Source organism: Micromonospora sp. LOL_015 (assembly GCF_048060275.1).
Classification (GTDB): domain Bacteria; phylum Actinomycetota; class Actinomycetes; order Mycobacteriales; family Micromonosporaceae; genus Micromonospora_E.
This window is the reverse complement of sequence record NZ_JBHMIO010000003.1, coordinates 55,975-111,297: the sequence shown is the minus strand read 5'-3', so window position 1 is coordinate 111,297 and position 55,323 is coordinate 55,975. Positions and strand designations below refer to the sequence as shown.

Sequence of the window (55,323 nt, the reverse complement as noted above, 5' to 3'; positions counted from 1 at the left end):
GCCGACGCGGAACTACGAGCCCGATCGCTGCGCTACGTCGCGGCGACCCGGGCACGTGACGAGCTGATGGTGGTCCGACGACCGGGGTCAGGTCAGTAGCGGTGCGTGCGGGGGCGGCACGACGGCGTCAATGCGCTGTTCGAGCTTGTGGGGGTTGGCGAAGAACTCGACGTCGCTGACGGACCTCAGCTCGCGGATGATGGCAGGCGACCAGTCGTCCTGTCTCCCGTCGAGGGCTGCGATGCGCTGCTGTCTGGGCACCTCGGACAGGCTGAAGATGTGGTAGCAGTGCTCGGCGGCCTGCTCCTGGTCGCGCCCACTGACCGCCTGCACGTACGCGGCTTTGTTGGCGGACGACACCTGCACGGTGACGGGCCGCTGCCGACCTGAGGTCAGTCGTACCGGTGCCTCGCGCCGCACCTGTCGACCATCGTTGGTAGCCCACGCCTTGATTCGGGTGACGACTCTGTCCGGGAAGCGCACCGGCGGCTGCTTCACCGCCAGCCATCGCAGCTGGTCCACCCGCATCGACGCCTGCGCCACGGCGAGCACCAGCTCGCCCAACGACTCCTTGGCTCCGTAGGTGGCCAACTCGCCGGGCACGGCGTCGAAGCCGTTCAGCCCGGACAGGCGTGCTGCTTCGGCGATCGCTTCCGCCGGGCGACCGTGGTCGAAGTTGACGCCAGCCATCGACAGCAGGGTGGTCGCCGTGGCCCGGTCGGAGACGCGGTAGCCGTCACCGATCGGCTCGACGAGCAGACGCACCGAGTCGCCGTCGCCGTAGGTGAGCGGCAGATCGATGAGCAGGCCATCGCCGTACGCCTGGGTGACGCTCTGGTCGTTGACCGCCCGCAAGATCGCGCCTATGACGGTTTCGCTGTTCATCGCCACCCCCATCACGGCTCTACCCAGGTGAAGTCGGTACCCAGTTCAACGAAGCACTCTGCCGCGAACGCTTCAAATATCGCACGGTGGACGCCTGGAGCGACCCGGGGCGCCAACGGCACCTCGGGGATGTCCGTGGGCTTGTAGGCGACTTCGTCGCCTATCGCCGGCTCCGTCCGATGCTTGTGGGTGCCCTCGATGGGCCGGTGCGTGTGGTTGACGCACAGCCGCCGGGCCGAGAAGCCGTCACGACCAGCGCCGACGAGGTACTGAAGGAAGGGCTCGCTCGGTCGTAGCGGATGGACCGTCATCCGCAGAACGCACGGCGCAAGATGCTTGATGGCGATCCGGACCTGGACCAGGCCCTCCTTGTCCAGGCCGGGCTTCTGCCTCCAGGAGATGCCCCCGACGGTCGTTGCGGAGGCGGCGGGTGACAGGAGGCTGCCCAGGTTCGCGTGCGTGGCCAGCGGGGAGGCTTGCCTGCTCAACGATGCTCACCGGTCCAGGGGAGTGGCGGGGAGGGGAGGCGACCTTGGCGGACCAGGCGATCGCCAGTGTCGATCTGGCTCAGGTTACTGCACAACTACTCCCTGCGATGCCCCGTTTCGTGTCGTCTGTGGACGTGGCCCGATGAATGCGCGGGCTCGGGGCAGGTGATGTGGTTGACTGGGTCGCACGTACTCGGAGCGACCCGGAGGAGGTGGCGGGGCGGTGGTGCAGTTGCCGGCGGTGCTTGGTGAGCCGATCCGGTTCGTGCTGAACTGGGGTCGCCGCTACTCGCTGTGGGTGTTCAACTTCGGCCTGGCCTGCTGCGCGATCGAGTTCATCGCCACCAGCATGGGCCGGCACGACTTCATCCGGCTCGGCGTCATCCCGTTCGCCCACGGGCCGCGCCAGGCGGACCTGATGGTCGTCTCCGGCACCGTCACCGACAAGATGGCGCCGGCGATCAAGCGGCTCTACGACCAGATGCCCGAGCCCAAGTACGTCATCTCGTTCGGTGCCTGCTCCAACTGCGGCGGCCCGTACTGGGACTCGTACTCGGTGACCAAGGGCGTCGACCAGCTGATCCCCGTCGACGTGTACGTGCCCGGCTGCCCGCCCCGGCCCGAAGCCCTGCTGCACGGCATCCTACGCCTGCAGGACAAGATCGCCGCCGAGCGCTCCGGCATCGGCGGCGTGCACCGGCCCGACCCGCTCGCCTCCCCGGCCGACGTCTCCGCCGACCGGGCCAGCGATCCGACCGACCCGAGGCCCGGCCCGGCACTCGGCTCGCAGCCCGCGCGCGGCGTTGACGCGCTCACCGCACCGGTCGTCAAGCCGCCGAGCTGAGCGGTCTCGCCTCGGGTGGCTCGGCGGGATCCGATCGGATCCCGCGCCGGTCGGTCTTGTCCGCTGACTCTGGCAGCTTGCGGCATGCCGCGACAGCATTTCAATCACCTGCCGGGGAGAAGGTCCAGCCGGCTCCAATCGTGATGTTGGCCCCGCCTTCGTCCGGCAGCACCAACGGCGACTCATTACGCCCTCCCTCAATTAATGGCGAGATCGCGATGATGCGTACCTCGCCAGTCGCACCATTTCTCGGGAGTAGAGCCCTTCCGGCGGCGTCCGACCTTCCAGTCGCCAGGACCTGACCTTCCAAGTTCACCAACGACACATCCGCTTCCGGGACTCCGAGTGCGAAACAACCACCGTCGCTGTCCGCACAAACATTCACCCGCAGCTGCACCTCGACGCTGGCGGCCTCCTCGCCCCCACTACAACCGGCTGCGCCCGTCACCACGAGCATGACCCCGACGAGGGCACTGAGCCTTGCGCGCGATCTTCCCACCAAAGCCTCCGTTGTAGAGGTTGACCGAACTCGCCGGAATCCTACCGGCACGACCCTCTTTCCGTATTCTCTGAATCTGACAGATGTCAATCAGGAGGTCTTGATGGCGGATGGTGTGAACTGCGTGAGCGCGCGACCCGGCTGGTGGTCGAAGCCCACCGGGAACCCGGCCGATGCGGTCGGTGCGATCCGGCTGCTCGCCGACCAGGACGGGGGTCCATCCCGAGGCGTCGCGGGTCTGGATGTAGCAGGCCGAGACCGAGGCCGGACAGCGGCCGATGACCGTGCCCGACCCGCTGAACGGGCCGAGCTGACTCGGCGTACCGCCGGGATCTGACCCGGCGCTCAGCGGCGCGGTTGCTGAAACGCGGTAGCCTGCGCGAACGTGACTGATTCTCAGCGCGCGACGCAGATCGTCGACATCCTGACCGCCGAGTTCGGCGAGCTGATGGCGGTGGACCCGGCCGCCTTCCGCCGCAAGTTCCGCAAGATGGCCGCCAGCCCGTTCGCGTTCTACCGGGGCACCGCCTGCCTGTTCTACGCCGACCAGACCGAGCCCGACGGGCCGTTCAACGACGACAGCTTCTGCGACAAGCAGACCAGCCGGGTCTGGATCCACGGCGACCTGCACGCCGAGAACTTCGGCACCTACATGAACGGCTCCGGCGAGCTGGTCTTCAACGTCAACGACTTCGACGAGGCGTACGTCGGCCCGTTCATCTGGGACCTGCGCCGCTTCGCCGCCAGCCTCGCCCTGATCGGCTACGCCAAGGCGCTCTCCGACGACATCATCGGCACCCTGGTACGCGAGTTCGCCACCGCCTACCTGGCCGAGCTGCGGGCCATCGTCGCCGGCGGCGAGGAGGCCATCGGCTCGATCACCCTGGCCAACGCCACCGGCGTGCTGCGCCACGTGCTGCAGGAGGCCCGGCTCAACACCCGCGTCGGCCTGCTGGAGAACCTCACCACCATCAACGACTACGAGCGGCGGTTCATCATCCGCGACGGGGTGTACGAGGTCGACGACGACACCCGGGCCGCGGTGACCGCCGCGTTCGGCGAATACCTGGCCACGCTGCCGCATCGGGCCGGCGGCCGTCGCGCCGTCGCCGCCCAGATCAAGGACATCGTGCTGCGCAAGGGCGTCGGCATCGGCTCGGCCGGGCTGCCGTCGTACAGCATCCTGCTCGAAGGCCACACCCAGGCGTTGGAGAACGACGTCGTCGTCTACATGAAGCAGGCCCAGGTGCCGGCCGTCGCCCGGCACGTCCACGACGAAGGTGTCCGGTCGTACTTCCGGCACCAGGGCCACCGGACCGCCGAGTCGCAGCGGGCGTTGCAGGCCCACGCCGACCCGTGGCTCGGCTACACCGAGCTGGCCGGCGTCGGCCAGCTCGTCGCCGAAGTCTCGCCGTACGCCGCCGACCTGGACTGGTCCGACGTCAACGAGCAGGCCGAGCTGACCGGCATCGTCACCGACCTGGCCCACTCGGTGGCCCGGATGCACTCGGTCGCCGACGACGAGTCCAGCCACGACCTGGTCGACTACTCCACCGAGGAGGCGATCGTCGCGGCGATCGACGCCGACGAGGCCGGCTTCGTCGCGGGCCTGGTCGACTTCGCCCACCGGTACGGTGCCCGCGCCCGCACCGACCACCGGATCTTCGTCGACCTGTTCCGCAACGGCCAGCTGCCCTGGGTCTGACCGGCCGGCCCGGTCGCCGTCAGTCCGGTTGCCGGCTCACCGCGTCCCGCAGGGCCTGGACAAGGACGGTCGTTCGAGGGTCCGGTCCCATCGTGACGCGGAGTCCGTTCGTCACGTACCCGAAGGCGATGCCGCTGGCCGGATCGGCGTAGCCGAGCGAGCCGCCGTGGCCTGGGAAGCCGAAGGCGGTGGGCGACCACCATGGCTGCTCCGGCAGCGGCAGGCCGAAGCCGAGCGCAGGTCGGGTCGGGACCATGAGCACCTGGTCGATTCCGTTGGCCTGTTCGCGGGTGGCGGCGGCGAGGGTGGTCGCGTAAAGAATCCGGATGCCGTCGACTTCGCCGATCAGCCCGGCGTAGAAGCGGGCCAGTGACGAGGCAGTGCAGATGCCGTTGACCGCTGGGATCTCCGCTGCCCACGTGCGCGGATCGGTGAGGTCGATCGGCGGGTCGGTCACCGTCATCGACCGGACCACCAGAGATGTCGGATCGGTGTACGCGGCGAGCACCTGTCGCAACTGTTCTGGCACCGCCTCGGACACGGGTGGGGTCGCCGGCTGCTCCACGGTCCGCGCGACCCGGTGTGCCTCGGTGTCGGGCAGGCCGATCCAGAAGTCCAGGCCGAGTGGTTTGGCGATCTTGTCGGCGAAGTATGTGCCGAGGCTTCGGCCGCTCACGCGCCGTACTACTTCACCGACCAGCCATCCGTAGGTCAGGCCGTGATAGCCGTGCGCCGTGCCCGGCCGCCAGGCGGGTGCCTGGGCCGCCAGCGCGGCGACGACCGGCCCCCAGGCCAACGCCTGCTCCAGCGGGACCGGCCGGTCGAGTACCGGCAGCCCGGCCTGGTGGGACAGTAGCCAGCGGACCGGGATGTTGCTCTTGCCGGCTGCCGCGAACTCCGGCCAGTACCCGGCGACCGGTGCGTCCAGGTCAAGCTGCCCACGCTGCGCCAGCAGGTGCGCGCAGGTGACCGCCGCGCTCTTGGTGGCCGAGTAGACCACCTGGAGGGTGTCCCTTCGCCACGCGTTGCCGGTGGTGGGATCGGCGACCCCGCCCCACAGGCAGACCACCTCCTGTCCGTGACGGTAGACGCTGACGGCCGCCCCGACCTCGGACCGGGTTTCGAAGTTTGCCAGGAATGCCTCCTGGACCGGCTCGTATCCCGGCGCGACAGTGCCATTGACCACCGGCATGGGCTCTCCTTCAAGCTGTCGGGCCCGAACGGCGATCCATTCGAGCCACAGTCTGTGTCAGGCTATCCTGACATACCGCGTCAGTAAATCCTGACGGCCTATGCTGATGGTGTGGCGGAGGAAATGGTTCCCGGGCACGCGGACATCATCGGGTTCCGGCAACCGGACGGGACGCTGAGCGCCGACGCCGAAGCGCCGGCCGGCACAGTCGGCTACCGGGCCCGGTGCAGTTGCGGCTGGCTCGGCACCAGCGACTACCCGGCTGCCGAAGAGGGCCGCTGGATGGCCACCTCCGAATGGGCCGGACATATCAGGCCGATCCTGGCCGCCGCGCCCCCTGGTTGGCTGCTGAGCCGTTCCGACACCCTCCGCGACAACGTCGCCGAACTGGCCACCATGTGGCCGTTGCAGGCACTCGGCGTCCTCGCCGACGTGGAACGCTGGCAGCGGCAGTTGACCGAACGCGCCGTGGTGGCCGCCCGGGACGCCGGGCTCTCCTGGGCCGAGATCGGCAACGCCCTCGGCATCAGCCGACAGTCGGCACACGAACGGTTCCGCGGCGTCGCTCCACGCAAACAAGTCGGGTGACGGACACCGGCTGCCGGCCCAGGTGCCGGCCGTCGCCCGGCACGTCCACGACGAAGGTGTCCGGGCGTACTTCCGGCACCAGGGCCACCGGACCGCCGGGTCGCAGCGGGCGTTGCAGGCGCACGCCAACCCGTGGCTCTGCTTCACCGAGCTGGCCGGCGTCGACACCGACCTGGCCCACTCGGTGGCCGGATGCACTTGGTCGCCGACAACGGGTCCAGCCACGACTTGGTCGACCTCGCCCATGCGTACGGTGCCCGCGCCCGCACTGACCACCGGATCTTCGTTGACCTGTTCCGCAACGGCCAGCTGCCCTGGGTCTGACCGGGAAGACTCCTCGGCCGCCCCGGGGGTGCACGCTAGCCCAGTGATCGAACATGTGTTCTAATGAGTGCCAAGTATGCTGCGTCGGGCGAGGGTGGGGTAGCGTTGCGAGAGATGGTAGAGTCCCCGCCCCCGCTGTCCGCGTCGCGACGAACGGTCGCGGCGTACGTGGCGGTGCTGAAGTTGGCTCGCGAGCGTGGGTACGTGGTCACCCGGCTGAAGATGGCGAAGTTCCTCTACCTGACCGACCTCGCGGCAGTGCGCGAAAGCGAGGATCCGGTCTCCGGAGTCGAGTGGCGGTGGCTGCACCATGGCCCGTTCAACAACTCCCTGCAGTTCCTGGAGAACGAGCTCGTCGAGCGCCGTGTGGTGCAACGCGACCCCTACTACCAGGGATTCCAGATCCGGCTCGTTGGTGAACTCCCGGGTTACGACATGCCTACGGAGGACATGGCGATTCTGGAGAAGACCCTCACCGAGCTGGGCGGGCTAGCGGCTGCGACTCTCAAGGACCTGAGTTACCAGACCCCGCCGATGGAGGACGCGCTACAACGCGAGCGGGGCGTGGTGCTCGACCTGTCGCTGGCGCGCCCGCGCCCCAAGCTTGCGAAGCTCGCGCGAAGGATGTCGGCTGTGCTCAGGCAGCTCCCGGAGCAGGAGAACGACCCGGGTATCGGCCAGGAGCTTGAGCGGGAGATGGCTGAGTTGGCCGAAGGGCGCCGACGAGCAAACGGGATGCTACTTGACGATGATCAGTAAGTCCGTCATCAACGGCGGGGTCTACTACGTCAAAGATCTAGCCATCTCGCTGCCGCCCAACGACGGTCGTAACTATCACGACGAGCGTAGGCCGGTCGTCGTGCTCAGTGGTCCCAACACGAACAGCGTCGCAGGCTGGCCCACCGTCCTGGTCGCTCCGATCTCCACATCGACCACCCTCAAGACGGAGTACTGTGTCAAGCTCAGGGCCAGCGAGGGTGGTCTGCCCAAGAAGTGCTGGGTACGGGTGGTCGCGGTGCAACCGCTCCTCAAGTCAGATCTCCAGGACCATCTCGGGGTTCTGACGGCCGAGCGCCTCGAAGAGATCCAGGCCCGACTCTTCCAGTACATGGGCCTGAACATCGACGAACCGGACGATGGCGAGCTGTCCTAGCTCAGTACGGAGCGGATCAGGGTGGCGACGCCGGCCCGGATTCGCTCCGGCGGCTCGTCGCGCAGCTGGTGCAGCAGGTCGCTGCGGACGGCGGCGAGCAGGGCGTGCGCCAGGAAATCGGCGTGCTCCGGGCCGCGTACGCCGGTGATCATGCCGGTCAGGTGGCGGTGCAGGTCGCCGTACGCCGGGTTGAGGTACGGGCTGCCCCGGCCGGCGCTCTCCAACGCCAGCGCCAGTGCCCGGTTGGCGTGCTTGTAGTCGAGGATCGCGTCGAAGATCGCGATGATCCCGGCCACCGGATCCCGGCCGGCTCCCTGCCGAGAGTCTTGCAGGGTGGCCTGCAGGGCGGTGCCGCGCTGGGCGGCGAGGGCCTGCAGCAGGCCGGTGCGGTCGCCGAAGCCGCGGAACAGGGTGCCCTTGCCGACGCCGGCCGCCTGGGCGATGGCGTCCATGGTGACCTCGTCCGGGTCGGCGGCGGCGTCGAGCAGCCGGCCGGCGGCGGCCAGCACGGTTTCCCGGTTGCGGGCGGCGTCGACCCGTTCCTTACGTGCTGCTGCCGGCACGGTTGACCGTCCTCTCGCCCCCGCCTCGGATATCCGGACCGTCGGTCCGTATAGTTGATCCGGACCGCTGGTCCGAATCCTAGAGGAGGCACCGTGACCGAAGCGCCCAGCCCCACCGGCAGCCCCGCCGCCCAACTGCTGCACCGCTGCGTCGACCACCTGCTCGCCAAGGACATGCCCGGCTTCCTCGCGCACTGGCACGACGACGCGGTCGCCGAGTTCCCGTTCGCCCCACCCGGCTACCCGCGCCGCCTCGACGGCATCGCCGCCGTCACCGGCTACCTGATCGACTACCCGAAGCTGATCGACATCGCCGAGTTCCCCGACGTGACCGTGCACCAGAGCGTCGACCCCGACGTGGTGATCGCCGAACTCACCGCCACCGGCACCGTCGTACCGACCGGGCAGCCGTACCGGATGTCGTACGTCGTCGTGGTGACCGTGCGGGACGGCCGGATCGCCCACTACCGCGACTACTGGAACCCGCTGGCCGCTCCCGACCTGACCGGCGCCGCTGTGATCCCGGTGGGCACCGATGTCTGACCAGCGGACCGTCCTGGTCACCGGGGCGACCGGCAACGTCGGCCGGCACATCGTCGCCACCCTCGCCGCAGCCGGCCACCCGGTGCGGGCCGCCAGCCGGCACCGCCCCATCGACCCGGCCGCCGCCACCAGCCACGTCCCCTTCGACTGGCACGACCCGGCCACCCACCAGCCTGCCGTCGACGGCGTCCACGCCGTCTACCTGATGCCGCCGCCGGCCAGTGCCGACCCGGTCGGCCAGGTCGGCGCCTTCCTCGACCTGGCTCAGGATGCCGGCGTACGCCGGATCGTGCTGCTCAGCTCATCGGCGATCCGCACCGGCGACCCCGGCCCCGGCCAACTGCACGCCAAAATCGTCGACCGGTTCCCGGAGTGGACGGTGCTGCGCCCGTCCTGGTTCATGCAGAACTTTGGAGGAGGCGGCTGCCGTGTTCTGGTCGGGGTCTTGACGGGCGGTGTGAGACGGCGGAGTTCCTTTAGCACTCGGGCTCGGATGGCGTGGCAGTCCGGGCAGGCACGTCCCGTCGGTACCCGCCGCTGATAGACCGGAGCCATGCGGGGCAGGGGCAGCTCGCACATGACCTGCGGCAGGTGCGGCCGGCTCGCGGCGGTCCCGGCGAGGCTTCCCGGAGCCCGTACCAGCTTTCGCCCGACATCGGTCGCAATGCGCCCAATCGCACGGCAGTTCTTCGTGGATCGGCACGCCGCCGGGCAGCTTCAACCCGCACAGGACGCGGTCGGGAATGTACGGGTCAGGCCGGTGGAGTACCTGCCGTGCAGGTCTAGGCAGCTTCACCCAGCCGAGCCGATTGCCTTCCACTACTCGCTGCCACGCCTGACGTCCAGGGCTACCGTCGGCCCCGGCAGATCGTGGAATCGGGTACTCGGCACCCGCGTCACGGCAGGCCACGCAAATGGAGAACATGCGGCGCGGGCTCTGCAGTACCAACACGTCTGCTGCCAAGTCGCGACCGCACAAAGTGCGCCCTACATCGGCCCGATCCGCGCCGTGCATCCGCGTACCCTCACCGGGCAGAAACACCCAGCCTGCCACGCGGCCGTCCATCTCCATTAGAGTACGCGGCGCGGCCCTGCCTGTCCGACCCGAAACCGAGTGCCTCGTGCCAACTGCCACCGATCCGACAGGTCAGAACTCGATGACCGTCTTGATGCCTTCCTCCTCGGCGTACGCCCGCTCGTAGTCGTCCAGGCCGTACCGGTGGGTGATCAGGCCCATCAGCCAGTCGTGGTCGGCGCGGGCCAGCGCGTCGGCGGCCTGCCGCCAGTGCCGCCGGTTGGCGTTGACCGTGCCGAACAGGACGTTGTTCTTCAACACCAGGCAGCGGTTCAGCTCGTTGAGGTCCAGCTCGATGTGGTGGGCCTTGGCGTTGATCCCGGTCAGGCAGCCGATGCCGTTCGGTGCCAGTTTGCTGAACACCTCACGTACCACCGGCGGCGCGCCGGTGCATTCGATGATGATGTCCGGGTCGAAGTCCAGCTCCTCCACCGGCACCGCGTGGTACGTCGCACCCAGCCGGCGGGCCAGCTCCGGCTTCGGCCCCGACGTGCCCCGGGCCAGCACATGCGTCTCCAGACCGCGCTGCACACTCAGCAGCGCCGCCAGCAGCCCGATCGGTCCGGCCCCGGTGACCAGCACCCGCTGCGGCGCCCAGAAGCCACGGGCGCCGATCCGGTCGACGTGGTCCCAGGCCTTCGCGACCACACTGGTCGGCTCCAGCAGCACCCCGGCCAGCCCCAGCTCCGGCCGCAGCGGTACGGCGTACTCGGCCGGCACCCGCCACCGCTGCCGGGCGAACCCGTCGATCCCCTTGATCCCGCACTCGGTGTACCGCCCGTTGGTGCACATGTCCCACTCGCCGGCCGCGCAGTACCGGCACGGCACCGGATCCCGGTGCCGGACGATCCCGGCGACCAAATCACCCGGCCGGGTCGTGCCACTCGGATCCTCGAGCACCCGGCCCAGCGACTCGTGGCCGAGGACCAGCGTGTCCCGGCCCGGCGGCGGTTCGCCGTAGTCACCGCCGAGGATCTCCCCGTCGGTGCCGCAGATGCCGACCGCGACCGCCTCGACCAGCACCTCACCCTCGTCGGGTGACGGCTCCGGCGCGTCGTCGACGAGCCGCAACGAGTCGGCCTTGCCCGGGGTGACAGTCAGCGCACGCATGCCAGGGATGTTTCCCCGCAGGTCCGGACCTACACGGGAAATGTCGGACCCGCTCGCGCCCCACCCGCGCCCTTAGGATCAGACCCATGACCCCCGAGGAGATCGGCGCGCACCTGGCCAGCCTGCTCGACCGACCGGCGGCTGCGTCGGCGGCTGAGGCGGAGGCAGCGCAGGTCACCGCCACGGTCTCCGGCGGCGGCGACCGGTACGCCCGGGCCACCGTCGACGTACCCGCCGACAGTTGGCCGGCCGCGCTCGCCACCGCCCGCGACGACGCCGCCCTGGCCTGCGACTTCTTCGACTGGCTCTCCGCCGTCGACGAGCTCGACGACGGCTTCGCGGTCGTCGCCCACCTGTGGTCCACCCGGCACCGGCACGGCCTGCTGCTGCGCACCCGGGTGCCGCGCGAACGCCCCGAACTGCTGTCCGTGGTCGACGTGTTCCCCGGCGCCGACTGGCACGAGCGGGAAACCCACGAGATGTTCGGCGTCCACTTCGTCGGCCACCCCGCCCTCACCCCGCTGCTGCTGCCCCCCGAGTTCGAAGGCCACCCGCTGCGTAAGGAGTTCGTCCTCGCCGCCCGGGTCGCCAAACCGTGGCCGGGCGCAAAGGAGCCCGGCGAACCGGCCGGCGGCGGCGGGGGAGCCCGGCGGGCCCCGATGCGGCCACCGGGCGTACCGCTGCCGACCGAATGGGGTCCGCAGGCCGCCAGGTCCGCGCCCGACGCCGACCCCGACGGCGGTACGCGGTCCGCGCGCGACGCCGGCCCCGACGGCGGCCGACCCGACGGGGGTACGCCCTGATGCCGCTCTGGCTGGAGTTGACGATCCGGGTCGGTGCCGTCGTCGTCGCGTTCCTCACCCTGCCGCTGCTCGTCGGGCAGCTGGAACACAAGGCGATGGCGCACATGCAGGGCCGGCTCGGCCCGATGTACGCCGGTGGCTTCCACGGCTGGGCGCAACTCATCGCCGACGGCGTCAAGTTCGTGCAGAAGGAGGACATCACCCCGCGCGCCGCCGACCGGCCGGTGTTCCGGCTCGCCCCGGCGATCGCCCTGGTGCCGTACCTGCTGGTCCTGCTCGTCATCCCGCTCGGGCCGGGCGACCTCGTCGGCCAACCGCTCGACGTCGGCCTGTTCTTCGTCCTGGCCGTGATGGGCGTCGGCGTCGTCGCCGTGCTGATGGCCGCCTGGGCGTCGGCCAACAAGTACAGCCTGCTCGGCGGGCTGCGCGGCGCCGCCCAGCTGCTCGCCTACGAGTTGCCGCTGGTGCTCGCCGCCGCCAGCGTCGCGATGGCTGCCGGCACCCTGTCGCTGTCCGGCATCGTCGAAGCGTGGCGGCCCTGGTGGCTGCTCTGGCAGGCACCCGCCCTGATCGTGTTCTTCCTCGCCGGCATGGCCGAGATCCGCCGCCCACCGTTCGACATGCCGATCGCCGACTCCGAGCTGGTCTTCGGCTACCTGACCGAGTACACCGGGCTGCGGTTCGCGTTCTTCCTGCTCGCCGAGTACGCCGGCATCGTCGTCATCGCCGCGCTGACCACCGTGCTGTTCCTCGGCGGCTGGCAGGGGCCGTTCGGCGTCGAACAGCTCGGCTGGCTGTGGACGCTGCTGAAGGTCTTCGCCGTCGCGTTCGTGATCATCTGGCTGCGGGTGTCGTTCCCCCGGCTGCGCGAGGACCAGCTGCAACGGTTGTGCTGGCTGGTGCTGGTGCCGCTTGCCCTGGCCCAGCTGGTGCTCACCGCAGGGGTGAAGGTGACCATCGGATGACCGGCGTCACGTCCACCCAGGAGCGTGTGGACGGTCGGGTCGACCAGCCCGACGGATCGCCGTCGGCCAGCACCGGGCGGACGCCCCGGCACCGGCTGCGCCAGCTGGCTCGGCACCGGCTGCGTTGGCCGGCCCGGGTCGCCCTCGCCGTGACCCTGGCCGCCGGCGCCGCCGGGCAGATCATGGTCTGGGCCGCCGGCAACTGGCTGTGGAACGACGAGACCGCCATCGCCATCAACCTGCGCCGCACCTTCCTCGAACTGACCCGGGGGATGGAGTTCCAGCAGGTCGCCCCGGTCGGCTGGCTCTGGCTGGAAAAGACCCTGTGGTGGGCGTTCGGCGACGGCGAACGGGTGCTGCGGCTGCCGTCGCTGGCCGGCATGCTGGCCGTCCTGGCGCTGACCGCGATCATCACCCGCCGGGTGGCCGGGTGGTGGGCGGCGGTCGCCGCGACCGCGCTGGTCGCCGCCGCGCCGATGATCCTGACCTACGTCGGCGAGCTCAAGCAGTACGCCGTCGAGTCGGCGGTCGCCCTGGCGGTGCTGCTGCTCGGCGACCGGTACCTGGCCTCGGTCGGGCACCGCCGAGGCCGGTGCCGCTGGCTGCTCCCGGTCGGCTGGGCGGCGGCCACCTTGGTCGCCGTCTTCATCAGCCTGACCGCGGTGCTGGTGCTCGCCGGTGCCGTCGCCGGGATGACCCTGCTGCTCGCCCTGCGCCGCCGCTGGACCGACGCGGTGGTCCTGCTCGCCGGCTCCGCGCCGGCGGTCGCCTTCGCCGGCTATCTGATCCACCGCCGCCGCCGGTTCCCGTTCATGCCCGGCCAGTCCGACTACTTCGCCGACGGCACCCCACCGGCCGGCTCCGGGCCGGTGGAGATCCTCGCCTGGCTGCCCCGGATGTGGTCCAGCTTCGTCACGGTGACCCTGGACTGGCGGCAACCGCTGCTGGTCCTGCTGTTCGCCGTGGCCGGCGTCGCCGTGCTGATCTGGCGGCGCCGGCCGCTGTGGGCGGCGATGCTCGGCGGGACCCTGCTGGTGGCGGTGGCCGCCGCGGCGGCCCGTGGTCTGCCGCTCGCCGACCGGGTGGCGACCTGGCTGATCGCCCCGACGGTGATCCTGGTCGTCGCCGGCCTGGACGGCGGCGTCCGGCTGGCCCTGCGCGCCAGCGCCGGGCTGACTTCGCCCGTTGGCACCGGGGTGCGGCGGGTCGGCCGGGTGGCGGTGGCGTCCCTGGCACTGCTGGTGGCCGCCGCCGTGCTGCCGGTGATCGCCCACCCGGCGGCCGTCGCGGCGTACCGGCAGGCGATCGACCCACGGATGAAGGACGCCGGACCCGCCGCGCTCACCGACGTGGCCGACCGGGCCCGGCCCGGCGACGTCGTGCTGTTCTACTGGTTCAGCTACCGGATGGTGGTCTGGTACGGGCCGCAGCACGACCTGGCGCCGCGTACCGTGCGGCTGTACCCGTCCGGTCACGACAAATGCGACCCGCAGGCGTTCGGTGAGTGGCTCGGGGACGCCGACCGGGTCTGGTACGTGCACGGCCGCAACCTGAGCAGCGCGCCGGACGACTACGTGACCCGGGTCGCCGCCGAGTTCGCCGAGTACGGCACCATCGTGGAGATCCGCGACTTCCCCGCCGACCGCTGGTCGACGTCCACGGCGGCCTGGGTGCTGGTCGATCTGACCGCCGGCCCGGACCCGCAGCCGCCGGTCGTCGCACCGGATCCGGAACACGCCTGCCTCGGCCGCTGGTGACAGCGTGGCAATCGGCGACGGAGACCGGAAACAGCGGAGATCGAAGGCAACGGAGATCAGGTGCTCGCGTGCCCGGCACGGATTCGGCAGGATGAGGCGCATGGACCGACGCGGCGGACGACCGGCATGAGCGGCGAGGAGCACGACACCGGACACGGCGCGACCGGACACGGCGCGACCGGACACAGCGGCGGCCACGGCGAAGGGCTGCTGAAAGGTCTGGCGACGACCTTCAAGACGATGGTCTCCCCGGCCCACACCCAGCAGTACCCGGACGTCGCCCCCGACCTGCCGCCCCGCTCCCGTGGGGTCATCGCGCTGCTGGCCGAGAACTGCACGGTCTGCATGCTCTGCGCCCGCGAATGCCCCGACTGGTGCATCTACATCGACTCACACAAGGAGGAGGTGCAGGTGCCGGGGGCGGCCCGGGCCCGGCAGCGCAACGTCCTCGACCGGTTCGACATCGACTTCTCGCTCTGCATGTACTGCGGCATCTGCGTCGAGGTCTGCCCGTTCGACGCGCTCTACTGGTCGCCCGAGTTCGAGTACGCCGAGTACGACATCCGGAACCTGCTGCACGACAAGGAACACCTCGGCGAGTGGATGGCGAGCGTACCGCCGCCACCGGCGCACGACCCGAACGGCGAACCAGCCAAGGAGGAGACCGCCGCCGCCCGCAAGGCCGCCGCACCCGGCCGACCCGCACCCGGCCGACCCGCACCCGGTCGGCCTGCCCGTGGGGCGACCACGTGACCGGTACGGACGTGCTGCTGCTCGCCCTCGGCGCGGTCGCCGTCGGTGCCGCCGCCCTGGTGGTGACCACCCGGCACATCGTCCGCGCCGGCCTCTACCTGGTCGGCTGCCTCGGTGCCGTCGCCGGCCTGTACCTGGTGCTGACCGCCGAACTGGTCGCCTGGGTGCAGGTGCTGATCTACGTCGGCGCGGTCGTGGTGCTGCTGCTGTTCGCGGTGATGCTCACCCGCGCACCGATCGGTGCCGCCACCGACCTGGACCGGCCCGGCTGGCCGGCCGCGCTGATCGGCGGCGGGGCCGGGCTGGGGCTGGCCGCGCTGTTCGTCGACGCGTACCGCTGGTCGCGCGTCGACCTGCCCGACGCCGGCACCGCCGACCGGCTCGGTGAAGCCGTCTTCGGTAGCTGGGTGCTGCCGTTCGAGGTGCTGTCGGTGCTGCTGCTGTCCGCGCTGATCGGCGCGATCGTGCTGTCCCGCCCCGACGTCGGCGCGGCGCCGAGCCCCGACGTCGGCGCACAGCCCGAGCAGGCCGGGCAGGCTGAACGGCCCGAGCCGGGCGGGCGCGGCTGATGCGCCCGGTCATCCCGTACCTCGTCGCCGCCGCGCTGTTCGGGCTCGGCCTGTACGGCGTGCTGCGCCGCCGCAACGCCGTCCTGCTGCTGATGTCGGTCGAGCTGATGCTCAACGCCGTCAACCTGGTCCTGGTCACCGCCGACACCACGGTGCGCGCCGCACTGCCGTACACCGGGCAGACGTTCGCCCTGTTCATCATCGTGATCGCCGCCGCCGAGGTGGGTGTCGGGCTGGCCATCGTGCTGCACCTGTACCGGCTGCGGGCCAGCGTGGTCGTCGACGACGTGCCGCTCGCCGGTGACGCAGCCGGGCCGCTCGACGCAGACCAACAAACCGGCAGCGTCGCCGAGCGGCAGGAGGTGACCGGGTGACCGGGTCGACCCTGGGCCACCTGCTGCCCGCCGTACCGTTCGTGGCCGCCCTGGTCGGCCTGCTGGTCAGCCTGCGACCCGACCCGCTGCCCGCCACCCGACGGCGGGTCGCCGCCGGGCTCGGCGTCGGCGGTGCCGCCGCCGCGCTGGCCGTCGCCGTCGCGCTGCTGGCCAGCGGGGCACCGACCGTCGAGCAGTCCCGGTCGTGGGTCGACGTCGGCGGGCTGGCGGTCACCTTCGGCGTACGGCTGGACGGCCCCGCCGCCCTGGTCGCCGTCGCGGTCGGCGCGGTCGCGCTCGCCGTACAGCTGTACTCCGTCGCCTACCTGGCCGGCGACGACCGCTACCCGGCGTACGCCGCCCAGGTCAGCCTGTTCACCGCCGCGATGCTGCTGGTCGTCGTCGCCGGTGACCTGATCATGCTGCTGGTCGGCTGGGAGGTGATGGGCGCCTGCTCGTACCTGCTGATCGCGCACGACCGGCGGCTGCCCGAGGCACCGGCGGCGGCCATGAAGGCGTTCCTGGTGACCCGGGTCGGTGACGTCGGATTCCTGCTCGGCATCGCGGTGCTCGGCATCGGTGCCGGCAGCTTCCAAATCGCCGAGGTGCTCGCCCACGACTACCCGCCGGCCACGGTCACCACGGCGGCGCTGCTGCTGCTCGCCGGGGTGGCCGGCAAGAGCGCCCAGTTCCCGCTGCACACCTGGCTACCGGACGCGATGGCCGGCCCGACGCCGATCTCCGCGCTGATCCACGCCGCCACCATGGTCGCCGCCGGGGTCTACGTGGTGACCCGGCTCTACCCGGTCTTCGTCGCCGCCCCGGCCGCGCTGATACTGCTCGGCGTGCTCGGCGTCGTCACCCTGCTGCTCGGCGCGTTCGCGGCCACCGCCGCCGACGACATCAAACGGGTACTGGCCTGGTCGACCGTCTCCCAGCTGGGCTACATGACCGGCGCGTTGGCCGTCGGCTCCCCACCGGCCGCCCTGTTCCACCTGCTCACCCACGCCGCGTTCAAGGCGCTGCTGTTCCTCGCCGCCGGCTGCGTGATCCACGCCGTCGGCAGCAACCTGATGTCGGCGATGGGCGGGCTGCGCCGGCCGATGCCGGTCACCTTCGCCGCCACCGCCGTCGGGCTCGGCGCGCTCGCCGGGCTGCCGCCGCTGGCCGGCTTCTGGAGCAAGGAGAGCGTGCTGTACGCGGCCGCCGAAGCCGCCCGCCACCCCGGCGACGGGCCGGTGCCGGCGTGGCTGGGCTGGCTGGTCTGGACCGCCGGGCTCGTCGGGGTGGCGGTCACCGCCGGGTACGCCACCCGGCTGCTGCTGCGTACCTTCCTCGGGCCGTCCCGGGTGCCCGCCGGCGTGCACCCGCACGACCCGCCGGCGTTGATGCGCTGGCCGGTGCTGGCCCTGGCCGTGCCGGCCGGGCTGCTCGGCCTGGCCGCGTTCAGCCCCACCTTCACCGGCTGGCTCGGTGCCCCGCCGGACGAGCTGGTCCACTTCGGTCCCGATCTGGTGCTGCCGGTGCTGCTGCTGGCCGTCGGCGTCGGCGCGGCGGTGTGGCTGCACCGACGTGACCCGGCCGCCGACCCGGCGCGGGTGCTCGGCCCGCTGCGGCCGGCGTTCGCGGCGGCGTTCTGGCTCGACGCGGTGCAGCGGGCCGTGGTGGTCCGCCCGGTGACGGCGCTCGCCGCCGCGGCCCGGGTCGGCGACGAGTCCGGCGTCGACGGCGCGGTCACCGGCACCGGCCGGGCGGTGACCGGGCTGGGCGACTGGCTGCGCCGCCGGCACACCGCCCCGCTGCCCCGGGCGGTCACCATGGTCCTCGCCGGCGTACTGCTGATCGGGTTGGCGACCGCCGCCGTCGCCCTGGGGAGCGCGGGATGAGCGGGGGCCGCCGATGATGACGTACGCCGACGACGGGTGGACCGTCGGGCAGTTCGCCCTGCTGGCCGTGCTGGTCGTGCCGGCTCTCGGCGCGCTGCTGCTCGCCCTGCCGGTCGGCGGCGACCGGGCCGGCCGGATCACCGGCACTGTCTTCGCGGCGGTGACGTTCCTGGTCAGCCTGCCGTTGCTGGGGGATCCGACCGGGGTCGGCTGGTTCGCGTACGGTCCACCGCTGGACGGCCCGCCCGGGGTGCTGCCCTGGCATCAGCTCGACCTGCCCTGGGTGCCGGCCCTGGACCTGCGGTTCCACCTCGGCGTCGACGGGATCTCGTACCCGCTGGTGCTGCTCACCACCGGGCTGACCCTGCTCTGCTGCGCGTACACCGTCTGGCGCGCCCCGCAGGGTCGCAACGGGCGGGCGTTGGTCGCGTTGCTGCTGGTCGTCGAGGTCGGCATCGTCGGCACCTTCCTCGCCCTCGACCTGGTGCTGTTCTTCGTCTTCTTCGAGGTCGTGCTGCTGCCGATGTACGCGATCATCGCCGGCTGGGGCGGCGGCGGCCGTACCGCCGATGGCGGCGACCGGGCCGACGGCGCGCACCGGCGGGCGGCGACCAAGTTCGCCGTCTACACCCTGGCCGGGTCGGTGCTGCTGCTGGTCGGCGTGGTGACCGTGACGACCGCCGCCGGCACCGCCGACCTGACCGTGCTCACCGGCGGCGACGGACTCGGCCGGGGCACCCAGCTTTTCGCGTTCACGCTGCTGGCGCTGGCCTTCGCGGTCAAGGCACCGCTGTGGCCGCTGCACAGTTGGCTGCCCGACGCGCACAGCCAGGCACCCACCGTCGGCAGCGTGATCCTCGCCGGGGTGCTGCTCAAAATGGGCACGTACGGGCTGATCCGGGTCGCCGTCGGCGTCGCCCCCGAAGGAGCCCGCTGGGCCGCCCCGGTGCTCGGTGCCCTCGCCGTCGCCGCGATCATCGTCGGCTCCCTGGTGTGCCTGGCGCAGACCGAGCTGAAACGGCTGATCGCCTACTCCAGCGTCGGACACATGGGGTTCGTGCTGCTCGGCATCGCCACGCTGAGCGCCACCGGCATCCAGGCCGCGCTGATCGGCAACATCGCCCACGGCGTCATCACCGGCCTGCTGTTCTTCCTCGCCGGGGCGGTCAAGGACCGCTACCACACCGGCGAGCTGGCGGATCTCGGCGGACTGCGGGAACGCTCCCCGGCGCTGTCCGGGCTGCTCGGCTACGCGGCGATCGCCTCCCTCGGCCTGCCCGGCCTGGCCGGCTTCTGGGGTGAGGCGTTCGCGGTCGTCGCCGCCTGGCAGCGCGGTGGGGCACTGTGGACGACGCTGGCCGTGGTGGCGGCGGTCGGCGCGGCGCTGACCGCCGCGTACCTGCTGCGGATGCTGCGCCGGGTCACCCACGGCCCGGCCGGCCCGGCGGTCCGGGCCGTGACGCCCGCCCCGGCGATCAGCCGGCCCGAGGCGCTGGCCTGGGCACCGCTGGTGCTGCTGGCGCTGGCCATCGGGCTGGTACCGGCGCTGGTGCTCGGCGTCGCCGAGTCGCCGGTCACGATCCTGCTGGAGGTGATCCGGTGACCGACGGGACTGCCGCACAGACGATCGACCACCTGGCGCTGCTGCCGGCGTACCTGGCGGCGGCGACGGCGGTCGCGGTGCTGCTGGCCGACCTGTTCGTCGGCCGGCGGGCGGTCACCGGGGCGACCGCTGTCGCCGGTGCCGCCGGGGTCGGCCTCGCCGCGCTGGTGGCGCTGGCGCATCCGGCGCGGGCCACGTTCTGCGGTACGCCGTCCGGCGTACCTGCCGAGGGCGGACTGCCCGGCGGCGGGCTCGTTGACGGTGGGTTCGCCTGCTCGTACGTCGCCGACAGCCGGGCCGCCCTGGTCGCGCTGCTGTTCGCCGCACTTACCGCCGGCGTGCTCGCGCTGTCCGCGCCGCTGCTGAACTCCGGTGCGGTGCCGGCCGGCGAGTACTGCTTCCTGCTGGTCTGCTCGATGACCGGCGGGGTGGTGCTCGGCGCCGCCGGAGACCTGATCACCCTGGTCGTGGCGGTGGAGACGCTCACCCTGCCGCTGTACATCCTGGTCGGGCTGCGCCGGCAGCGGGCCGCCTCGGCCGAGTCGGCGGTGAGCTTCTTCGTGGTCAGCGTGGTGTCCACGGCGGTGGCGCTGCTCGGCGTCGCGTTGCTGTACGCCGCGTACGGCGCGGTGCACCTCGACCTGCTCGCCGGCGCCAGCGGCCTGGCCGAGCCGGCCGGTACGGTCCTCGGCGGCTCGGCCGACGGGCAGGCCCGGCTGGCCCGGGTCGGTGTGGTGCTGCTGCTGACCGGCCTGGCGTTCAAGGTGGCGGCGGTGCCGCTGCACGCCTGGGCACCGAAGACCTACGACGGTGCGCCGCTGCCGGTCGCCGCGTACCTGTCGACCGCGTCGAAGCTCGGCGGCGTGGTGGCGATCGTCGCGGTGGTGACCGAAGGGCTCACCCCGCAGCTGGCCGCGTCCGGGCCGGTGCTGGCGGTGCTGGCGGTGGCGACCATGACGGTCGGCAACCTGGTCGCGTTGCGGCAGCGTCGGATGGTGCGGCTGCTGGCCTGGTCGTCGATCGCGCAGGCCGGCTACATCCTGGCGCCGCTGGCGGCGGCCGCCGGGGTGGCCGGCCGGGGCGTCGAGGAGCAGGCGGTGGCCGTCGCGGCGGTCTTCGCGTACACCGTCTTCTTCGTGTTGTTGGAGCTGGCCGCCTTCGCTGCGGTGGTGGCGTTGCGGCCGGCGGCCGGCGACGGCGGTCCGATCGCCGCGTATGCGGGCGCGGCCCGCCGTCGGCCGTGGGTCGGTGCGGCGCTGACGCTGGCGTTGATCGGGCTGGCTGGTCTGCCGCCGGGCCTGGCCGGGTTGTTCGCCAAGGTGGCGGTGGTCCGGTCGCTGCTGGTCGGCGGGGCCGGCTGGCTGGCGTTGGTGGTCGCGGCGAATGCGGTCCTCGGCCTGGTCTACTACCTGCGGGTCAGCGCCACGCTGTACGCCCGGGAGCCGGCGCCGAAGTCGACACCGCCACCGGCACCTGGTGGCGCGGTGGCGTGGCCGGTGGTGGCGACGCTCGCCGTCGCGACCGTTCTGGCTGTTCTGCTCGGATTCGCACCACAGGTGGTCTTTGGCGTCGTCGCGGGCTGAGTGAGAGTTTCTGAATGAGTGAAACATGCCCGCCAGGTCTTGATTGACAGCTAATTCTCAGCTATTGCGGGATGCGCTGTGGGTACGTGAGCGTTGCACCTGCCGTGGGGTCCTCCAGACGACCCGGTGGAGAGGGAGTGAACGTGCACAGCCACCACAACGGTCTCAAGACGGCAGCCCTGCTCGGCCTGCTCACCGCCATGATCCTCGGCGTTGGCTACTGGTTCGGCGGCAGCGGCGGCTTGATGATCGCCGTCGGAGTCTCGCTGGCGATGAACGCCGGCACCTACTTCTGGTCCGACAAGATCGCGCTGCGCTCGATGCGGGCCCAGCCGGTCAGCGAAGCGCAGTTTCCGGCGCTGCACCAGATGGTCCGGGAGTTGGCCGCCGAGGCCGGGCAGCCGATGCCCCGGCTCTACGTCAGCCCGACCATGCAGCCCAACGCGTTCGCGACCGGGCGTAACCCGGCCAACGCGGCGGTCTGCGTCACCCAGGGGATCGTGCAGATCCTCGACTACCGCGAGCTGCGCGGGGTGATCGGGCACGAACTGTCCCACGTCTACAACCGGGACATCCTGATCTCCAGCGTCGCGGCGTCGCTCGCCAGCATCGTCACCATGCTGGCCCACCTTGCCTGGTTCCTGCCGCTCGGCGGCGGGGACGACGACGAGGGCGCGAACCCGGCGGCGCTGCTCGCCATGCTGATCCTCGGCCCGCTGGCCGCGTCGATCATCCAGCTGGCGATCAGCCGCAACCGCGAGTACCAGGCGGACGCTTCCGGCGCCGCACTGACCCGCGACCCGCTCGCGCTGGCCAGCGCGCTACGCAAGATCCACATGGGTACGCAGCGCATGCCGCTGCCGGCCGAGGGCCAGCTGGCCAGCTCGGCCCACCTGATGATCGACAATCCGCTGCGCAAGGGCGGGTTCGCCGCGCTGTTCTCCACCCACCCGCCGATGGAGCAGCGGGTGGCCCGGCTGGAGCAGCTGGCGTACGCCGGTGCCGGCGGCCCAGTGCAACGCCGGTTGTGAACTCGCCTATGTGAGCGGCCTCGCACCCCGTACCGGACATAATGCGGTGGGGTGCGGGGCCGTCAGCGGGTCAGGGTGAAGGGAACGGAACAGTGTCCGGATTGCGGAAGTACGTTGCCGTCTGGCGCATCCCCGGCGGACCCACCCTGCTGATTCCAGGCGTCATCGGCCGGCTCAGCATCGGCATGACCCCGCTCGCCCTGCTGCTGGTGATCAGCGACTCCACCGGCCGGTACTCACTCGCCGCGATCGCCGGCGGCGTCTACGCCCTCGCCGGTGCGGCCCTCAGCCCGGTCGCCGGGCGGATCGCCGACCGGCTCGGCCCGAGCCCGGTGCTGCTGGCCACCGGGATCGCCCACCCGGTCGCCCTGATCGCCCTGCTGTTCGCCACCCGCAGCGGCGGCTCGATCCTGGCCGTGTTCCTGGTGTCCGGCCTCGCCGGTGCCAGCTATCCGCCGCTCAGCGCCGCGATCCGGGGCGCCTGGAACAACCTGACCAGCCCGGCCAGCGGCCGGTACCCGCTGCGCAACACCGCGCTCGCCGCCGAGACCACCATCTTCGAGGTGGTGTTCGTAATCGGCCCGCTGCTCGTCGCCGGGCTCGTCGTGATCGCCGACGCCGCGGCCGCACTGGTCGCCGCGGCCGTACTCACCCTGGCCGGCACCACCGTGGTTGCCCTCGGTAGGGCGATGCGCGGCTGGCGACCCCACCTGCGGGAAGGTCACGCCCGGGGTCTCGGCCCGCTGCGGGTGCCCGGCTTCCCGGCGTTGCTCGCCTGCGTCGGCGGGCTGGGCATCGGCTTCGGTACGGCCGGCGTGGCGGTGCCCGCGTACGCCTCCAACTACCTGGGCGCCAACGACGACGGCGGCAGCCTCGCCGGCGTACTGCTGGCGGTCTGGGCCGTCGGTAGCGCCACCGGCGGGATCTACTTCGGTATCCGCCGACCGGCGGTCGACGCCTCCCGGCAGTTCGCCTGGCTGCTCGCCGGGGTCGCCGCCAGCTTCGTCGTGTACGCGGTGATGCCGCACCCGCTGGCCCTGGGCGTGGCACTGACGCTCGGCGGCGCCGTGATCGCCCCGGCGCTGACCGTCGAGAACACCATGGTCGGCCGGATCGCCCCGGTCAGCATGCTGAACGAGGCGTACACCTGGGTGACCACCATGGCGGTCGGTGCCAGCGCGGCCGGCGGCGCGGTCGCCGGGGTGCTCGTGGACCGCGTTGGTGGCCCGGCGGCGGCGTTCCTGTTCGCCGCCGCCGCGCTCGCCCTGGCTGCGCTGCTGGCCGGCTGGCCGGCCGGTCCGATCAGCCGGGCCGAGGCCCGTGCGTCGGTCGACCTGGACCGAGCCCTGCTCGGCGATCCGGCCTGAGCCGGGTCAGCGGTAGTTGGTGAACTGCAGGGCGATGCCGAAGTCCTCCTGCTTGAGCAGGGCGATGACCGCCTGCAGGTCGTCCTTCTTCTTGGCGGTGACCCGGAGCTGGTCGCCCTGGATCTGTGCCTGGACACCCTTGGGCCCGTCGTCGCGAATCTTCTTGCTGATCGCCTTGGCCTTGTCCGACTCGATGCCCTGGATGACCTTGCAGTCGATCTTGTAGGTCTTGCCCGACGAGCGTGGGTCACCGGCGTCCAGCGACTTGAGCGAGATGTTCCGCTTGACCAGCTTCTCCTTGAACACGTCCAGGCTGGCCTTGACCCGCTCCTCGGTCTCCGCCTGCAACGTCACGGCCTCCTCGCCGGACCAGGTGATCTCAGCGCCAGTGCCACGGAAGTCGAAGCGGGTGGACAGCTCCTTCTCGGTCTGCCGGAGGGCGTTGTCGATCTCCTGCCGGTCGACCTTGCTCACGATGTCGAACGACGGGTTGGCTGCCATGGTCTGCTCCCTGCCAGTGCGGGTCTCGGACGGTGCGCGGGTCTCGGACGGTGTATCGGTCGTTGCCGGACAGTTGACTCCCGCTGACGGTACCCGGTTGCGGGAGAGCCCCGGCATGCCGCTATCCTTTCCTGCGTCGCCCCGCGTGACGAGGCGGCACGCCCTGGCGGGTTGCCCGAGCGGCCAATGGGAGCGGACTGTAAATCCGTCGCGAAAGCTACAGAGGTTCGAATCCTCTACCCGCCACCAGGCGCACCAACAGCCCTTGACCTGCACCAACAGGTCAAGGGCTGTTGTCGTACGGGCGGCGAGTCGTCCCGCCCGGTCCGGCCAGATCCAGCCGTCCCTGGCTCCCAGGACCAAGGCTCCGGACCCCAAGGTGCGGCGGATGTTGGGAACCAACGACAGGCCCGGGTGCTCCCAGTCGGCAGGAGAGAGGTGCATCAACTGGTCGCGCCCGCCGGCGCTGTCGATCCGACTGGTGGTGTTCTTGGCCGCAGTACACCGTTTGGGCTGCGATTACCGAACTGGTGAGTAGCCACCGACACCGAGCCGTGACCGAAAAGGGCGCCATCGAGTGGCCGGCAGGGCTTAGCGTCGAGACCCTGCGATGGTCTGTTGTCGGCTGGCTGATGACTCGGCCAGTTGATCATCTATCCCGAATTTTAGTTGCATAAAAGAGCAACAAATCACTTCCCTCGTTGATTCGTAATAAATCCGGCATGTCGGTCATGATATTCACCCAGTCGCGTCGCTCAGTGCGGGGTTTGCCTAGTGTTCGTGCCCGCCAATCCTCTTCGCGGCGCCACCGGCTGTCGTCGAGCCGGATCACCCGGCTGGAGCAGCAGCGGGACGAAAGCCGCAGGGCAAAGCTGCCGCTAAGGTTCTCCTCGTCCGATTGGCTAGGATGGGCGGTGCTGAAGGTGCAGGCCGGCCGCGTCAACCTACCGTTGGTGCGGTCCGGTGTGGCACCATCGGGACTCTGCCCCTCATTCGCGTAACTCATTCGCCTCCTTGGACGGGAGTCTGTAACATGCGTGGACACACGATGGGCCGCCGGCTCGGCAGGGTCGTCGCGGTCGCCGCACTCGGGATTGCTGTCTCGTTCACCGCTGGGACCGCCGCCCAGGCTGCCCAAGCCTGGGTTACGGTCGGTGACGAAGTGCCTGTGGTTTCCCCGGTGGACAAGTACGGCTTCGACGCCATGGTGGATTCGCGGCTCTCGCTCTACGACTTCAGCTGGACCTGATCGCCGCATCCGACACCAAGGGGATCGAGTGCCAAGGCCACAGGCGATCTCACGGCATTCTTCCAGGCGGGCCTGGTTCGTAACCGGGCCACTCGCTCTGATAGCCGTACTCATCTCTGTGGCCTTGGCCATCAACCACCCCAATCCGACCGGAGATTGGCCGCTGGGCCTGCTGTTCTTCGGGCTGTTCCTCGCCGCGCACGCGGCAATCCTGCTGTTCGAGGTACGCCGGCAGTCGTTCACCCTGAACATCGGTGAGATCCCGTTCTTGCTGGGTCTGTTCTTCCTGCCGCCACTCACTCTGATCATCGGTCGGGTGCTGGCCGCCGTGGTCGGTCATCTGAGCCGGCGGCAGCCGCCCGTCAAGTTGTGGTTCAACGTGGCGAACGTGGCCGCCAGCACGTCCATCGCCACCGCGATCGTCGTCAACGCCGACGTGCTCGACGCCGCCGAGCCGCGTACCTGGTTGACGCTGGTCGGGGCGATGATCGCCTGCCAGATCATCACCCTGGTCGCCGTGCTCGTGGTGATCACCCTGGCCCAGGGCCGGCTGTCCACCAAGGAACTCACCACCACGACGGTCCCCGCCCTGGTCGTCGCATCCATCAACATCACTTTTGGTCTGGTGGTGCTGATCCTGCTGGCGCAGAGCGACTGGGCGCTGATCCTGCTGGTCGCGCTGATCACCTTCTTCGTGCTGGCCTACCGGTCGTACGCGAAGTCACTGCGGCAGAACCGCACCCTCTCCGAGATCTACGCGTTGACCCGGGCGATCGCCGACACGCCGCACGACGGGACGATCGTCGACGTACTGCTCAAGCGGGTCCGCGAGGTGCTGCAGTCCGAGTACGCGACACTCTGGCTGCCGAAACAGGGGCGTTATCCCGAGGTGCTGCTGTCCGCGACCGCCGACGGACAGGGGCTGGTTGACACGGTCGGTGCCCCGGAATCGATCCGCGAACACGTCTTCGAGACCGGGAGTTCGCTGGCCGTCGGGGCGAAGTTCGGCGACAGCCCGTTCGATAAGGCACTTCGTCAATGGGGCACGAAGGACGCCGTCGTGGTGCCGCTACGAGCCGGCTCCCTGGTGATCGGCTGCCTGGAGGTATCCGGCCGGCTCGGGGACATCTCCCACTTCGTGCCCGGTGACCTGCGGCTACTCGAAGCGATCGCCGTGCACGCCGCGGTCGCCGTGGAGAATTCGCGCCTGGTCGACCGGCTGCGCTACGACGCGGCCCACGACGGGTTGACCCGGCTGGCCAACCGCCGCCGGCTGACCGCCGCGCTTGACGAGTCGGTGGCCATCCGGACCCCGGGTGAAGTGGTTGCCGTCCTGCTCTTCGACGTCGCCGGGCTGCGGCAGGTCAACGAGTCGCTCGGCCACGCGGCCGGCGACAAGGTCCTGGCCGAGGTCGCCCGGCGGCTGCGGGCCAGCGCCCCGTCGGCGGCGCTGGTCGGTCGCAGCGGCGGGGACGAGTTCGTGGTCACCTTGCGGATGGAGGCTGCGGAGTACGCCGTACAGCTCGCGGTCGAGCTCCGCGACCAGATCCGCGACCAGATGGTCTTCGGTGCGTTGACCCTGGACGTCGACACCGTGGCCGGTGTCGCGGTGCACCCCGATCACGGCAGCGACGCCGCGACGTTGCTGCAGCGGGCGGACCTGGCCGCAACGGCGGCGAAGTCGGTGCCCGGCGGCGTCCAGCTGTTCAACCCGGCGTTGGAGTCCCGTTCGGTACGCCGGCTCGGCCTCGCCGGTGACCTGCGGGTCGCGCTCGATGAGACGCAGCTGGAGGTCTACTACCAGCCGAAGGTGACGCTGCACGGCCGCCGGCTGGTCGGGGTCGAGTGTCTGACCCGGTGGGAGCATCCGACCCACGGTTCGGTCTCGCCGGAGGACTTCGTCGCGGTCGCCGAACACACCGGTCAGGTCGGTCGGCTGACCGAGTTCGTGCTGCGCGAAGGGCTGCGCCGCAGCCGGGAGTGGAATGTCGGTCAACAGCCGTTGCCGGTGGCCGTCAACCTGTCCGCACGTACCCTGACCGATCCGGAGTTTCCCGAGCTGGTCCGGACCCTGCTGGACGAGGCGCAGGTCGCTCCGGAGCTGCTCACCCTGGAGATCGCCGAGCCCGGTGTGCTGGACGGTACGGACCGGCCGGTGCCGACCCTGCGGCGGCTGCGCGACCTCGGGGTACGGCTGTCCGTCGACGATTTCGGCACCGGCTACACCTCGCTGGCGCACCTGCGCCGGCTGCCGGTGCACGAGGTGAAGGTCGACCGGTCGTTCGTGCAGGGGATGGCAACCGACCCGGGGGACCTGGCGATCGTCAACGCGGTCGTGACGTTGTCCCAGCAGTTCGGGCTGACCGTGGTGGCCGAAGGGGTGGAGAGCGAGTTGACCCTGGAGCTGCTGCAGGACATCGGCTGCCAGGTCGGGCAGGGCTTCCTGTTCAGCCGTCCGTTGCCGTACGAGCGGTTGGCCGCCTGGTACGAGGCCCAGGCCGACCCGGAGAGCCTGCAGTCCAGCGAGGTTCGCCGGCTGCGGGCCGTGCCTTGAACGCCGACCGGTAGCGCCTGATTCGCGACGGGCAGGGCATCTGACCTGCGGCGGCGTGGCCGGGCCAAGCTGATTTCACCTCGCGGGGCGGGCCGTGTACTCTTACCCGTGCACATCCGCCCTGGCGGGTGGGTGTTCGGCCCCCTTAGCTCAGTCGGCAGAGCGTCTCCATGGTAAGGAGAAGGTCTACGGTTCGATTCCGTAAGGGGGCTCAGAGGGTTCCACTGGACCCGTCACGGCGGTGTAGCTCAGGTGGTAGAGCAAACGGCTCATAATCGTTGTGTCGCCGGTTCAAGTCCGGCCACCGCTACGGTCGGCTTCGTGGGTGAGGCCGGTGGTACGAAGTACGGGTGGGCGCCGCAGGCGCCCGCTTTGCATGTCCGCGCTGCCGCAGGCTACGCTGGCACGCTGTAGTTGTTCCGATAGCGAGGAAGGCACCCCGCCGTGGCCAAGGCGACCGACGTCCGTCCAAAGATCACTTTGGCGTGTGTGGAGTGCAAGGAGCGCAACTACATCACGCGGAAGAACCGCCGCAACGACCCGGACCGCATCGAGCTGAAGAAGTTCTGCCCCCGGGACGGCAAGCACACGCTGCACCGCGAGACCCGCTGACCATCGCCGTTCCGGGCGGCCCGCACGTCGTCCGGGCGCCGGCCAGCGGGTAGGTTTCTGCGCATGCCCATGGATCCGTCCTTAGTCGGTCGCAGTTACCCGCCCGGCGGTACGTACCTGGTGGGGCGGGAGAAGATCCGCGAGTTCGCCGCCGCCATCGGGGCCAGCGATGCCGTTCACCACGATCCGGACGCCGCCCGCAAAGCGGGCCATCCGGACGTGGTCGCACCACCGACCTTCCCGGTGGCGGTCACCATGTCCTCGGCCGAGCGGGTGATCTCCGACCCCGATCTCGCCATCGACTACAGCCGGGTCGTGCACGGCGACCAGCGGTTCCGGTACGTCCGCCCAGTGGTCGCCGGCGACGAACTGGCGTGTACCGACACCATCGAGGAGATCATGTCCCGGGGCGGACATGACTTCCTGACCGTCCGTACCGAGGTCGCCACTGCAGCCACCGGTGAGCCGGTGGTCACCGTCTGGATGAAGCTGGTCGTCCGGGGGGAGGACTGAGATGGAGCTGGCTCCGCAACGGTTCCGGGTCACCCGGGCCGACCTCGTCCGCTACGCCGGGGCCTCCGGCGACTTCAACCCCATCCACTGGAGCGACCGGTTCGCCACCGGGGTCGGCCTGCCAGGGGTCATCGCCCACGGCATGCTCACCATGGCGTTGGCCGGGCGCGCGGTGACGCAGTGGGCCGGATCGGCGGACGCGGTGGTCGAGTACTCGGTCCGGTTCACCCGCCCGGTGGTGGTCCCGGACGACGACGAAGGCACCGAGATCGAGGTGACCGGGGTGGTCAAGGGCACCACCGAGGAGGGGTTGACCCGGATCGACGTGACGGCCGCCTGCGTCGGCGAAAAGGTGCTCAGCCAGGCCCGGGCACTGGTTCGTACCTCGCGCTGACGGCCGGTGGTACCGGCCCGGGTACGCGCGGTGCCGGTACCGGTTGGGAAAGTGGTGGTTCTACCCGTACACTGGTCCGCCGTGGGGCCTGTGACCCCTGTTCAGTCCTGCGTGGCCCTGCGCCTCGCGGGGTTGGGTGGGGTTACCGACCCGCACAGGGGTGTAGCTCAATTGGCAGAGCAGCGGTCTCCAAAACCGCAGGCTGCAGGTTCAAGTCCTGTCACCCCTGCGCCCAAGGCCTGACCGACCCGGTGGGTCGGCTGCCGTCCCCGTTGGCGGCCGTCCCGCAAGGGGAATGGCCGACGTGCACGACGCAGCGCGTCTGACCTGGCGCGCGACCCGACCACCGCGACGGAGGGCGAGATGGCCGAGAGGAACCGGCGTGGCGATGACGCCGCGGACGACCGCCCCGAGGACGAGTCGATCGACGAGACGTCGGTCGAGGACGAGGTCGACGACGACGAGCCGGCGGCACAGGGTGGCACGGCCACCCGGAGCAAGGCCAAGGCGGAGTCGTCGGAGGGACGACCGAAGGCGAAGGCCGGGGTGGGGTTTTTCGGGCGGATCATCCGGTTCGTCCGCGAAGTGGTCGCCGAGCTGCGTAAGGTCATCTGGCCGACTCGTAAGGAGTTGCTGACCTACACCGCCGTGGTGGTCGTGTTCATCGCGGTCATGCTGACCATCGTGGCCGGGCTGGACTTCGTGTTCGCCAAGGGTGTGCTGTGGGTATTCGGCAACCCCAGCTGATTTTGTGACGGAAGTGAGCAAGCGTGCCTGAGTACGACGAGACCGCCGGCGTCACCGACGACCAGTCGACGGTGGCCACGGCGGCGGCTGATGAGTCGGTTGAGGCCGCCAGCGCACCACCGGTCCCCGCTGCCGGGGCGGAGGACGAGTCCCCGGCCGACGCCAACGGGTCCGCCGTTGGGCCGGACAGTCCGGACAGTTCCGCGACCGACGTCGCCGAACCCGCCGCCGAGGCCGACGACGAGGAGTTCGACCCGGTCGCCGAGTTGCGGCAGAAGCTGCGCTACGCGCCAGGCGACTGGTACGTGGTGCACTCGTACGCCGGCTACGAGAACAAGGTCAAGACCAACCTCGAGACCCGGATCACCAGCCTCGACATGGAGGAGTACATCTTCCAGGTCGAGGTGCCGACCCGGGAGGAGGTCGAGGTCAAGAACGGCAAGCGGCTCCAGGTGCAGAACAAGGTCTTTCCCGGCTACATCCTGGTCCGGATGGACCTCACCCCGGAGTCGTACTCCTGCGTGCGTAACACTCCGGGCGTCACCGGCTTCGTCGGGGCGACCGACCGGGCCGACCGGCCGGCGCCGTTGTCGCTCAACGAGGTGCTCAAGTGGCTCGTCCCGGCGGTGACGGCCGAGCCCAAGAAGGCCAAGCCCGAGGTCAAGGTGCTGGACTTCGAGGTCGGCGACTCGGTCACCGTTACCGACGGCGCGTTCGCCTCGTTGCCGGCCACGATCAGCGAGATCAACGCCGACCAGCAGAAGCTGAAGGTGCTGGTGTCGATCTTCGGCCGGGAGACCCCGGTGGAGCTGAACTTCAACCAGGTCGCCAAGATCTGACTCCGGCTCAGCCGGGCCGGCGGGTCTTTCGGAGCCTGCGTAACCACTGCTGCACTGACGGCGGCAACCCCAGCTGGGGTTGCCGCCGTCAGCTGCGCTAACCTAGAACGTCGGCCCTGGGCCGCGCCTGACCGTGCGCGCGTGTCGAGGGCTCGCCAGCCCGTGCCGGACGACGGCCAGTCGCCGGTGACGTCCCGCAGATCCGGTGCGGAACACCAGATCAAGCCCCAGGAAGTGACATGCCTCCGAAGAAGAAGCTCGTCAAGACGTTCACGCTGCAGTTGCCGGCGGGTCAGGCCACCCCGGCACCGCCGGTCGGTCCGGCGCTGGGTCAGCACGGCGTGAACATCATGGAGTTCTGCAAGTCGTACAACGCGCAGACCGAATCCCAGCGGGGCGACATCGTGCCCGCTGAGATCAGCGTGTACGAGGACCGGTCCTTCACCTTCGTGCTGAAGACCCCGCCCGCTGCCCGGCTGCTGCTCAAGGCCGCCGGGATCCAGAAGGGCTCGGGTGTGCCGCACACCACCAAGGTCGGCCAGGTGACCGCCGCCCAGCTGCGGGAGATCGCCGAGAAGAAGATGGCCGACCTCAACGCGAACAGCATCGAGCAGGCGGAGAAGATCATCACCGGGACCGCCCGGTCGATGGGCATCACCGTCAAGGAGTGACCGTCCCGACCCGCGGCTGCGGGTCGGAGCCGACCGACGTGGGAGGGCGCGCGTACGGCGTCGCCCGCCAGTGACCACAGGAGCCAGAGACAATGCAGCGCAGCAAGAACTACCGCAAGGCCACCGAGCAGATCGACCGGACGAAGCTCTACGCCCCGGCCGAGGCGGTGAAGTTGGCCAAGGAGACCAGCTCGGCGAAGTTCGACGCCACGGTCGAGGTCGCGATGCGCCTCGGCATCGACCCGCGTAAGGCGGACCAGATGGTCCGCGGCACGGTCAACCTGCCGCACGGTACGGGCAAGACGGCCCGGGTGATCGTCTTCGCCGCCGGTGCGAAGGCGGAGGAGGCCGTTGCCGCCGGCGCGGACGAGGTCGGCACCGACGAGCTGGTCGCCCGGATCCAGGGCGGCTGGCTGGACTTCGACGCGGCGATCGCCACTCCGGACCAGATGGCGAAGATCGGCCGGATCGCGCGGATCCTGGGCCCGCGCGGCCTGATGCCGAACCCGAAGACCGGCACGGTCACCATGGACGTGACCAAGGCCGTCTCGGACATCAAGGGCGGCAAGATCGCCTTCCGGGTGGACAAGCACTCCAACCTGCATCTGATCATCGGGAAGGCCTCGTTCGGCGAGGCCCAGTTGATCGACAACTACGCGGCCGTACTCGACGAGGTGCTGCGGGCCAAGCCGTCCGCGGCCAAGGGCAAGTACCTCAGGAAGGTCGTGCTGACCACCACCATGGGGCCGGGCGTGCCGGTGGACCCGAACGTGGTCAAGGACCTGCACGAGGCGACCAGCGAAGGCTGAGCGGTCCAGATCGACAGACGGTGGGGTGGGATCCGGCGGATCCCACCCCACCGTCTGTCGTGTCGGGCGGATTTGGTGCCGGACCGTGCCGTGCCGTACGCTTGCCGTATCCACACCCAAAGACCGCTGGTCACCGTGCCTCGGCACGGTTGAAGGTCCCGTTTCCACGGGCGGCCCGCGCAGGGGCGGAACGGACGATGAGTCATCGCCGTCAACTGACGGCTGTCTCGCCCCGTGCGCCCTGCGCCCGGGGCGTTTTTCGTGGGCGCGGTATCTTCCCGGCCGGCCGGCCACCCGCCGGCCGTCCACCAGCCTGGAGCACCAGAGAGGAGGGACATGGCGGACAAGCCGGTTCGTGCCGACAAGGCGACCGCGGTCGCCGACCTGACCGAACGGTTCCGTGAATCGGGTGCCACGGTGCTCACCGAGTACCGGGGTCTCACCGTCGCCCAGCTGATCCAGCTGCGCCGTTCGCTGGGACAGAGCGCGACCTACTCGGTGGCGAAGAACACCCTGGCCAAGCGGGCCGCGTCGGACGCGGGCATCGACGGACTAGACGAGCTGTTCACCGGTCCTACCGCGCTCACCTTCGTCTCCGGCGACGTGGTCGAGGCCGCGAAGGGCCTGCGCGACTTCGCCAAGGCCAACCCGATGCTGGTCATCAAGGGCGGGGTCTTCGAGGGGCGCGCGATCACCGCGACCGAGGTCAACAAGCTGGCCGACCTCGAGTCCCGCGAGGTGCTGCTGGCCAAGCTGGCCGGTGGCATGAAGGCGAACCTGAGCAAGGCCGCGGCCGTGCTGCAGGCCCCGCTGTCGAAGACCGCCCGCCTGGCGGCAGCGCTGCAGGACAAGCGCGAATCCGAGGGTACGCAGGCCTGACCCGCCGGTGCCCCGTTAACGTCATCAATTCGAAAGGAAGCCGACCATGGCGAAGCTCAGCACCGACGAGCTGCTCGACGCGTTCAAGGAGATGACGCTGATCGAGCTCTCGGAGTTCGTGAAGCAGTTCGAGGAGACCTTCGACGTGACCGCCGCCGCGCCGGTGGCCGTCGCGGCCGCCGGCGGCCCGGCCGCCGCCCCGGCCGAGGCCGAGCCGGAGAAGGACGAGTTCGACGTCATCCTCGACGCGGACGGCGGCAAGAAGATCCAGGTCATCAAGGTGGTCCGGGAGCTGACCGGCCTCGGCCTCAAGGAGGCCAAGGACCTGGTCGAGGCCGCGCCGAAGCCGGTCCTGGAAAAGGCCAACAAGGAGACCGCCGACAAGGCCAAGGCCAAGCTGGAGGCGGAGGGCGCCAAGGTCACCCTCAAGTGACCTGACCCACACCGAGGTTGGTTGCGGGCGGCGATCCCCGACGGGGGTTGCCGCCCGTTCCCGTTCGCACACCCGGTGCGACTGCCCGATGATCAGGGCATTTCGCCCTTGGCCGGGTCGACGGGCTGCCCGGCCGGCCGGCAACCGGCTGACGTAGTAGGCGATCTCCCCGTACGACAGGCCTTGACGCGGCACGGACCGGCAGGCACGCTGACTACAGCAAGCTGTTTCACGGGCTTGCGACGGCCAAAGCTGGGTAATGGCACCAGCAGCGGGTCGCCGGATCGGGAGACCGGTCTAGGGGTCCCGGTGTTCGCCAGCCCCCACCAGGCTCCGTGGGAACGCCGCGTTCCGAGCGGTACGGAGGCACCGGTCCCGGTCGCCCCGACCAGCTCCGCGACGTCCTTCGGCGTCGGGCTGGACAGCGGTTAGCCGCTCGGCTACACTGCTAGTTTGCGCTGCCTTCCGACTTGCCTCGCGCCCGGAATGTCCGATCCTGGATATTTTGACCGAGGTTCTTTGGAGTGCGCGCGAAACAGCCGTCTGCAGCACCGGTCCTCGGAAGGACGCATCTTGGCAGCTTCCCGCCCTGCGAAGACCAGTCGTACGTCGAGCGCTTTCGCTCCTCGCCGAATCTCATTCGGCCGGATCACCGAACACCTCGAGGTCCCCAACCTTCTCTCCATCCAGACCGAGTCGTTCGACTGGCTGGTGGGCAACGAGGCTTGGCAGGGCCGGTCGGCTGACGACCCGCACGCACGATCCGGCCTCGCGGAGATCCTCGACGAGATCAGTCCCATTGAGGACTTTTCCGGCACCATGTCGCTTTCCTTCTCCAGCCCGCGCTTCGACGAGGTCAAGGCCTCGATCGAGGAGTGCAAGGAGAAGGACCTGACCTACTGCGCACCGCTCTTCGTCACCGCGGAGTTCACCAACAACACCACCGGCGAGATCAAGAGCCAGACGGTGTTCATGGGTGACTTCCCGATGATGACGCCGAAGGGCACCTTCATCATCAACGGCACCGAGCGCGTGGTGGTCAGCCAGCTCGTCCGGTCCCCGGGCGTGTACTTCGACAAGCAGCCGGACAAGACCTCTGACCGCGACCTGTCCAGCGTCAAGGTGATCCCGAGCCGGGGCGCCTGGCTGGAGTTTGACATCGACAAGCGCGACACCGTCGGTGTCCGCATCGACCGTAAGCGGCGTCAGGCCGTCACCGTCCTGCTCAAGGCCATCGGTTGGTCCGCCGACCGGATCCGGGAGCGGTTCGGCTGGTCCGAGCTGATGATGACCACCCTGGAGAAGGACCACATCGCCGGGGTGGACGAGGCGCTGCTCGACATCTACCGCAAGCTCCGTCCCGGTGAGCCGCCGACCCGCGAGAACGCGCAGACGCTGCTCGACAACCTGTTCTTCAACCCCAAGCGGTACGACGTCGCCAAGGTCGGCCGGTACAAGTTCAACAAGAAGCTCAACCTCGACGTCCCGATCAACTCGGGGACGCTCACCGAGGACGACATCGTCGCCACCGTCGAGTACCTCTGCCGGCTGCACGCCGGTGAGGAGGGCTACGAAGCCGACGACATCGACCACTTCGGCAACCGGCGGCTGCGTACCGTCGGCGAGCTGATCCAGAACCAGGTACGGGTCGGCCTGTCCCGGATGGAGCGGGTCGTCCGCGAGCGGATGACCACGCAGGATGTCGAGGCCATCACGCCGCAGACCCTGATCAACATCCGCCCGGTGGTGGCGGCGATCAAGGAGTTCTTCGGTACCTCGCAGCTGTCCCAGTTCATGGACCAGACCAACCCGCTGGCCGGGTTGACCCACCGTCGGCGGCTCAGCGCGCTCGGCCCGGGTGGTCTGTCCCGGGAGCGGGCCGGCTTCGAGGTCCGTGACGTGCACCCGTCGCACTACGGCCGGATGTGCCCGATCGAGACCCCGGAAGGCCCGAACATCGGTCTGATCGGGGCGTTGTCCACCTTCGGGCGGGTCAACCCGTTCGGCTTCATCGAGACCCCGTACCGCAAGGTCATCGACGGCCGGGTCACCGACCAGATCGACTACCTGACCGCGGACGAGGAGGACCGGTTCGTCAAGGCGCAGGCCAACGCGCCGCTGATGGCAGACGGCACCTTCGCCGAGGACCGGGTCCTGGTCCGACGCAAGGGTGGTGAGGTCGACTTCGTTTCGCCGGCCGCCGTCGACTACATGGACGTCTCACCGCGGCAGATGGTCTCCGTAGCCACCGCGATGATCCCGTTCCTGGAGCACGACGACGCCAACCGGGCGTTGATGGGCGCGAACATGCAGCGCCAGGCGGTGCCGCTGGTCAAGGCGGAGTCCCCGCTGGTCGGCACCGGCATGGAGTACCGTGCCGCGGTTGACGCCGGCGACGTGGTGATCGCCGAGTCCGGCGGCGTGGTCGAGGACCTGTGCGCCGACTACGTCACCGTGCACCAGGACGACGGCCACCGCCGGACCTATTTGCTGCACAAGTTCCGTCGCTCCAACGCCGGCTCCTGCGTCAACCAGAAGCCGACCGTCTTCGAGGGCGACCGGGTCGAGGCCGGCCAGGTCATCGCAGACGGCCCGTGCACCGACGACGGCGAAATGGCCCTCGGCCGCAACCTGCTCGTGGCGTTCATGCCGTGGGAGGGTTACAACTACGAGGACGCCATCATCCTGTCCCAGCGGTTGGTGCAGCAGGACGTGCTCACCTCGATCCACATCGAGGAGCACGAGGTCGACGCCCGGGACACCAAGCTCGGCCCGGAGGAGATCACCCGCGACATCCCGAACGTCAGCGAGGAGATGCTCGCCGACCTCGACGAGCGCGGCATCATCCGGATCGGGGCCGAGGTGGTCCCCGGTGACATCCTGGTCGGCAAGGTCACCCCGAAGGGCGAGACCGAGCTGACCCCGGAGGAGCGGCTGCTGCGGGCGATCTTCGGCGAGAAGGCCAGGGAGGTCCGGGACACCTCGCTGAAGGTGCCGCACGGCGAGACCGGCACGGTGATCGGCGTACGGACCTTCTCCCGCGACGACGGCGACGAGTTGCCGCCCGGCGTCAACGAGCTGGTCCGGGTCTACGTCGCGCAGAAGCGGAAGATTCAGGACGGCGACAAGCTCGCCGGCCGGCACGGCAACAAGGGCGTCATCTCCAAGATCCTGCCGGTCGAGGACATGCCGTTCCTCTCCGACGGCACCCCGGTCGACATCGTGCTCAACCCGCTCGGTGTGCCGGGCCGGATGAACATCGGCCAGATCCTGGAGACCCACCTCGGGTGGGTGGCCAAGACCGGGTGGAAGGTCGAGGGCGACGACGCCGAGTGGAAGGCCGCGCTGCGCGCCATCGGCTCGGACGACGCCGAGCCGGACACCAACGTCGCGACCCCGGTCTTCGACGGTGTCCGCGAGGAGGAGATCACCGGCCTGCTGGGCAGCACCCTGCCCAACCGGGACGGCGTGCAGCTGATCGGCAGCTCGGGTAAGGCCCAGCTGTTCGACGGGCGCTCCGGTGAGCCGTTGCCGGACGCGATCGCGGTCGGCTACATCTACATCCTCAAGCTCAACCACCTGGTCGACGACAAGATCCACGCGCGGTCGACCGGCCCGTACTCGATGATCACCCAGCAGCCGCTCGGCGGTAAGGCGCAGTTCGGTGGCCAGCGCTTCGGTGAGATGGAGTGCTGGGCGATGCAGGCGTACGGCGCCGCCTACGCCCTGCAGGAGCTGCTCACCATCAAGTCGGACGACGTCCTGGGCCGGGTCAAGGTCTACGAGGCGATCGTCAAGGGCGAGAACATCCCCGAGCCGGGCATCCCGGAGTCGTTCAAGGTGCTGCTCAAGGAGCTGCAGTCGCTGTGCCTCAACGTCGAGGTGCTGTCCAGCGACGGCGTGGCCCTGGAGATGCGCGAGACCGACGACGAGGTGTTCCGGGCCGCGGAGGAACTCGGTATCGACCTGTCCCGGCGGGAGCCGAGCTCGGTCGAGGAAGTGTGAGGCGCGGTCGGCGGCCCTGACCCCAGGGCCGCCGACCGGGGCCCCGTGAACCAGCAGTAGCGACGACGACATAGGGGACACGAAACGTGCTCGACGTCAACTTCTTCGACGAGTTGCGCATCGGTCTCGCCACCGCCGACGATATTCGTCAGTGGTCCCACGGCGAGGTCAAGAAGCCCGAGACGATCAACTACCGCACCCTCAAGCCGGAGAAGGACGGGCTCTTCTGCGAGAAGATCTTCGGTCCGCAGCGGGACTGGGAGTGCTACTGCGGCAAGTACAAGCGCGTCCGCTTCAAGGGCATCATCTGTGAGCGGTGCGGCGTCGAGGTGACCCGGTCCAAGGTCCGTCGTGAGCGGATGGGGCACATCGAGCTCGCCGCTCCGGTCACCCACATCTGGTACTTCAAGGGCGTCCCGAGCCGGCTCGGCTACCTGCTCGACCTGGCGCCAAAGGACCTGGAAAAGATCATTTACTTCGCGTCGTACGTGGTGACCGGGGTCGACGCCGAGGCACGCCACCGTGACATTTCGACGATCGAGAACGAGATTTTCGCGGAGAAGCGTCAGTCGGAGAACAGCCGCGACTCGGAGATCGAGAAGCGGGCCGCCAAGCTGGAGGCCGACCTGGCCGAGCTGGAGGCCGAGGGCGCCAAGGCCGACGTACGCCGCAAGGTCAAGGAGTCCGGCGAGCGGGAGATGCGCCAGATCCGCGACCGGGCGCAGCGGGAGATCGACCGGCTCGACGAGGTGCTCGACACTTTCCGCAAGCTGGAGCCGAAGCAGCTGGTCACCGACGAGCTGCTGTACCGGGAGCTGCGCGACCGGTTCGGCGAGTACTTCACCGGCGGGATGGGCGCAGAGGCGATCAAGACCCTGCTGCAGCACATGGACCTGGACGCCGAGGCGGACAACCTGCGGGAAATCATCCGTAGCGGCAAGGGGCAGCGCAAGATCCGGGCCTTGAAGCGGCTCAAGGTGGTCGCCGCGTTCCTCAGCACCCGGAACTCGCCCGGGGGCATGGTCCTCGACTGCGTACCGGTGATCCCGCCGGACCTGCGCCCGATGGTGCAGCTCGACGGTGGCCGGTTCGCCACCAGCGACCTCAACGACCTGTACCGGCGGGTGATCAACCGGAACAACCGGCTCAAGCGGCTGATCGACCTCGGCGCACCCGAGATCATCGTCAACAACGAGAAGCGGATGCTGCAGGAGGCCGTCGACGCGTTGTTCGACAACGGTCGCCGCGGCCGGCCGGTCACCGGCCCGGGTAACCGTCCGCTGAAGTCGCTGTCCGACATGCTCAAGGGCAAGCAGGGCCGGTTCCGGCAGAACCTGCTCGGCAAGCGGGTCGACTACTCCGGCCGATCGGTCATCGTCGTCGGTCCCAAGCTGAAGCTGCACCAGTGCGGTCTGCCCAAGCAGATGGCGCTGGAGCTGTTCAAGCCGTTCGTCATGAAGCGGCTGGTCGACCTCAACCACGCGCAGAACATCAAGTCCGCCAAGCGGATGGTCGAGCGGCAGCGGCCGGTGGTGTGGGACGTGCTCGAAGAGGTCATCTCCGAGCACCCGGTGCTGCTCAACCGGGCACCGACCCTGCACCGGCTGGGCATCCAGGCGTTCGAGCCGCAGCTGGTCGAGGGCAAGGCGATCCAGATCCACCCGTTGGTCTGCACCGCCTTCAACGCCGACTTCGACGGTGACCAGATGGCGGTGCACGTACCGCTGTCGGCCGAGGCGCAGGCCGAGGCCCGGATCCTGATGCTGTCGTCGAACAACATTCTCAAGCCGTCCGACGGCAAGCCGGTGACCATGCCGACCCAGGACATGATCATCGGGCTGTACCACCTCACCCACCGGACCGAGGGTCTGGTGGGGGCGGGTCGGGTGTTCAGCTCGGACGCCGAGGCCCGGATGGCGTTCGACAACGGTGAACTGCACCTGCAGTCGCCGGTCCGGATCCGGCTGCACGGCGTGGTCGAGGTCGACAACGGTGCTGGCGCGTCCCGCTGGGCGGCCCCCGAGGGGTGGCAGCCCGGCGAGCCGCTGATCGTCGACACCACCCTCGGCCGGGTGCTGTTCAACGAGGTCATGCCGATCGGCTACCGGTTCGTCAACTACGAGGTCCGCAAGAGCCAGCTGTCGGCGATCGTCAACGACCTGGCCGAGCGGTTCCCGAAGGTGGCCCTGGCCGCCACTCTGGACGGGCTCAAGGAGGCCGGCTACCACTGGGCCACCTGGTCCGGTGTGACCATCGGCATGCAGGACGTCGTCGCACCGCCGCACAAGCAGGAGACCCTGGAGCGGTACGAGGCGGAGGCCGCCCGGATCGACAAGCAGTACCAGCGTGGTCTGATGACCGGCGAGGAGCGGCGCGGCGAGCTGATCGAGATCTGGACCAAGGCGACCAACGAGATTGCCAAGGACCTGGAGACCTCGCTGCCGCACGAGAACCCGCTGTGGAAGATGATCCACTCGGGTGCTCGAGGCAACCTGCTGCAGCTGCGGCAGATCGCGGCGATCCGTGGCCTGGTGGCCAACCCGAAGGGCGAGATCATCCCGCGGCCGATCAAGTCGAGCTACCGGGAGGGTCTGTCGGTACTGGAGTACTTCATCTCCACCCACGGTGCCCGTAAGGGTCTCGCCGACACCGCCCTGCGGACCGCCGACTCCGGTTACCTGACCCGTCGACTGGTCGACGTGTCGCAGGACGTCATCATCCGCGAGGAGGACTGCGGCACCGACCGGGCGATCACCATGCAGGTCGGTGAGCGGCTCGACGGCAAGCTGGTGGTGCACGAGTTCGCCGAGACCGGCGTGCACGCCCGTACCCTCGCCGAGGACATCAAGGGTGCCGACGGCGAGGTCGTGGTCGAGCGCGGCGCGGACCTCAACTCGATCCTGGTGGACAAGCTGGTCGCCGCCGGGGTCGAGACGGTGCGGGTACGCAGCGTGCTTACCTGCGAGTCGAAGCTGGGTGTCTGCGGCGCCTGCTACGGGCGTTCGCTGCCCACAGGCAAGACGGTGGACATCGGCGAGGCGGTCGGCATCATCGCCGCCCAGTCGATCGGTGAGCCGGGCACCCAGCTGACGATGCGGACCTTCCACACCGGTGGTGTCGCCGGTGAGGACATCACCCAGGGTCTGCCCCGGGTGCAGGAGATCTTCGAGGCCCGGGTGCCGAAGGGCAAGGCACCGATCGCCGACACCCCGGGCCGGGTGCGGATCGAGGACGGCGAACGGTCCCGGAAGATCGTCGTCATCCCGGACGACGGCAGCGACGAGATCGTCCACGACAAGGTCTCCAAGCGGGTCCGGCTGCGGGTGCACGACGGTGACCACGTCACCGTCGGGGAGAAGCTCACCGAGGGCACCATCGATCCGCACGAACTGCTGCGGATCCTCGGCCCGCGGGCGGTCCAGGTCCACCTGACCCAGGAGGTCCAGGAGGTCTACCGCTCGCAGGGTGTGCTGATTCACGACAAGCACATCGAGATCATCATCCGGCAGATGCTCAAGCGGGTGACGGTCATCGACTCCGGCGGCACCGAACTGCTGCCCGGTGTGCTCGTCGACCGCGCGGTATTCGAGTCGGAGAACCGTCGGCTCGTCTCCGAAGGCGGCGAGCCCGCCGCTGGTCGGCCGATGCTGATGGGCATCACCAAGGCGTCGCTGGCCACCGACTCCTGGCTCTCGGCGGCCTCCTTCCAGGAGACCACCCGGGTGCTGACCGACGCGGCGATCAACGCCCGCAGCGACTCGCTGATCGGCCTCAAGGAGAACGTGATCATCGGTAAGCTCATCCCGGCCGGTACCGGCATCAGCAAGTACCGCAACATCAGGGTCGAGCCGACCGAGGAAGCGAAGGCGAAGGTCTACTCGATGACCGGCTACCCGGAGACCGACTACGGGTTCGGGCCGGCCAGCGGGCAGGCCGTACCGCTGGACGACTTCGATTTCGGTTCCTACCGCTGATCAACGGCAGGTACGACTGTCCAGGCGCCTGCCCCGCCGCGACCGCGGCGGGGCAGGCGTTTTCAGCTTGTAGGCTGGCACCGTGCAGGTGACCCCGGTGCCCCAGGCCGCGCACCCGACGCCACGGCATCCGGCGGACCCCGATCCGGTGCGGTCCACCAAGGCCGGAGCCGTCTTCGCGCTCGGGCTGGTCGCGGTGATCACCGGGCTGCTGGTCGGCGGCGTGGTACCGGCCGTGGTGGCGCTGTTGCTGGCCAACCAGGCGCGCCGGGAGGCGTACTCGTCGCGGGGTTACCTGACCGGGGCGGGCTGGCTGCGCCGCGGCGAACGCCTGGCCTGGACGGGCCTGCTCCTCGCCGCCGTGACGTTGACCCTGGCGCTGGTGCTCGGCATCTTCGACTGGGCCACCGGTCCGGTCGGGCAGGACTTCGGCCCCGGTATCGACTGACCGCAGCGGCACTGGGCCGGCCCGAGGGGCCGTCCGGTCCCGGACCACGGCCGGGCCGGTCGCAGGACGAGGAGGAACGCAGGTGACCCAGTTCCCGGGGTACGGGACCGCAGCGCCGCCGGCCGGGCCGCCCGGTGCCCGACCGGTGGCGCCGCCACCGCCGGAGGGACGGCTGTCACCACGGCGAGTGGAGCAGGTGCCCGGCACGAGTTTCGGGCTGGTGCACCTGGAGGTACCGCCGGTGGTGTCCGGCCTGGCGGTGACGTCGTTGATCGCCGGTGTCATCTCGGTGCTGGTGTCGCTCGCCGTCGGCTGCCTGGGCCTGGCCGGCGCGGACGGCGGCTGGGGTGGTTGGGCCGCCGGGGCGTTCACCCTGCTCGGCGCCGCCTTCGGAGCGGCGGCCGTCGGTCTGGGCCTGCTCGGTCTGCGCCAGGTCCGGCAGAACGCGCCGCCGCCGGCGGTACGGTTCACCGGCCGTGGTCTGGCGATCGCCGGGATCAGTAGCGGCGGGGCGGGGCTGGCGGTGACCCTGTTCGGCTTCGCCCTCGCGCTCCTGCTGGTCGCCGCCTGACAACCGCGGGAGCATCCGGTTGGTGCGCAGTACGCCGCCCGCCGGGCCGGCACCCGGGCGAACCGGTACACTTGGTGACCGGAGCGGTCCGCTGCGGCGGAGCAGACAGACGGCCGATCCGAGGTCCGGGGTTCGGGTTCGGAGATTGCGGAGCCGGGGTCAGGAGTTCGGTGTCGCCGTTTTGACCTGCGCGCGGGTGGTGGGTACTCTACCCTCTTGTGCCCGGCCTGCCCGGGCAAGTCGTGCGTGCGCCCGATCCAGACCGGCGGCCCGATCCGGGCCGATGGTCATCGAGCAGCGCAACGGCGAAGTGCAGATCCCGGTGGTTGACAGCTGACGGCCGGGACCGTGTGCGGGCGACACGCCCGACCGCGGGTGCCGGGGCCCTGGTGGGTGGCCGGTCGGAGTGTAGGAGAGTCGGCCTGCGGGGCGGCTGAGGAAGAGTGCGGCCGCCCGTGCGGCCGGAGGGAGCAAAGGAACCCGGTGCCAACGATCCAGCAGCTGGTCCGTAAGGGCCGCCAGGACAAGACGAGCAAGACCAAGACGCCGGCGCTCAAGGGCAGCCCGCAGCGTCGTGGCGTGTGCACCCGTGTGTACACCACCACCCCCAAGAAGCCGAACTCCGCGCTGCGCAAGGTCGCTCGGGTGAAGCTGAGCAGCCAGATCGAGGTGACCGCCTACATCCCCGGCGTCGGCCACAACCTGCAGGAGCACTCCATCGTGCTGGTGCGCGGCGGCCGGGTGAAGGACCTTCCGGGCGTCCGCTACAAGATCGTCCGCGGTTCGCTGGACACCCAGGGTGTCCGCAACCGCAAGCAGGCTCGCAGCCGCTACGGCGCGAAGAAGGAGAAGAGCTGAGATGCCGCGTAAGGGCCCTGCTCCGCGTCGCCCCCTGGTCGCGGACCCGGTGTACAACTCCCCGCTGGTGACCCAGCTGGTCAACAAGATCCTGCTGCGAGGCAAGCGTCAGCTCGCCGAGCGGATCGTCTACGGCGCCCTGGAGGGTTGCCGGGAGAAGTCCGGCACCGATCCGGTCGTCACCCTCAAGCGCGCCATGGACAACGTGAAGCCGACCCTGGAGGTCCGCAGCCGTCGGGTCGGCGGCGCGACGTACCAGGTTCCGGTCGAGGTGCGCCCGTCCCGGGCGACCACCCTCGGGCTGCGCTGGCTCGTCCAGTACTCCAAGGCCCGCCGGGAGAAGACGATGATCGAGCGGCTGATGAACGAGCTGCTGGACGCGAGCAACGGTCTCGGCGCGGCGGTCAAGCGTCGCGAGGACACCCACAAGATGGCGGAGTCCAACAAGGCCTTCGCTCACTACCGCTGGTAAGCCGCTGTCATGCCCGCCGGCATAGCCGCGCAGACACAGTCGACGACGAGACGAAGTAGGGATTGAAGTGGCCGCCGTAGACGCGCTCGCCAAGGTACGCAACATCGGCATCATGGCGCACATCGATGCCGGTAAGACCACGACCACTGAGCGGATCCTGTTCTACACCGGTATCACGTACAAGATCGGTGAAGTCCACGAGGGCGCTGCCGTCATGGACTGGATGGAGCAGGAGCAGGAGCGGGGCATCACCATCACCTCCGCCGCCACCAAGTGCGAGTGGAAGGGCCACACGATCCAGATCATCGACACACCGGGCCACGTCGACTTCACGGTTGAGGTCGAGCGGTCGTTGCGGGTGCTCGATGGGGCGGTCGCGGTCTACGACGGCGTGGCCGGTGTGGAGCCGCAGACCGAGAACGTGTGGCGGCAGGCGGACAAGTACAAGGTCCCCCGGATGTGCTTCGTCAACAAGCTCGACCGGACCGGGGCCGACTTCTTCCGCTGCGTGCAGATGATGGTGGACCGACTCAACGCCACCCCGCTGGTGCTGCAGATCCCGATCGGCCTCGAAAGCGGTCACATCGGTGTCGTCGACCTGGTCGAGATGCGGGCGCTGACCTGGCGTGGTGAGACGATGAAGGGCGAGGACTACGCGGTCGAGGAGATCCCGGCCGACCTCGCCGACTCGGCCGCCGAGTGGCGGGAGAAGCTGCTGGAGACCCTCGCCGACGTGGACGACTCCATCATGGAGAAGTACCTCGAGGGTGAGGAGTTGTCGGTCGAGGAGGTCAAGGCGGCGATCCGCCGGGCCACCCTCGCCGACAAGGGCAACCCGGTGCTGTGTGGTTCGGCGTTCAAGAACAAGGGCGTTCAGCCGATGCTGGACGCGGTGGTCGAGTACTTGCCGTCGCCGCTCGACGTGCCGGCGATCGAGGGCACCGCGACGGACGGCGAGACGCCGATGCTGCGGAAGCCGTCAACGACGGAGCCGTTCTCCGGCCTGGCGTTCAAGATCCAGACCGACCGGCACCTCGGCAAGCTGACCTATGTACGGGTCTACTCCGGCTCGCTGGACTCCGGGTCCCAGGTGATCAACTCCACCAAGGATCGCAAGGAGCGGATCGGCAAGATCTACCAGATGCACGCGAACAAGCGTGAGGAGCGGGCGACGGCGGTCGCCGGCGACATCATCGCCGTCCAGGGCCTGAAGCAGACCACCACCGGCGACACCCTGTCCGACCCGGCGAACCCGGTCATCCTGGAGTCGATGACGTTCCCGGAGCCGGTCATCGAGGTGGCGATCGAGCCCAAGACAAAGGCCGACCAGGAGAAGCTCTTCACCGCTATCCAGCGGTTGGCCGAGGAGGACCCGACCTTCCGCGTCAAGAACGACGAGGAGACCGGGCAGACGGTCATCGCCGGCATGGGCGAGCTGCACCTGGACATTCTGGTCGACCGGATGCGCCGCGAGTTCAACGTCGAGGCCAACATTGGTAAGCCGCAGGTGGCGTACCGGGAGACCATCCGCCGGAAGGTGGAAAAGGTTGAGTACACCCACAAGAAGCAGACCGGTGGGTCCGGCCAGTACGCCCGGGTGATCATCAGTCTGGAGCCGCTGCCGCTGGACAACGAGGCGCCGACCTACGAGTTCGCCAACGCGGTGACCGGTGGTCGGGTGCCGCGGGAGTTCATCCCGTCGGTCGACGCCGGTGCCCAGGACGCCATGCAGTACGGCATCCTCGCCGGCTTCCCGCTGGTCGGGGTCAAGCTGACCTTGGTCGACGGGCAGTACCACGAGGTGGACTCGTCCGAGATGGCGTTCAAGATCGCTGGTTCGATGGCGCTCAAGGAGGCCGCCCGTCGGGCGGATCCCGCGCTGCTCGAACCGATGATGGCCGTTGAGGTCACCTCTCCAGAGGAGAACATGGGTGACGTCATCGGCGACCTCAACTCCCGGCGTGGCATCATCCAGGCGATGGAGGAGCGCGGCGGAGCCCGCGTCGTCCGTGCCCTGGTGCCACTGTCGGAGATGTTCGGCTACGTCGGCGACCTGCGGTCGAAGACCCAGGGCCGGGCGAGCTACAGCATGCAGTTCGACTCCTACGCCGAAGTGCCGCAGAGCGTGGCGAAGGAGATCATCGCGAAGGCGACGGGCGAGTAACGGGTCGGGGAGTTGACCCTCCCCGGCCCGTCTCGGGCGAATTGCATACCGGGCCTGAAGGCGTGACCGCCGCAAGACCCGAGCACTTCCCGGTCGCCGACATTGGACCGGAAAGGCTGTCGACAGAGTCCTAAGCGCCGAACGGCGCGCCGGGCGTACGAACCAAGAAGTCCACAGGAGGACACCAGTGGCGAAGGCGAAGTTCGAGCGGACTAAGCCGCACGTCAACATCGGCACCATTGGTCACATCGACCACGGTAAGACGACGCTGACGGCGGCCATCACCAAGGTCCTGCACGACAGGATGCCGGACCTCAACCCGTACACGCCGTTCGACGAGATCGACAAGGCGCCGGAGGAGAAGGCCCGCGGCATCACGATCTCGATCGCGCACGTCGAGTACCAGACCGAGGCGCGGCACTACGCGCACGTCGACTGCCCCGGGCACGCCGACTACATCAAGAACATGATCACCGGTGCCGCGCAGATGGACGGCGCGATCCTGGTGGTCGCGGCGACCGACGGCCCGATGCCGCAGACCCGCGAGCACGTGCTGCTGGCCCGTCAGGTCGGCGTCCCGTACATCGTCGTGGCGCTCAACAAGAGCGACATGGTCGACGACGAGGAGCTGCTCGAGCTGGTCGAGCTTGAGGTCCGTGAGCTGCTGTCGGCCCAGGAGTACCCGGGTGACGACCTGCCGGTGGTTCGGGTCTCCGCGCTGAAGGCGCTGGAGGGCGACGAAGAGTGGTCCGACAAGCTTATGGAGCTGATGAACGCGGTCGACACCGCGATTCCGCAGCCCGAGCGGGAGACCGAGAAGCCGTTCCTGATGCCGATCGAGGACGTCTTCACGATCACCGGTCGGGGCACCGTGGTGACCGGTCGCGCCGAGCGTGGCGTGCTCAAGCCGAACGAGGAGGTGGAAATCGTCGGCATCCGTGAGAAGTCGATGAAGACCACCTGCACCGGTATCGAAATGTTCCGCAAGCTGCTCGACGAGGCGCGGGCCGGTGAGAACGTCGGTCTGCTGCTGCGTGGTATCAAGCGCGAGGACGTCGAGCGCGGCATGGTGGTCATCAAGCCGGGTACCACCACCCCGCACACGGAGTTCGAGGCGACGGTTTACATCCTCTCCAAGGAGGAGGGCGGCCGGCACACCCCGTTCTTCCAGAACTACCGTCCGCAGTTCTACTTCCGGACCACCGACGTGACCGGTGTGGTCACGCTGCCGGAGGGCACCGAGATGGTCATGCCCGGTGACAACACCTCGATGAGCGTGAAGCTGATTCAGCCGATCGCCATGGAGGAGAACCTGAAGTTCGCGATCCGGGAGGGTGGCCGCACCGTCGGCGCCGGCCGGGTCACCAAGATCATCAAGTGAACTGGTAACCCGATTGGCCATGCCGTGCCTCGGTACGGCATACTAGTCAGGTTGCGTCCGCGTAGGGTGGCTGGCTGCCCGGCAGCCAGCCACCCTCGCACGGCGTCCGGGGCAGATTTGCCGCGGCACCCGCACTGATCGGCAGCGTACGGCTTTCGCCGTTTCGTCGACCGGGGTGGTGATGCCGCCGGCCTGGCCCGGTGCCCAAGACCTCAGCGGTGGGGATCGTCTCCGCGTGGGGCCAGATCGCTCCGGAGTCCCGGGGTGGAGCCTGGTCAGCGGTTGCGACACGCCCGACCGCGGGGGTCGGACACCGAAATGAAACGGCAGCGCCGGGGTCCGACCGGCGGCATCCGCTCCGGCGAGCGGGCTCCATTGCGGGCGGAGAGAGAAGGAACAGAAGCCACCATGGCGGGACAAAAGATCCGCATCCGGCTCAAGGCCTATGACCACGAGGTCGTGGACTCCTCGGCGCGGAAGATCGTCGAGACGGTGACGCGCACCGGCGCTCAGGTCGCAGGCCCGGTGCCGCTGCCCACTGAGATCAACCGTTTCTGCGTCATCCGTTCGCCGCACAAGTACAAGGACTCGCGCGAGCACTTCGAGATGCGCACGCACAAGCGTCTGATCGACATCATCGACCCGACTCCGAAGACGGTCGATTCGCTGATGCGCCTCGACCTGCCGGCTGGCGTCGACATCGAGATCAAGCTGTAGGGACCGGACAATGGACAGGCAAGTGAAGGGCATCCTGGGCGCCAAGCTCGGCATGACCCAGGTCTGGGACAACAACCGGGTCGTCCCGGTGACAGTGGTGCAGGCCGGCCCGTGCGTGGTGACCCAGGTGCGGACCGCCGACAAGGACGGTTACTCCGCGGTCCAGCTCGCGTTCGGCGCGGTCGACCCGCGCAAGGTGAACAAGCCGGAATCCGGGCACTTCGCCAAGTCCGGCGTGGCGCCGCGGCGGCACCTGGTCGAGCTGCGCACCACGGACGCCAGCGAGTACGAGCTGGGCCAGGAAATCACCGTCGAGACCTTCGAGCCGGGTGCCCGGGTCGACGTCACCGGCCGGACCAAGGGCAAGGGCTTCGCCGGTGTCATGAAGCGGCACGGCTTCCACGGCCTGCGGGCCAGCCACGGTGTCGAGCGCAAGCACCGCTCGCCCGGTTCGATCGGCGCCTGCGCTACCCCGGGTCGCGTCTTCAAGGGCGTCAAGATGGCCGGTCGCATGGGTAGCGTGCGCTACACCGTGCAGAACCTCACTGTGCAGGCGGTCGACCCGGAGAGCAACCTGCTGCTCGTCAAGGGCGCGATCCCGGGCCCGGCGGGCGCGCTGATCCTGGTCCGCAGCGCGGCGAAGGCGCAGGCGAAGAAGGGCGGTGCCGCCAAATGACCACCGTTGACGTGATCAACCCCGAGGGTGCCAAGAGCGGCACCGTCGACCTGCCGGGCGAGGTCTTCGACGTACAGGCCAACATCGCCCTGATGCACCAGGTCGTGGTCGCCCAGCTCGCCGCCGCGCGGCAGGGCACCCACAAGACCAAGACCCGCGGCGAGGTCGCCGGCGGCGGCAAGAAGCCGTACAAGCAGAAGGGCACCGGCCGGGCCCGGCAGGGCTCGATCCGCGCGCCGCAGTTCGCCGGCGGTGGCGTGGTGCACGGCCCGGTGCCGCGTGACTACAGCCAGCGGACCCCCAAGAAGATGAAGGTCGCCGCGCTGCGCGGTGCCCTCTCCGACCGGGCGCGGTCCGGGCAACTGCACGTCGTGGAGGCGTTCGTCACCGGCGAGCAGCCGTCGACCAAGAGCGCCCTGGCCACGCTGCGCAAGGTCAGCTCCGCCACGCGGGTGCTGGTCGTGCTGAGCGCGACCGACGAGCTCAACTGGCTGTCGCTGCGCAACCTGCGCAACAGCACGCCGTTGGTGCACCTCATCGAGGTGGGTCAGCTCAACACGTACGACGTGCTGGTCGCCGACGACGTGGTCTTCACCAAGGGAGCTCTCGACGAGTTCCTCGGTGTTCCGGCGCAGACCGAGGAGGGCGACAAGTGAGCACGATTGCCGACCCGCGCGACATCATCGTGGCGCCGGTGGTCTCGGAGAAGAGCTACGCCGAGCTCAACCGGAACTGGTACACGTTCCTGGTCAACCCGGACGCCAACAAGACCCAGATCAAGATCGCGATCCAGCAGATCTTCGACGTCCGCGTGCTGACCGTGAACACGCTCAACCGCGAAGGCAAGCGCAAGCGCACCCGTACCGGCTTCGGTCAGCGCAAGGCGACCAAGCGGGCGATGGTGAAGCTGGCCGACGGTGACCGTATCGAGGCCTTCGGCGGCCCGGTCAGCTGAGGGGTGTAGACAATGCCAATCCGTAAGTACAAGCCGACGACGCCGGGCCGCCGTGGTTCGTCCGTCGCCGACTTCGTCGAGATCACCCGGTCCACACCGGAGAAGTCGCTGCTGGTGCCGCTGCCCAAGAAGGGCGGTCGGAACACGCACGGCCGGATCACCGCCCGGCACCACGGCGGTGGCCACAAGCGCCAGTACCGGCTGATCGACTTCAAGCGGGTCGACAAGGACGGCGTACCGGCGAAGGTCGCGCACATCGAGTACGACCCGAACCGGACCGCTCGGATCGCGCTGCTGCACTACGCCGACGGTGAGAAGCGCTACATCATCGCGCCGAAGGACCTGAAGCAGGGCGACACCGTCGAGTCCGGTCCCGGCGCCGACATCAAGCCCGGCAACAACCTGGCGCTGCGCAACATCCCGGTCGGTTCCACCATCCACGGTGTGGAGCTGCGGCCGGGTGGCGGCGCCAAGCTGGCCCGCTCGGCCGGCACCGGCATCCAGCTGCTCGGCCGGGAGGGCGCCTACGCGACGCTGCGGATGCCCTCCGGCGAGATCCGCCGGGTCGACGTGCGCTGCCGGGCCACCATCGGCGAGATCGGCAACGCCGACCAGTCAAACATCAACTGGGGCAAGGCGGGCCGCATGCGGTGGAAGGGCAAGCGCCCGACCGTCCGTGGCGTCGCGATGAACCCGGTCGACCACCCGCACGGTGGTGGTGAGGGCAAGACCTCCGGTGGTCGCCACCCGGTGAACCCGAAGGGCAAGCCGGAGGGCCGGACCCGTCGTAAGGGCCAGCCGAGTGACCGGCTGATCGTCCGCCGCCGCTACGCCACCCGCAAGCGCGGCTAGAAGGAGTCTGGTAGCACATGCCTCGCAGCCTGAAGAAGGGCCCGTTCGTCGACGACCACCTGATGAAGAAGGTGGAGACGCAGAACGACAAGGGCTCGAAGAACGTCATCAAGACCTGGTCGCGGCGCTCGACGATCACCCCGGAGATGCTCGGGCACACGATCGCCGTGCACGACGGGCGCAAGCACGTCCCGGTGTTCATCACCGAGTCGATGGTCGGGCACAAGCTCGGCGAGTTTGCCCTGACCCGCACCTTCAAGGGTCATGAGAAGGACGACCGCAAGAGCCGTCGGCGCTGAGTCGCGGGCACGGATAGAGGATCAAGGGGTTACAGCGATGCCAGTGAAGGGCGACGCTCCGGTGCTTCCGGGCGCGCGGGCGGTTGCGCGGTACGTGCGCATCTCGCCGATGAAGGCGCGTCGGGTGGTCGACCTCGTCCGCGGTCTGCCCGCGAAGGAGGCACTCACCGTCCTGCAGTTCGCGCCGCAGGCCGCCAGTGAGCAGGTGTACAAGGTGCTGGCCAGCGCGATCGCCAACGCCGAGAACAACGAGCAGCTGGACCCCGACGCGCTGCTGGTCAGCGAGGCGTTCGTGGACGAGGGTCCGACGCTGAAGCGGTACCGGCCACGGGCGCAGGGCCGGGCGTACCGGATCCGTAAGCGGACCTGCCACATCACCATCGCGGTGGAGGCCGTCGTCGCGGCGAAGCCGACGCGGCGCGCGGCCAAGGCCCAGCCGGCGAAGGCCGCGAAGAAGGCCCAGCCGGCCGAGGCGGCAGCGACCGACGCACAGCCGGCGGCCGTGGAGCAGACCGAGAGCACGGCGCAGGGCGGCACGACCGCGAACGAGCCGGCCGGCGGCAAGCAGAGCAGCACGGAGGGTGCCGAGTAATGGGTCAGAAAGTTCACCCGCACGGGTTCCGGCTCGGCATCTCGACCGACTGGAAGTCGCGCTGGTACGCGGACAAGCTGTACAAGGACTACATCGCCGAGGACGTCAAGATTCGCCGGATGATGTCCAGCGGTCTCGAGCGGGCCGGCATCTCCAAGGTGGACATCGAGCGGACCCGTGACCGGGTCCGGGTCGACATCCACACCGCCCGCCCGGGCATCGTCATCGGCCGCAAAGGCGCCGAGGCGGACCGGATCCGGGGCAAGCTGGAAAAGCTCACCGGCAAGCAGGTGCAGCTGAACATCCTCGAGGTGAAGAGCCCCGAGTCGGACGCACAGTTGGTCGCGCAGGGCGTCGCCGAGCAGCTGGCCAGCCGGGTCAGCTTCCGGCGGGCGATGCGTAAGGCCATGCAGTCGGCGATGAAGAACCCGATTGTCAAGGGTATCCGGGTGCAGGTCTCCGGCCGGCTCGGCGGTGCGGAGATGAGCCGTACCGAGTTCTACCGCGAGGGTCGGGTGCCGCTGCACACGCTGCGGGCCAACATCGAGTACGGCTTCTTCGAGGCCCGGACCACCTTTGGCCGCATCGGCGTCAAGGTGTGGATCTACAAGGGCGACGCGGTCCCGGGGCGGGAGGCTCCGGCCGAGGCGCCCAGCCGTCCCCGCCGGGAGCGGCCGGACCGGCCCCGTCGCGGGCGTTCCGGCTCCAGCGGGACGACCGCCGGTGGCACCGAGGCCGGCCGAGCGGCCGCCGCGGGGATTTCCGGTGGCCCGTCGACCACGACCAGCAGTGCCGCGCCGGCTGATGCCGCGCCGGCCACTCCGGCCGCTTCGGCCGGAGCGGACAGCTCAGCGCAGGAGGGCTGACAGATGCTGATCCCGCGCAAGCCCCCGAAGGGCTTCCGCAAGCCGCATCACCCGAGCCGTACTGGCGCCGCCAAGGGCGGCACCCGGGTGGTGTTCGGCGAGTTCGGTATCCAGGCGCTCGAGCCGGCGTATGTGACCAACCGTCAGATCGAGTCGGCCCGTATCGCCATGACCCGCCACATCAAGCGTGGTGGCAAGGTCTGGATCACGGTCTTCCCCGACCAGGCGCTGACCAAGAAGCCGGCCGAGACCCGGATGGGGTCCGGTAAGGGCTCGCCCGAGTGGTGGGTCGCCAACATCAAGCCGGGACGGGTGCTCTTCGAGATGTCCTTCCCGAACGAGCAGATCGCGCGTGAGGCGATGCGTCGTGCGATCCACAAGCTCCCGATGAAGTGCCGCATCGTGACGCGCGAAGTGGGTGAAAGCTGATGGCAGCGGGCGTTTCGGCCGCCGAGCTGCGTGAACTCTCCGAGCAGGAGCTGGTCACGAAGCTGCGGGAGGCCAAGGCGGAGCTGTTCAACCTCCGCGTGCAGGCCGCGACCGGTCAGCTGGACAACAACCGCCGGCTGCAGGTCATCCGTCGGGAGATTGCCCGGATCTACACGATCATGCGTGAGCGTGAGTTGGGACTCTCCGCCGCGCCGACTGAGGTGGCTGCATCATGAGTGAGAACACCGCCCCCGAGCAGGGCGCAACGGTCGTCCGGGCCCGCCGCAAGGTTCGCGAAGGGCTCGTGGTCAGCGACAAGATGGAAAAGACCGTCGTCGTCGAGGTCGAGGACCGGGTCAAGCACCGGCTGTACGGCAAGGTCATGCGCCGTACCAGCAAGCTGAAGGCACACGACGAGCAGAACGCGTGCGGGGTCGGTGACCGGGTGCTGCTGATGGAGACCCGGCCGCTGTCCGCCACCAAGCGGTGGCGGGTCGTCGAGATCCTCGAGAAGGCGAAGTAGCCGGGCGACCCGTCCGCCGCCGTCGCGCGGCGTTCGGGTCGGTCGGGTCCGGATGGCAGCCCGCGCGTAGCGCGGACCAGGTTCTTCCAAGCTCCGGGTGACCGGAGGACTGGCAGACATAGGAGATAGACGTGATCCAGCAGGAGTCGCGACTGCGTGTCGCCGACAACACGGGTGCCCGGGAGATCCTGTGCATCCGGGTGCTCGGTGGCTCCGGTCGGCGCTACGCAGGCATCGGCGACGTGATCGTCGGGACGGTCAAGGACGCGATTCCCGGCGCCGGCGTGAAGAAGGGCGACGTGGTGAAGGCCGTCGTGGTCCGGACCGCGAAGGAGAAGCGGCGGCCGGACGGGTCGTACATCCGCTTCGACGAGAACGCTGCCGTCATCATCAAGGACGGTGGGGACCCGCGCGGTACCCGCATCTTCGGCCCGGTCGGGCGTGAGCTGCGGGACAAGCGGTTCATGAAGATCATTTCTTTGGCGCCGGAGGTGCTGTGACCGTGAAGGTGAAGAAGGGCGACACGGTCGTCGTCATCGCCGGTAAGGACAAGGGTGCCAAGGGCAAGGTCATCGCGGCCTACCCACGGCAGGACAAGGTCCTCGTCGAAGGCGTGAACCGGATCAAGAAGCACACCCGCATCCAGACCACCCAGCGCGGCGGGCAGACCGGTGGCATCGTCACCCAGGAAGCTCCGATCCACGTCTCGAACGTGCAGGTGCTCGACTCCGACGGCAAGCCGACCCGGGTCGGTTACCGGTTCGACGACAGCGGCCAGAAGGTGCGGATCGCGCGTAGCAACGGTAAGGACCTGTGATGACCACCGCTACCCAGACCAGGCCGGCGCCGCGCCTCAAGCAGCGGTACCGCGAGGAGACCATCGCGCAACTGCGTGAGCAGTTCCAGTACGCGAACCCGATGCAGGTTCCGGGGCTCGTCAAGATCGTCGTGAACATGGGTGTCGGCGAGGCCGCCCGGGACGCCAAGCTGATCGACGGCGCCATGCGTGACCTGGCCACCATCACCGGTCAGAAGCCGCAGGTGCGTCGGGCGACCAAGTCGATCGCGCAGTTCAAGCTCCGCGAGGGGATGCCAATCGGGGCGAAGGTCACCCTGCGCGGCGACCGGATGTGGGAGTTCCTGGACCGGCTGCTGTCCATCGCGCTGCCCCGGATCCGGGACTTCCGCGGGCTGGACGGTCGCAAGCTCGACGGCAACGGCAACTACACCTTCGGGCTCACCGAGCAGTCGGTGTTCCACGAGATCGACCAGGACCGGATCGACCGCACCCGGGGCATGGACATCACGGTGGTGACCACCGCCAAGACCGACGACGAGGGCCGGGCGCTGCTCAAGCTCCTGGGCTTCCCGTTCAAGGAGAACTGAGCTATGGCCAAGAAGGCGCTGATCATCAAGGCCGCCGCGAAGCCGAAGTTCTCGGTGCGCGCGTACACCCGCTGCCAGCGGTGCGGGCGGCCCAAGGCGGTCTACCGCAAGTTCGGCCTCTGCCGGGTCTGCATCCGGGAGATGGCGCACCGCGGTGAGCTGCCCGGCGTGTCCAAGGCTTCCTGGTAACCCCACCTTGACAGGTCTTCGCCGTAGGCCCGGTGGCACAGCCACCGGGAACCCCGGCGAGAAAGGTTGACGAGACCCATGACGATGACCGACCCGATCGCAGAC

General features: G+C 69.4%; 60 protein-coding genes, 4 tRNA genes and 1 pseudogene (1 of these 65 only partly in view). 58 read left to right on the top strand and 7 right to left on the bottom strand.

Going from position 1 to position 55,323, the window contains the following annotated elements:
* Positions 1–87 precede the first annotated feature (87 nt).
* Both ACFHWU_RS04625 and ACFHWU_RS04620 read right to left on the bottom strand, forming a co-directional pair.
* Positions 88–885: a hypothetical protein gene (locus ACFHWU_RS04625; RefSeq protein ID WP_416589872.1), complete on the bottom strand. Its 798-nt coding sequence runs from the start codon at positions 883–885 to the stop codon at positions 88–90.
* Between the two features lie 11 nt (positions 886–896).
* Positions 897–1,373: a hypothetical protein gene (locus ACFHWU_RS04620; protein WP_416551245.1), complete on the bottom strand. Its 477-nt coding sequence runs from the start codon at positions 1,371–1,373 to the stop codon at positions 897–899.
* Between the two features lie 226 nt (positions 1,374–1,599).
* Between ACFHWU_RS04620 and ACFHWU_RS04615 the strand changes: the two genes are divergently transcribed.
* Positions 1,600–2,217 (top strand): NADH-quinone oxidoreductase subunit B, encoded by a 618-nt coding sequence (locus ACFHWU_RS04615; protein ID WP_416589941.1) that lies wholly within the window; start codon positions 1,600–1,602, stop codon positions 2,215–2,217.
* A gap of 947 nt (positions 2,218–3,164) precedes the next feature.
* On the top strand, positions 3,165–4,421 hold the full coding sequence (locus ACFHWU_RS04610; RefSeq protein WP_416589939.1) for a DUF2252 domain-containing protein: 1,257 nt from the start codon (positions 3,165–3,167) through the stop codon (positions 4,419–4,421).
* 19 nt (positions 4,422–4,440) lie between these two features.
* Here ACFHWU_RS04610 and ACFHWU_RS04605 read toward each other — a convergent pair whose 3' ends face one another.
* Positions 4,441–5,613 carry a serine hydrolase domain-containing protein gene (locus ACFHWU_RS04605; RefSeq protein ID WP_416589871.1) on the bottom strand — a complete coding sequence of 391 codons (1,173 nt, stop codon included), beginning with the start codon at positions 5,611–5,613 and terminating at the stop codon, positions 4,441–4,443.
* Positions 5,614–5,724: 111 nt separating this feature from the next.
* Between ACFHWU_RS04605 and ACFHWU_RS04600 the strand changes: the two genes are divergently transcribed.
* The 4 genes and pseudogenes from ACFHWU_RS04600 to ACFHWU_RS04585 all read left to right on the top strand — a co-directional run bounded on the left by ACFHWU_RS04600 (position 5,725) and on the right by ACFHWU_RS04585 (position 7,678).
* Positions 5,725–6,201: a hypothetical protein gene (locus ACFHWU_RS04600; protein ID WP_416589870.1), complete on the top strand. Its 477-nt coding sequence runs from the start codon at positions 5,725–5,727 to the stop codon at positions 6,199–6,201.
* Positions 6,202–6,217: 16 nt separating this feature from the next.
* Positions 6,218–6,525: pseudogene (locus ACFHWU_RS04595) on the top strand (DUF2252 family protein); the annotation flags it as partial.
* A gap of 114 nt (positions 6,526–6,639) precedes the next feature.
* Positions 6,640–7,284 (top strand): type II toxin-antitoxin system antitoxin SocA domain-containing protein, encoded by a 645-nt coding sequence (locus ACFHWU_RS04590; protein ID WP_416589869.1) that lies wholly within the window; start codon positions 6,640–6,642, stop codon positions 7,282–7,284.
* On the top strand, positions 7,274–7,678 hold the full coding sequence (locus ACFHWU_RS04585; protein WP_416589868.1) for a type II toxin-antitoxin system PemK/MazF family toxin: 405 nt from the start codon (positions 7,274–7,276) through the stop codon (positions 7,676–7,678). Before ACFHWU_RS04590 ends, ACFHWU_RS04585 begins: the two co-directional genes overlap by 11 nt.
* On the opposite strand, the gene ACFHWU_RS04580 is transcribed toward ACFHWU_RS04585, so the two are convergent.
* Positions 7,675–8,241: a TetR/AcrR family transcriptional regulator gene (locus tag ACFHWU_RS04580; RefSeq protein ID WP_416589867.1), complete on the bottom strand. Its 567-nt coding sequence runs from the start codon at positions 8,239–8,241 to the stop codon at positions 7,675–7,677. The two genes, ACFHWU_RS04585 and ACFHWU_RS04580, sit on opposite strands and share 4 nt — an antisense overlap.
* A gap of 93 nt (positions 8,242–8,334) precedes the next feature.
* Here ACFHWU_RS04580 and ACFHWU_RS04575 point away from each other — a divergent pair, with 93 nt between their 5' ends.
* Both ACFHWU_RS04575 and ACFHWU_RS04570 read left to right on the top strand, forming a co-directional pair.
* Entirely contained in the window at positions 8,335–8,784 is a 450-nt protein-coding gene (locus tag ACFHWU_RS04575) for a nuclear transport factor 2 family protein (protein ID WP_416589866.1), read from the top strand.
* Positions 8,777–9,325: an NAD(P)H-binding protein gene (locus ACFHWU_RS04570; RefSeq protein ID WP_416589865.1), complete on the top strand. Its 549-nt coding sequence runs from the start codon at positions 8,777–8,779 to the stop codon at positions 9,323–9,325. Before ACFHWU_RS04575 ends, ACFHWU_RS04570 begins: the two co-directional genes overlap by 8 nt.
* 606 nt (positions 9,326–9,931) lie before the next feature.
* Here the strand turns inward: ACFHWU_RS04570 and ACFHWU_RS04565 are convergent.
* Positions 9,932–10,969 carry a glucose 1-dehydrogenase gene (locus ACFHWU_RS04565; RefSeq protein WP_416589864.1) on the bottom strand — a complete coding sequence of 346 codons (1,038 nt, stop codon included), beginning with the start codon at positions 10,967–10,969 and terminating at the stop codon, positions 9,932–9,934.
* Positions 10,970–11,055: 86 nt separating this feature from the next.
* On the opposite strand from ACFHWU_RS04565, the gene ACFHWU_RS04560 reads away from it, so the two are divergent.
* From ACFHWU_RS04560 to ACFHWU_RS04510, 11 genes are all read left to right on the top strand, one after another.
* Positions 11,056–11,772, top strand: coding sequence for an NADH-quinone oxidoreductase subunit C (locus ACFHWU_RS04560; RefSeq protein ID WP_416589863.1), 717 nt, complete (start codon positions 11,056–11,058; stop codon positions 11,770–11,772).
* Positions 11,772–12,737, top strand: a complete 966-nt coding sequence (nuoH, locus tag ACFHWU_RS04555; RefSeq protein ID WP_416551248.1) for an NADH-quinone oxidoreductase subunit NuoH — start codon at positions 11,772–11,774, stop codon at positions 12,735–12,737. Before ACFHWU_RS04560 ends, nuoH begins: the two co-directional genes overlap by 1 nt.
* On the top strand, positions 12,734–14,494 hold the full coding sequence (locus ACFHWU_RS04550) for a hypothetical protein (protein ID WP_416589862.1): 1,761 nt from the start codon (positions 12,734–12,736) through the stop codon (positions 14,492–14,494). The genes nuoH and ACFHWU_RS04550 overlap by 4 nt, the downstream gene beginning before the upstream one ends.
* 126 nt (positions 14,495–14,620) lie before the next feature.
* On the top strand, positions 14,621–15,247 hold the full coding sequence (locus ACFHWU_RS04545) for a NuoI/complex I 23 kDa subunit family protein (RefSeq protein WP_416589861.1): 627 nt from the start codon (positions 14,621–14,623) through the stop codon (positions 15,245–15,247).
* Positions 15,244–15,816, top strand: a complete 573-nt coding sequence (locus ACFHWU_RS04540) for an NADH-quinone oxidoreductase subunit J (RefSeq protein ID WP_416551251.1) — start codon at positions 15,244–15,246, stop codon at positions 15,814–15,816. The genes ACFHWU_RS04545 and ACFHWU_RS04540 overlap by 4 nt, the downstream gene beginning before the upstream one ends.
* On the top strand, positions 15,816–16,190 hold the full coding sequence (gene nuoK / locus ACFHWU_RS04535; RefSeq protein ID WP_416551252.1) for an NADH-quinone oxidoreductase subunit NuoK: 375 nt from the start codon (positions 15,816–15,818) through the stop codon (positions 16,188–16,190). The genes ACFHWU_RS04540 and nuoK overlap by 1 nt, the downstream gene beginning before the upstream one ends.
* Positions 16,187–18,076, top strand: a complete 1,890-nt coding sequence (locus ACFHWU_RS04530; protein ID WP_416567403.1) for an NADH-quinone oxidoreductase subunit L — start codon at positions 16,187–16,189, stop codon at positions 18,074–18,076. Before nuoK ends, ACFHWU_RS04530 begins: the two co-directional genes overlap by 4 nt.
* Before the next feature lie 16 nt (positions 18,077–18,092).
* On the top strand, positions 18,093–19,679 hold the full coding sequence (locus ACFHWU_RS04525) for a complex I subunit 4 family protein (RefSeq protein WP_416589938.1): 1,587 nt from the start codon (positions 18,093–18,095) through the stop codon (positions 19,677–19,679).
* Positions 19,676–21,262 carry an NADH-quinone oxidoreductase subunit N gene (locus ACFHWU_RS04520; RefSeq protein WP_416589860.1) on the top strand — a complete coding sequence of 529 codons (1,587 nt, stop codon included), beginning with the start codon at positions 19,676–19,678 and terminating at the stop codon, positions 21,260–21,262. Before ACFHWU_RS04525 ends, ACFHWU_RS04520 begins: the two co-directional genes overlap by 4 nt.
* A gap of 143 nt (positions 21,263–21,405) precedes the next feature.
* Positions 21,406–22,293, top strand: a complete 888-nt coding sequence (gene htpX, locus ACFHWU_RS04515; RefSeq protein ID WP_416551405.1) for a zinc metalloprotease HtpX — start codon at positions 21,406–21,408, stop codon at positions 22,291–22,293.
* 92 nt (positions 22,294–22,385) lie between these two features.
* Positions 22,386–23,660: an MFS transporter gene (locus tag ACFHWU_RS04510; protein WP_416551255.1), complete on the top strand. Its 1,275-nt coding sequence runs from the start codon at positions 22,386–22,388 to the stop codon at positions 23,658–23,660.
* Between the two features lie 6 nt (positions 23,661–23,666).
* Here ACFHWU_RS04510 and ACFHWU_RS04505 read toward each other — a convergent pair whose 3' ends face one another.
* Complete coding sequence (locus ACFHWU_RS04505) at positions 23,667–24,161, bottom strand: YajQ family cyclic di-GMP-binding protein (RefSeq protein ID WP_123607343.1); 495 nt, start codon at positions 24,159–24,161, stop codon at positions 23,667–23,669.
* 165 nt (positions 24,162–24,326) lie between these two features.
* On the opposite strand from ACFHWU_RS04505, the gene ACFHWU_RS04500 reads away from it, so the two are divergent.
* Positions 24,327–24,410 (top strand) — tRNA-Tyr (locus ACFHWU_RS04500).
* Positions 24,411–24,810: 400 nt separating this feature from the next.
* On the opposite strand, the gene ACFHWU_RS04495 is transcribed toward ACFHWU_RS04500, so the two are convergent.
* On the bottom strand, positions 24,811–25,167 hold the full coding sequence (locus tag ACFHWU_RS04495) for a hypothetical protein (RefSeq protein ID WP_416551259.1): 357 nt from the start codon (positions 25,165–25,167) through the stop codon (positions 24,811–24,813).
* A 27-nt stretch (positions 25,168–25,194) separates the two neighbouring features.
* On the opposite strand from ACFHWU_RS04495, the gene ACFHWU_RS04490 reads away from it, so the two are divergent.
* From ACFHWU_RS04490 to rpsH, 38 genes are all read left to right on the top strand, one after another.
* Positions 25,195–25,410, top strand: a complete 216-nt coding sequence (locus tag ACFHWU_RS04490; RefSeq protein WP_416589859.1) for a hypothetical protein — start codon at positions 25,195–25,197, stop codon at positions 25,408–25,410.
* 28 nt (positions 25,411–25,438) lie between these two features.
* Positions 25,439–27,964: a putative bifunctional diguanylate cyclase/phosphodiesterase gene (locus tag ACFHWU_RS04485; protein ID WP_416551261.1), complete on the top strand. Its 2,526-nt coding sequence runs from the start codon at positions 25,439–25,441 to the stop codon at positions 27,962–27,964.
* A gap of 139 nt (positions 27,965–28,103) precedes the next feature.
* Positions 28,104–28,176: transfer RNA gene (locus ACFHWU_RS04480), tRNA-Thr, on the top strand.
* 25 nt (positions 28,177–28,201) lie between these two features.
* Positions 28,202–28,274, top strand: a tRNA-Met gene (locus ACFHWU_RS04475).
* Between the two features lie 134 nt (positions 28,275–28,408).
* Complete coding sequence (gene rpmG / locus ACFHWU_RS04470; protein ID WP_046567246.1) at positions 28,409–28,576, top strand: 50S ribosomal protein L33; 168 nt, start codon at positions 28,409–28,411, stop codon at positions 28,574–28,576.
* 63 nt (positions 28,577–28,639) lie between these two features.
* Positions 28,640–29,089: an FAS1-like dehydratase domain-containing protein gene (locus ACFHWU_RS04465; protein ID WP_416551262.1), complete on the top strand. Its 450-nt coding sequence runs from the start codon at positions 28,640–28,642 to the stop codon at positions 29,087–29,089.
* Between the two features lies 1 nt (position 29,090).
* The gene (locus tag ACFHWU_RS04460; protein ID WP_416589858.1) at positions 29,091–29,483 is read left to right on the top strand and encodes a MaoC family dehydratase; all 393 of its coding nucleotides are present in this window, start codon (positions 29,091–29,093) and stop codon (positions 29,481–29,483) included.
* Between the two features lie 156 nt (positions 29,484–29,639).
* Positions 29,640–29,712 (top strand) — tRNA-Trp (locus ACFHWU_RS04455).
* Between the two features lie 134 nt (positions 29,713–29,846).
* The gene (secE, locus tag ACFHWU_RS04450) at positions 29,847–30,230 is read left to right on the top strand and encodes a preprotein translocase subunit SecE (protein WP_416551264.1); all 384 of its coding nucleotides are present in this window, start codon (positions 29,847–29,849) and stop codon (positions 30,228–30,230) included.
* A gap of 23 nt (positions 30,231–30,253) precedes the next feature.
* On the top strand, positions 30,254–31,069 hold the full coding sequence (nusG, locus tag ACFHWU_RS04445) for a transcription termination/antitermination protein NusG (RefSeq protein ID WP_416551265.1): 816 nt from the start codon (positions 30,254–30,256) through the stop codon (positions 31,067–31,069).
* A gap of 239 nt (positions 31,070–31,308) precedes the next feature.
* The gene (rplK, locus tag ACFHWU_RS04440; RefSeq protein WP_416551266.1) at positions 31,309–31,740 is read left to right on the top strand and encodes a 50S ribosomal protein L11; all 432 of its coding nucleotides are present in this window, start codon (positions 31,309–31,311) and stop codon (positions 31,738–31,740) included.
* 92 nt (positions 31,741–31,832) lie between these two features.
* Positions 31,833–32,549, top strand: coding sequence for a 50S ribosomal protein L1 (gene rplA / locus ACFHWU_RS04435; RefSeq protein ID WP_416551267.1), 717 nt, complete (start codon positions 31,833–31,835; stop codon positions 32,547–32,549).
* A 336-nt stretch (positions 32,550–32,885) separates the two neighbouring features.
* Positions 32,886–33,428: a 50S ribosomal protein L10 gene (gene rplJ, locus ACFHWU_RS04430; RefSeq protein WP_416551268.1), complete on the top strand. Its 543-nt coding sequence runs from the start codon at positions 32,886–32,888 to the stop codon at positions 33,426–33,428.
* A 46-nt stretch (positions 33,429–33,474) separates the two neighbouring features.
* Positions 33,475–33,861 carry a 50S ribosomal protein L7/L12 gene (gene rplL, locus ACFHWU_RS04425; RefSeq protein ID WP_416551269.1) on the top strand — a complete coding sequence of 129 codons (387 nt, stop codon included), beginning with the start codon at positions 33,475–33,477 and terminating at the stop codon, positions 33,859–33,861.
* Between the two features lie 573 nt (positions 33,862–34,434).
* On the top strand, positions 34,435–37,866 hold the full coding sequence (locus ACFHWU_RS04420) for a DNA-directed RNA polymerase subunit beta (RefSeq protein WP_416551270.1): 3,432 nt from the start codon (positions 34,435–34,437) through the stop codon (positions 37,864–37,866).
* Between the two features lie 86 nt (positions 37,867–37,952).
* The gene (locus ACFHWU_RS04415) at positions 37,953–41,840 is read left to right on the top strand and encodes a DNA-directed RNA polymerase subunit beta' (protein ID WP_416551271.1); all 3,888 of its coding nucleotides are present in this window, start codon (positions 37,953–37,955) and stop codon (positions 41,838–41,840) included.
* Positions 41,841–41,922: 82 nt separating this feature from the next.
* Positions 41,923–42,288 (top strand): hypothetical protein, encoded by a 366-nt coding sequence (locus ACFHWU_RS04410; RefSeq protein ID WP_416551272.1) that lies wholly within the window; start codon positions 41,923–41,925, stop codon positions 42,286–42,288.
* A 196-nt stretch (positions 42,289–42,484) separates the two neighbouring features.
* Positions 42,485–42,859, top strand: a complete 375-nt coding sequence (locus tag ACFHWU_RS04405) for a hypothetical protein (protein WP_416551406.1) — start codon at positions 42,485–42,487, stop codon at positions 42,857–42,859.
* Between the two features lie 483 nt (positions 42,860–43,342).
* Positions 43,343–43,717: a 30S ribosomal protein S12 gene (gene rpsL, locus ACFHWU_RS04400; RefSeq protein WP_123606153.1), complete on the top strand. Its 375-nt coding sequence runs from the start codon at positions 43,343–43,345 to the stop codon at positions 43,715–43,717.
* Position 43,718: 1 nt separating this feature from the next.
* Positions 43,719–44,189, top strand: coding sequence for a 30S ribosomal protein S7 (gene rpsG, locus ACFHWU_RS04395; protein WP_278112081.1), 471 nt, complete (start codon positions 43,719–43,721; stop codon positions 44,187–44,189).
* 67 nt (positions 44,190–44,256) lie between these two features.
* On the top strand, positions 44,257–46,353 hold the full coding sequence (fusA, locus tag ACFHWU_RS04390) for an elongation factor G (RefSeq protein ID WP_416551273.1): 2,097 nt from the start codon (positions 44,257–44,259) through the stop codon (positions 46,351–46,353).
* A gap of 187 nt (positions 46,354–46,540) precedes the next feature.
* Positions 46,541–47,734 carry an elongation factor Tu gene (gene tuf, locus ACFHWU_RS04385; RefSeq protein ID WP_281551894.1) on the top strand — a complete coding sequence of 398 codons (1,194 nt, stop codon included), beginning with the start codon at positions 46,541–46,543 and terminating at the stop codon, positions 47,732–47,734.
* 408 nt (positions 47,735–48,142) lie between these two features.
* Complete coding sequence (gene rpsJ, locus ACFHWU_RS04380; RefSeq protein WP_007073037.1) at positions 48,143–48,451, top strand: 30S ribosomal protein S10; 309 nt, start codon at positions 48,143–48,145, stop codon at positions 48,449–48,451.
* A 10-nt stretch (positions 48,452–48,461) separates the two neighbouring features.
* Positions 48,462–49,127: a 50S ribosomal protein L3 gene (gene rplC / locus ACFHWU_RS04375; RefSeq protein ID WP_278173677.1), complete on the top strand. Its 666-nt coding sequence runs from the start codon at positions 48,462–48,464 to the stop codon at positions 49,125–49,127.
* Positions 49,124–49,783 (top strand): 50S ribosomal protein L4, encoded by a 660-nt coding sequence (gene rplD / locus ACFHWU_RS04370; RefSeq protein WP_416551274.1) that lies wholly within the window; start codon positions 49,124–49,126, stop codon positions 49,781–49,783. The genes rplC and rplD overlap by 4 nt, the downstream gene beginning before the upstream one ends.
* Complete coding sequence (gene rplW / locus ACFHWU_RS04365; protein WP_416551275.1) at positions 49,780–50,082, top strand: 50S ribosomal protein L23; 303 nt, start codon at positions 49,780–49,782, stop codon at positions 50,080–50,082. The genes rplD and rplW overlap by 4 nt, the downstream gene beginning before the upstream one ends.
* 12 nt (positions 50,083–50,094) lie before the next feature.
* The gene (gene rplB / locus ACFHWU_RS04360) at positions 50,095–50,934 is read left to right on the top strand and encodes a 50S ribosomal protein L2 (protein WP_416551276.1); all 840 of its coding nucleotides are present in this window, start codon (positions 50,095–50,097) and stop codon (positions 50,932–50,934) included.
* Positions 50,935–50,951: 17 nt separating this feature from the next.
* Positions 50,952–51,233, top strand: coding sequence for a 30S ribosomal protein S19 (gene rpsS / locus ACFHWU_RS04355; protein WP_123606145.1), 282 nt, complete (start codon positions 50,952–50,954; stop codon positions 51,231–51,233).
* Positions 51,234–51,270: 37 nt separating this feature from the next.
* Entirely contained in the window at positions 51,271–51,825 is a 555-nt protein-coding gene (gene rplV / locus ACFHWU_RS04350) for a 50S ribosomal protein L22 (protein ID WP_416589857.1), read from the top strand.
* Entirely contained in the window at positions 51,825–52,691 is an 867-nt protein-coding gene (rpsC, locus tag ACFHWU_RS04345) for a 30S ribosomal protein S3 (protein WP_416551278.1), read from the top strand. The genes rplV and rpsC overlap by 1 nt, the downstream gene beginning before the upstream one ends.
* A 3-nt stretch (positions 52,692–52,694) precedes the next feature.
* Positions 52,695–53,120: a 50S ribosomal protein L16 gene (gene rplP / locus ACFHWU_RS04340; protein ID WP_123606142.1), complete on the top strand. Its 426-nt coding sequence runs from the start codon at positions 52,695–52,697 to the stop codon at positions 53,118–53,120.
* Entirely contained in the window at positions 53,120–53,356 is a 237-nt protein-coding gene (gene rpmC / locus ACFHWU_RS04335; RefSeq protein WP_416551279.1) for a 50S ribosomal protein L29, read from the top strand. Before rplP ends, rpmC begins: the two co-directional genes overlap by 1 nt.
* Positions 53,353–53,643 (top strand): 30S ribosomal protein S17, encoded by a 291-nt coding sequence (gene rpsQ / locus ACFHWU_RS04330; RefSeq protein WP_123606140.1) that lies wholly within the window; start codon positions 53,353–53,355, stop codon positions 53,641–53,643. Before rpmC ends, rpsQ begins: the two co-directional genes overlap by 4 nt.
* A 131-nt stretch (positions 53,644–53,774) precedes the next feature.
* Positions 53,775–54,143, top strand: coding sequence for a 50S ribosomal protein L14 (rplN, locus tag ACFHWU_RS04325; RefSeq protein ID WP_123606139.1), 369 nt, complete (start codon positions 53,775–53,777; stop codon positions 54,141–54,143).
* Positions 54,140–54,460 carry a 50S ribosomal protein L24 gene (gene rplX, locus ACFHWU_RS04320; protein ID WP_123606138.1) on the top strand — a complete coding sequence of 107 codons (321 nt, stop codon included), beginning with the start codon at positions 54,140–54,142 and terminating at the stop codon, positions 54,458–54,460. The genes rplN and rplX overlap by 4 nt, the downstream gene beginning before the upstream one ends.
* Positions 54,460–55,029: a 50S ribosomal protein L5 gene (gene rplE / locus ACFHWU_RS04315; RefSeq protein WP_278173693.1), complete on the top strand. Its 570-nt coding sequence runs from the start codon at positions 54,460–54,462 to the stop codon at positions 55,027–55,029. The genes rplX and rplE overlap by 1 nt, the downstream gene beginning before the upstream one ends.
* Positions 55,030–55,032: 3 nt before the next feature.
* A complete protein-coding gene (locus ACFHWU_RS04310) occupies positions 55,033–55,218 on the top strand; it encodes a type Z 30S ribosomal protein S14 (protein ID WP_007465272.1) in 186 nt (61 codons plus the stop codon).
* Between the two features lie 78 nt (positions 55,219–55,296).
* Positions 55,297–55,323, top strand: partial view of a 30S ribosomal protein S8 gene (gene rpsH, locus ACFHWU_RS04305; protein WP_123606136.1) — the 5' portion only. 381 nt of this gene lie beyond the right edge of the window; the window shows 27 of its 408 coding nt (coding positions 1–27); it begins with the start codon at positions 55,297–55,299; its stop codon lies beyond the right edge, outside the window.

What these genes read in the sequence shown, in the direction of transcription:
- rpsG (WP_278112081.1), top strand. Translation starts at nt 43,719, where the DNA reads ATGCCGCGTAAGGGCCCTGCTCCGCGTCGCCCCCTGGTCGCGGACCCG.
- rplL (WP_416551269.1), top strand. Translation starts at nt 33,475, where the DNA reads ATGGCGAAGCTCAGCACCGACGAGCTGCTCGACGCGTTCAAGGAGATG.
- ACFHWU_RS04505 (WP_123607343.1), bottom strand. Translation starts at nt 24,161, where the DNA reads ATGGCAGCCAACCCGTCGTTCGACATCGTGAGCAAGGTCGACCGGCAG.
- rplK (WP_416551266.1), top strand. Translation starts at nt 31,309, where the DNA reads ATGCCTCCGAAGAAGAAGCTCGTCAAGACGTTCACGCTGCAGTTGCCG.
- rplJ (WP_416551268.1), top strand. Translation starts at nt 32,886, where the DNA reads ATGGCGGACAAGCCGGTTCGTGCCGACAAGGCGACCGCGGTCGCCGAC.
- ACFHWU_RS04310 (WP_007465272.1), top strand. Translation starts at nt 55,033, where the DNA reads ATGGCCAAGAAGGCGCTGATCATCAAGGCCGCCGCGAAGCCGAAGTTC.
- ACFHWU_RS04460 (WP_416589858.1), top strand. Translation starts at nt 29,091, where the DNA reads ATGGAGCTGGCTCCGCAACGGTTCCGGGTCACCCGGGCCGACCTCGTC.
- ACFHWU_RS04565 (WP_416589864.1), bottom strand. Translation starts at nt 10,969, where the DNA reads ATGCGTGCGCTGACTGTCACCCCGGGCAAGGCCGACTCGTTGCGGCTC.
- rplV (WP_416589857.1), top strand. Translation starts at nt 51,271, where the DNA reads ATGCCAGTGAAGGGCGACGCTCCGGTGCTTCCGGGCGCGCGGGCGGTT.
- rpsQ (WP_123606140.1), top strand. Translation starts at nt 53,353, where the DNA reads ATGAGTGAGAACACCGCCCCCGAGCAGGGCGCAACGGTCGTCCGGGCC.
- ACFHWU_RS04525 (WP_416589938.1), top strand. Translation starts at nt 18,093, where the DNA reads ATGACGTACGCCGACGACGGGTGGACCGTCGGGCAGTTCGCCCTGCTG.
- rplE (WP_278173693.1), top strand. Translation starts at nt 54,460, where the DNA reads ATGACCACCGCTACCCAGACCAGGCCGGCGCCGCGCCTCAAGCAGCGG.
- ACFHWU_RS04590 (WP_416589869.1), top strand. Translation starts at nt 6,640, where the DNA reads ATGGTAGAGTCCCCGCCCCCGCTGTCCGCGTCGCGACGAACGGTCGCG.
- ACFHWU_RS04550 (WP_416589862.1), top strand. Translation starts at nt 12,734, where the DNA reads ATGACCGGCGTCACGTCCACCCAGGAGCGTGTGGACGGTCGGGTCGAC.
- rplD (WP_416551274.1), top strand. Translation starts at nt 49,124, where the DNA reads ATGACCACCGTTGACGTGATCAACCCCGAGGGTGCCAAGAGCGGCACC.
- ACFHWU_RS04545 (WP_416589861.1), top strand. Translation starts at nt 14,621, where the DNA reads ATGAGCGGCGAGGAGCACGACACCGGACACGGCGCGACCGGACACGGC.
- ACFHWU_RS04490 (WP_416589859.1), top strand. Translation starts at nt 25,195, where the DNA reads ATGCGTGGACACACGATGGGCCGCCGGCTCGGCAGGGTCGTCGCGGTC.
- ACFHWU_RS04570 (WP_416589865.1), top strand. Translation starts at nt 8,777, where the DNA reads ATGTCTGACCAGCGGACCGTCCTGGTCACCGGGGCGACCGGCAACGTC.
- ACFHWU_RS04605 (WP_416589871.1), bottom strand. Translation starts at nt 5,613, where the DNA reads ATGCCGGTGGTCAATGGCACTGTCGCGCCGGGATACGAGCCGGTCCAG.
- rpsJ (WP_007073037.1), top strand. Translation starts at nt 48,143, where the DNA reads ATGGCGGGACAAAAGATCCGCATCCGGCTCAAGGCCTATGACCACGAG.
- nuoH (WP_416551248.1), top strand. Translation starts at nt 11,772, where the DNA reads ATGCCGCTCTGGCTGGAGTTGACGATCCGGGTCGGTGCCGTCGTCGTC.
- ACFHWU_RS04610 (WP_416589939.1), top strand. Translation starts at nt 3,165, where the DNA reads ATGGCGGTGGACCCGGCCGCCTTCCGCCGCAAGTTCCGCAAGATGGCC.
- ACFHWU_RS04625 (WP_416589872.1), bottom strand. Translation starts at nt 885, where the DNA reads ATGAACAGCGAAACCGTCATAGGCGCGATCTTGCGGGCGGTCAACGAC.
- rpsC (WP_416551278.1), top strand. Translation starts at nt 51,825, where the DNA reads ATGGGTCAGAAAGTTCACCCGCACGGGTTCCGGCTCGGCATCTCGACC.
- ACFHWU_RS04465 (WP_416551262.1), top strand. Translation starts at nt 28,640, where the DNA reads ATGCCCATGGATCCGTCCTTAGTCGGTCGCAGTTACCCGCCCGGCGGT.
- rpsS (WP_123606145.1), top strand. Translation starts at nt 50,952, where the DNA reads ATGCCTCGCAGCCTGAAGAAGGGCCCGTTCGTCGACGACCACCTGATG.
- nuoK (WP_416551252.1), top strand. Translation starts at nt 15,816, where the DNA reads ATGCGCCCGGTCATCCCGTACCTCGTCGCCGCCGCGCTGTTCGGGCTC.
- ACFHWU_RS04560 (WP_416589863.1), top strand. Translation starts at nt 11,056, where the DNA reads ATGACCCCCGAGGAGATCGGCGCGCACCTGGCCAGCCTGCTCGACCGA.
- rplC (WP_278173677.1), top strand. Translation starts at nt 48,462, where the DNA reads ATGGACAGGCAAGTGAAGGGCATCCTGGGCGCCAAGCTCGGCATGACC.
- rplA (WP_416551267.1), top strand. Translation starts at nt 31,833, where the DNA reads ATGCAGCGCAGCAAGAACTACCGCAAGGCCACCGAGCAGATCGACCGG.
- secE (WP_416551264.1), top strand. Translation starts at nt 29,847, where the DNA reads ATGGCCGAGAGGAACCGGCGTGGCGATGACGCCGCGGACGACCGCCCC.
- ACFHWU_RS04585 (WP_416589868.1), top strand. Translation starts at nt 7,274, where the DNA reads ATGATCAGTAAGTCCGTCATCAACGGCGGGGTCTACTACGTCAAAGAT.
- rpmC (WP_416551279.1), top strand. Translation starts at nt 53,120, where the DNA reads ATGGCAGCGGGCGTTTCGGCCGCCGAGCTGCGTGAACTCTCCGAGCAG.
- rplB (WP_416551276.1), top strand. Translation starts at nt 50,095, where the DNA reads ATGCCAATCCGTAAGTACAAGCCGACGACGCCGGGCCGCCGTGGTTCG.
- rplP (WP_123606142.1), top strand. Translation starts at nt 52,695, where the DNA reads ATGCTGATCCCGCGCAAGCCCCCGAAGGGCTTCCGCAAGCCGCATCAC.
- ACFHWU_RS04495 (WP_416551259.1), bottom strand. Translation starts at nt 25,167, where the DNA reads ATGAGTTACGCGAATGAGGGGCAGAGTCCCGATGGTGCCACACCGGAC.